General features: G+C 46.0%; 52 protein-coding genes (2 of these 52 running past the window's edge). 36 read left to right on the top strand and 16 right to left on the bottom strand.

Annotated features, from left to right (window positions below; translation table 11 throughout):
- The 3 genes in view from LNN34_RS14820 to znuB are tightly spaced (at most 57 nt apart) and all read left to right on the top strand, a layout consistent with a single transcriptional unit that may run on beyond the window.
- Window positions 1–729: the 3' portion of a metal ABC transporter substrate-binding protein gene (locus tag LNN34_RS14820; RefSeq protein WP_229043719.1), read on the top strand. The gene continues 246 nt to the left of window position 1, outside the view; only the last 729 of its 975 coding nucleotides appear in the window; its start codon lies beyond the left edge, outside the window; its stop codon occupies window positions 727–729.
- A 57-nt stretch (window positions 730–786) separates the two neighbouring features.
- On the top strand, window positions 787–1482 hold the full coding sequence (gene znuC / locus LNN34_RS14815; RefSeq protein ID WP_024120122.1) for a zinc ABC transporter ATP-binding protein ZnuC: 696 nt from the start codon (window positions 787–789) through the stop codon (window positions 1480–1482).
- Window positions 1440–2282, top strand: coding sequence for a zinc ABC transporter permease ZnuB (znuB, locus tag LNN34_RS14810; RefSeq protein ID WP_024120123.1), 843 nt, complete (start codon window positions 1440–1442; stop codon window positions 2280–2282). Before znuC ends, znuB begins: the two co-directional genes overlap by 43 nt.
- 40 nt (window positions 2283–2322) lie before the next feature.
- Here znuB and LNN34_RS14805 read toward each other — a convergent pair whose 3' ends face one another.
- Window positions 2323–3318, bottom strand: a complete 996-nt coding sequence (locus LNN34_RS14805) for an LLM class flavin-dependent oxidoreductase (protein ID WP_229043718.1) — start codon at window positions 3316–3318, stop codon at window positions 2323–2325.
- Window positions 3319–3605: 287 nt separating this feature from the next.
- Between LNN34_RS14805 and LNN34_RS14800 the strand changes: the two genes are divergently transcribed.
- The 11 genes from LNN34_RS14800 (at window position 3606) to niaP (ending at window position 14760) form a co-directional block, all read left to right on the top strand.
- Window positions 3606–4205, top strand: a complete 600-nt coding sequence (locus LNN34_RS14800; protein ID WP_010332925.1) for a TerD family protein — start codon at window positions 3606–3608, stop codon at window positions 4203–4205.
- 22 nt (window positions 4206–4227) lie between these two features.
- On the top strand, window positions 4228–4809 hold the full coding sequence (locus LNN34_RS14795) for a TerD family protein (RefSeq protein ID WP_010332926.1): 582 nt from the start codon (window positions 4228–4230) through the stop codon (window positions 4807–4809).
- Window positions 4810–4844: 35 nt separating this feature from the next.
- A complete protein-coding gene (locus LNN34_RS14790) occupies window positions 4845–5423 on the top strand; it encodes a TerD family protein (protein ID WP_010332927.1) in 579 nt (192 codons plus the stop codon).
- A 51-nt stretch (window positions 5424–5474) separates the two neighbouring features.
- Window positions 5475–6248 (top strand): TerC family protein, encoded by a 774-nt coding sequence (locus LNN34_RS14785; protein ID WP_024120125.1) that lies wholly within the window; start codon window positions 5475–5477, stop codon window positions 6246–6248.
- Window positions 6249–6310: 62 nt separating this feature from the next.
- On the top strand, window positions 6311–7471 hold the full coding sequence (locus LNN34_RS14780) for an HpcH/HpaI aldolase/citrate lyase family protein (RefSeq protein ID WP_229043751.1): 1161 nt from the start codon (window positions 6311–6313) through the stop codon (window positions 7469–7471).
- Window positions 7461–8771 carry a phosphoribosyltransferase family protein gene (locus LNN34_RS14775; RefSeq protein ID WP_229043750.1) on the top strand — a complete coding sequence of 437 codons (1311 nt, stop codon included), beginning with the start codon at window positions 7461–7463 and terminating at the stop codon, window positions 8769–8771. The genes LNN34_RS14780 and LNN34_RS14775 overlap by 11 nt, the downstream gene beginning before the upstream one ends.
- Before the next feature lie 6 nt (window positions 8772–8777).
- Window positions 8778–9887, top strand: a complete 1110-nt coding sequence (locus LNN34_RS14770) for a cysteine protease StiP family protein (RefSeq protein ID WP_229043717.1) — start codon at window positions 8778–8780, stop codon at window positions 9885–9887.
- Window positions 9884–10684 carry an HAD family hydrolase gene (locus tag LNN34_RS14765; protein ID WP_213418274.1) on the top strand — a complete coding sequence of 267 codons (801 nt, stop codon included), beginning with the start codon at window positions 9884–9886 and terminating at the stop codon, window positions 10682–10684. The genes LNN34_RS14770 and LNN34_RS14765 overlap by 4 nt, the downstream gene beginning before the upstream one ends.
- Window positions 10685–10715: 31 nt before the next feature.
- Window positions 10716–12329, top strand: coding sequence for a YceG family protein (locus LNN34_RS14760; protein ID WP_103672196.1), 1614 nt, complete (start codon window positions 10716–10718; stop codon window positions 12327–12329).
- 15 nt (window positions 12330–12344) lie between these two features.
- Entirely contained in the window at window positions 12345–13436 is a 1092-nt protein-coding gene (locus LNN34_RS14755; RefSeq protein WP_010332934.1) for a toxic anion resistance protein, read from the top strand.
- A 121-nt stretch (window positions 13437–13557) separates the two neighbouring features.
- On the top strand, window positions 13558–14760 hold the full coding sequence (niaP, locus tag LNN34_RS14750; protein WP_106021227.1) for a niacin permease NiaP: 1203 nt from the start codon (window positions 13558–13560) through the stop codon (window positions 14758–14760).
- Between the two features lie 13 nt (window positions 14761–14773).
- Here the strand turns inward: niaP and LNN34_RS14745 are convergent, their stop codons facing one another.
- Together LNN34_RS14745 and LNN34_RS14740 are read right to left on the bottom strand one after the other, a co-directional pair.
- Window positions 14774–15955, bottom strand: a complete 1182-nt coding sequence (locus LNN34_RS14745; RefSeq protein ID WP_229043716.1) for an MFS transporter — start codon at window positions 15953–15955, stop codon at window positions 14774–14776.
- Between the two features lie 66 nt (window positions 15956–16021).
- On the bottom strand, window positions 16022–16324 hold the full coding sequence (locus LNN34_RS14740; protein WP_081638228.1) for an ArsR/SmtB family transcription factor: 303 nt from the start codon (window positions 16322–16324) through the stop codon (window positions 16022–16024).
- Window positions 16325–16614: 290 nt separating this feature from the next.
- Here LNN34_RS14740 and opuAA point away from each other — a divergent pair, with 290 nt between their 5' ends.
- From opuAA to LNN34_RS14725, 3 genes are read left to right on the top strand one after another with little or no spacing between them, the layout of a single operon-like run.
- Window positions 16615–17871 carry a glycine/proline betaine ABC transporter ATP-binding protein OpuAA gene (opuAA, locus tag LNN34_RS14735; RefSeq protein WP_024120134.1) on the top strand — a complete coding sequence of 419 codons (1257 nt, stop codon included), beginning with the start codon at window positions 16615–16617 and terminating at the stop codon, window positions 17869–17871.
- Window position 17872: 1 nt separating this feature from the next.
- Window positions 17873–18721 (top strand): glycine/proline betaine ABC transporter permease subunit OpuAB, encoded by an 849-nt coding sequence (opuAB, locus tag LNN34_RS14730; protein WP_024120135.1) that lies wholly within the window; start codon window positions 17873–17875, stop codon window positions 18719–18721.
- Entirely contained in the window at window positions 18721–19602 is an 882-nt protein-coding gene (locus LNN34_RS14725) for a glycine betaine ABC transporter substrate-binding protein (RefSeq protein ID WP_024120136.1), read from the top strand. The genes opuAB and LNN34_RS14725 overlap by 1 nt, the downstream gene beginning before the upstream one ends.
- A 37-nt stretch (window positions 19603–19639) precedes the next feature.
- Here LNN34_RS14725 and LNN34_RS14720 read toward each other — a convergent pair whose 3' ends face one another.
- Window positions 19640–20791 carry a M20 peptidase aminoacylase family protein gene (locus LNN34_RS14720; protein ID WP_229043715.1) on the bottom strand — a complete coding sequence of 384 codons (1152 nt, stop codon included), beginning with the start codon at window positions 20789–20791 and terminating at the stop codon, window positions 19640–19642.
- 128 nt (window positions 20792–20919) lie between these two features.
- Here LNN34_RS14720 and LNN34_RS14715 point away from each other — a divergent pair, with 128 nt between their 5' ends.
- The 5 genes from LNN34_RS14715 to LNN34_RS14695 all read left to right on the top strand — a co-directional run bounded on the left by LNN34_RS14715 (window position 20920) and on the right by LNN34_RS14695 (window position 28216).
- Window positions 20920–22353: a YfcC family protein gene (locus LNN34_RS14715; protein WP_024120138.1), complete on the top strand. Its 1434-nt coding sequence runs from the start codon at window positions 20920–20922 to the stop codon at window positions 22351–22353.
- A gap of 115 nt (window positions 22354–22468) precedes the next feature.
- Window positions 22469–22960, top strand: a complete 492-nt coding sequence (locus LNN34_RS14710; RefSeq protein WP_044162006.1) for a DUF6773 family protein — start codon at window positions 22469–22471, stop codon at window positions 22958–22960.
- Window positions 22961–23224: 264 nt separating this feature from the next.
- Complete coding sequence (gene amyE, locus LNN34_RS14705) at window positions 23225–25225, top strand: alpha-amylase (RefSeq protein WP_229043714.1); 2001 nt, start codon at window positions 23225–23227, stop codon at window positions 25223–25225.
- 367 nt (window positions 25226–25592) lie between these two features.
- Complete coding sequence (locus LNN34_RS14700; protein ID WP_229043713.1) at window positions 25593–26558, top strand: L-lactate dehydrogenase; 966 nt, start codon at window positions 25593–25595, stop codon at window positions 26556–26558.
- 32 nt (window positions 26559–26590) lie between these two features.
- Window positions 26591–28216, top strand: a complete 1626-nt coding sequence (locus tag LNN34_RS14695) for an L-lactate permease (protein ID WP_229043712.1) — start codon at window positions 26591–26593, stop codon at window positions 28214–28216.
- Window positions 28217–28256: 40 nt separating this feature from the next.
- Here LNN34_RS14695 and bmr3 read toward each other — a convergent pair whose 3' ends face one another.
- Complete coding sequence (gene bmr3 / locus LNN34_RS14690) at window positions 28257–29795, bottom strand: multidrug efflux MFS transporter Bmr3 (protein WP_024120143.1); 1539 nt, start codon at window positions 29793–29795, stop codon at window positions 28257–28259.
- A gap of 112 nt (window positions 29796–29907) precedes the next feature.
- Here bmr3 and LNN34_RS14685 point away from each other — a divergent pair, with 112 nt between their 5' ends.
- The 3 genes from LNN34_RS14685 (at window position 29908) to LNN34_RS14675 (ending at window position 31907) form a co-directional block, all read left to right on the top strand.
- On the top strand, window positions 29908–30372 hold the full coding sequence (locus LNN34_RS14685; RefSeq protein ID WP_024120144.1) for a MarR family transcriptional regulator: 465 nt from the start codon (window positions 29908–29910) through the stop codon (window positions 30370–30372).
- 74 nt (window positions 30373–30446) lie between these two features.
- Window positions 30447–31076 (top strand): LysE family translocator, encoded by a 630-nt coding sequence (locus tag LNN34_RS14680; RefSeq protein ID WP_024120145.1) that lies wholly within the window; start codon window positions 30447–30449, stop codon window positions 31074–31076.
- Between the two features lie 69 nt (window positions 31077–31145).
- Entirely contained in the window at window positions 31146–31907 is a 762-nt protein-coding gene (locus LNN34_RS14675) for a YqcI/YcgG family protein (RefSeq protein WP_024120146.1), read from the top strand.
- A 1-nt stretch (window position 31908) separates the two neighbouring features.
- Here LNN34_RS14675 and LNN34_RS14670 read toward each other — a convergent pair whose 3' ends face one another.
- Entirely contained in the window at window positions 31909–33249 is a 1341-nt protein-coding gene (locus tag LNN34_RS14670; RefSeq protein ID WP_024120147.1) for an amino acid permease, read from the bottom strand.
- Between the two features lie 129 nt (window positions 33250–33378).
- Between LNN34_RS14670 and LNN34_RS14665 the strand changes: the two genes are divergently transcribed.
- Window positions 33379–33975 carry a DUF1989 domain-containing protein gene (locus LNN34_RS14665; protein WP_044161986.1) on the top strand — a complete coding sequence of 199 codons (597 nt, stop codon included), beginning with the start codon at window positions 33379–33381 and terminating at the stop codon, window positions 33973–33975.
- A gap of 133 nt (window positions 33976–34108) precedes the next feature.
- On the top strand, window positions 34109–34927 hold the full coding sequence (gene nadE, locus LNN34_RS14660; protein ID WP_101860186.1) for an ammonia-dependent NAD(+) synthetase: 819 nt from the start codon (window positions 34109–34111) through the stop codon (window positions 34925–34927).
- A gap of 83 nt (window positions 34928–35010) precedes the next feature.
- Here the strand turns inward: nadE and tmrB are convergent, their stop codons facing one another.
- Both tmrB and LNN34_RS14650 read right to left on the bottom strand, forming a co-directional pair.
- Window positions 35011–35604 carry a tunicamycin resistance ATP-binding TmrB gene (gene tmrB, locus LNN34_RS14655; RefSeq protein ID WP_229043749.1) on the bottom strand — a complete coding sequence of 198 codons (594 nt, stop codon included), beginning with the start codon at window positions 35602–35604 and terminating at the stop codon, window positions 35011–35013.
- Between the two features lie 54 nt (window positions 35605–35658).
- Complete coding sequence (locus LNN34_RS14650) at window positions 35659–36447, bottom strand: sugar phosphate isomerase/epimerase family protein (RefSeq protein WP_185848313.1); 789 nt, start codon at window positions 36445–36447, stop codon at window positions 35659–35661.
- 370 nt (window positions 36448–36817) lie between these two features.
- Between LNN34_RS14650 and LNN34_RS14645 the strand changes: the two genes are divergently transcribed.
- The gene (locus LNN34_RS14645) at window positions 36818–37378 is read left to right on the top strand and encodes a shikimate kinase (RefSeq protein ID WP_024120152.1); all 561 of its coding nucleotides are present in this window, start codon (window positions 36818–36820) and stop codon (window positions 37376–37378) included.
- Window positions 37379–37404: 26 nt separating this feature from the next.
- On the opposite strand, the gene LNN34_RS14640 is transcribed toward LNN34_RS14645, so the two are convergent.
- Window positions 37405–38166: a class I SAM-dependent methyltransferase gene (locus tag LNN34_RS14640; protein ID WP_229043711.1), complete on the bottom strand. Its 762-nt coding sequence runs from the start codon at window positions 38164–38166 to the stop codon at window positions 37405–37407.
- A 115-nt stretch (window positions 38167–38281) separates the two neighbouring features.
- On the opposite strand from LNN34_RS14640, the gene LNN34_RS14635 reads away from it, so the two are divergent.
- The 7 genes from LNN34_RS14635 (at window position 38282) to putR (ending at window position 46808) form a co-directional block, all read left to right on the top strand.
- Window positions 38282–39232 carry a LysR family transcriptional regulator gene (locus LNN34_RS14635; RefSeq protein WP_229043710.1) on the top strand — a complete coding sequence of 317 codons (951 nt, stop codon included), beginning with the start codon at window positions 38282–38284 and terminating at the stop codon, window positions 39230–39232.
- 156 nt (window positions 39233–39388) lie between these two features.
- On the top strand, window positions 39389–40345 hold the full coding sequence (gene cah, locus LNN34_RS14630; protein WP_095714442.1) for a cephalosporin C deacetylase: 957 nt from the start codon (window positions 39389–39391) through the stop codon (window positions 40343–40345).
- Window positions 40346–40426: 81 nt separating this feature from the next.
- Window positions 40427–41209 carry a nucleotidyltransferase domain-containing protein gene (locus tag LNN34_RS14625; RefSeq protein ID WP_229043709.1) on the top strand — a complete coding sequence of 261 codons (783 nt, stop codon included), beginning with the start codon at window positions 40427–40429 and terminating at the stop codon, window positions 41207–41209.
- 188 nt (window positions 41210–41397) lie between these two features.
- On the top strand, window positions 41398–42309 hold the full coding sequence (gene putB / locus LNN34_RS14620; RefSeq protein ID WP_081638229.1) for a proline dehydrogenase PutB: 912 nt from the start codon (window positions 41398–41400) through the stop codon (window positions 42307–42309).
- 16 nt (window positions 42310–42325) lie between these two features.
- Window positions 42326–43873 (top strand): L-glutamate gamma-semialdehyde dehydrogenase, encoded by a 1548-nt coding sequence (gene pruA / locus LNN34_RS14615; protein WP_044161972.1) that lies wholly within the window; start codon window positions 42326–42328, stop codon window positions 43871–43873.
- A gap of 91 nt (window positions 43874–43964) precedes the next feature.
- Window positions 43965–45419, top strand: a complete 1455-nt coding sequence (putP, locus tag LNN34_RS14610; RefSeq protein WP_416378574.1) for a sodium/proline symporter PutP — start codon at window positions 43965–43967, stop codon at window positions 45417–45419.
- 153 nt (window positions 45420–45572) lie between these two features.
- Complete coding sequence (putR, locus tag LNN34_RS14605) at window positions 45573–46808, top strand: proline utilization transcriptional regulator PutR (RefSeq protein ID WP_010332961.1); 1236 nt, start codon at window positions 45573–45575, stop codon at window positions 46806–46808.
- Between the two features lie 37 nt (window positions 46809–46845).
- On the opposite strand, the gene LNN34_RS14600 is transcribed toward putR, so the two are convergent.
- Window positions 46846–47697 carry a TIGR03943 family putative permease subunit gene (locus LNN34_RS14600; protein ID WP_185848309.1) on the bottom strand — a complete coding sequence of 284 codons (852 nt, stop codon included), beginning with the start codon at window positions 47695–47697 and terminating at the stop codon, window positions 46846–46848.
- A 4-nt stretch (window positions 47698–47701) separates the two neighbouring features.
- A complete protein-coding gene (locus LNN34_RS14595; protein WP_216395027.1) occupies window positions 47702–48586 on the bottom strand; it encodes a permease in 885 nt (294 codons plus the stop codon).
- 286 nt (window positions 48587–48872) lie between these two features.
- Between LNN34_RS14595 and LNN34_RS14590 the strand changes: the two genes are divergently transcribed.
- Window positions 48873–49883 (top strand): NAD(P)/FAD-dependent oxidoreductase, encoded by a 1011-nt coding sequence (locus tag LNN34_RS14590; RefSeq protein ID WP_229043707.1) that lies wholly within the window; start codon window positions 48873–48875, stop codon window positions 49881–49883.
- A 28-nt stretch (window positions 49884–49911) separates the two neighbouring features.
- Here LNN34_RS14590 and cobA read toward each other — a convergent pair whose 3' ends face one another.
- The 5 genes from cobA to nirB form a co-directional block, all read right to left on the bottom strand.
- Complete coding sequence (gene cobA / locus LNN34_RS14585; RefSeq protein WP_229043706.1) at window positions 49912–51363, bottom strand: uroporphyrinogen-III C-methyltransferase; 1452 nt, start codon at window positions 51361–51363, stop codon at window positions 49912–49914.
- Window positions 51364–51422: 59 nt separating this feature from the next.
- A complete protein-coding gene (gene nirD, locus LNN34_RS14580; protein ID WP_024120163.1) occupies window positions 51423–51743 on the bottom strand; it encodes a nitrite reductase small subunit NirD in 321 nt (106 codons plus the stop codon).
- Between the two features lie 31 nt (window positions 51744–51774).
- Window positions 51775–54192: an NADPH-nitrite reductase gene (gene nasD, locus LNN34_RS14575; protein WP_229043705.1), complete on the bottom strand. Its 2418-nt coding sequence runs from the start codon at window positions 54190–54192 to the stop codon at window positions 51775–51777.
- Between the two features lie 120 nt (window positions 54193–54312).
- Window positions 54313–56445 (bottom strand): assimilatory nitrate reductase catalytic subunit NasC, encoded by a 2133-nt coding sequence (gene nasC, locus LNN34_RS14570; RefSeq protein WP_229043704.1) that lies wholly within the window; start codon window positions 56443–56445, stop codon window positions 54313–54315.
- Window positions 56446–56451: 6 nt separating this feature from the next.
- Window positions 56452–57671, bottom strand: partial view of a nitrite reductase large subunit NirB gene (gene nirB / locus LNN34_RS14565; protein WP_229043703.1) — the 3' portion only. 1099 nt of this gene lie beyond the right edge of the window; 1220 of the gene's 2319 nt are visible here — the last part of the coding sequence; its start codon lies off the right edge, out of view — the gene reads right to left on this strand; the stop codon is at window positions 56452–56454.

Genomic DNA, 57671 nt, shown 5'->3' with positions numbered 1-57671 from the left:
ATTCAGGACGCAGATTTGTTCGTTTATAATAGCGAATACATGGAAACTTGGGTTCCTTCAACTGAAAAAAGCATGGGCCAAGATCATGCGGTTTTCGTAAATGCGAGCAAGGGCATCGATTTAATGGAGGGCTCTGAAGAAGAACACGAACATGAACATGAACATGAACACGGAGATCACGAAGAGCATGAACACAGCCATGAAATGGACCCTCATGTATGGCTCAGCCCTGTTTTAGCGCAAAAGGAAGTTGAAAATATTACTGCGCAAATCGTGAAGCAAGACCCGGATAACAAAGAATACTATGAGAAAAATAGTAAAGAATATATTGCAAAACTGCAGGATCTTGATAAACTATATCGTACAACCGTAAAAAAAGCGGCGAAGAAAGAATTTATCACACAGCACACAGCTTTTGGCTATTTGGCAAAAGAATACGGCCTGACTCAGGTTCCGATTGCGGGGCTTTCTCCTGAACAAGAGCCGAGTGCAGCTGACTTAGCAAAACTGAAAACGTATGCGAAAGAGCATGACGTGAACATTATATATTTTGAAGAAATTGCATCCTCCAAGGTTGCAGATACACTGGCCAGTGAAATCGGCGCGAAAACAGAAGTGCTGAATACGCTGGAAGGCTTAAGCAAAGAAGAACAGGATAAAGGTATAGGGTACATCGACATCATGAAGCAAAACCTCGATGCCCTGAAAGATTCACTATTGGATAAATAAAAAGATAGTGTGCGCCGGAGGGTGCACACTATTTCTTTGTGAGAAAGGAAGATTGACATGAATCTCGTCTCATTGAAAGATATCGTTTTTGGCTATTCCCACACGCCTGTGTTGGATAAAGTATCTCTTGATATTGAAAGCGGCGAGTTTGTCGGCATCACAGGTCCAAACGGCGCTTCTAAATCAACGCTGATAAAAGTGATGCTCGGCATGCTGAAACCGTGGGAAGGCAAGGTAACAATCAGTAAAAAGAATGCAGAAGGAAAACGTCTGACTATAGGGTATGTCCCGCAGCAAATTTCTTCATTTAATGCAGGTTTTCCGAGCACCGTGCTTGAGCTTGTCCAATCCGGCCGGTACACAAAAGGGAAATGGTTTAAACGTTTGAATGAAGAAGATCATATCGAAGTAGAAAAAGCCCTGAAAATGGTGGAAATGTGGGAGCTTCGCCATCGGAAAATCGGTGACTTGTCGGGCGGCCAGAAGCAGAAAATCTGTATTGCCAGAATGCTTGCCAGCAATCCCGATCTCTTAATGCTGGACGAACCGACCACAGCGGTTGATTATGACAGCAGAAAAGGGTTTTACGAATTCATGCACCACTTGGTGAAAAATCACAATCGCACAGTTGTGATGGTCACTCATGAACAAAATGAAGTACAGCAATTTCTAGATAAAGTGATTCGATTAGAGAGAGGAGAAAAAGGCGGATGGAAATGTTTGACTTGGAATTCATGCGACGAGCTTTTCTAGCAGGCGGCATGATCGCCATCATGGCCCCGATTTTAGGGGTATATCTTGTGCTTAGAAGGCAGGCCTTAATGGCTGACACACTCTCGCATATTTCACTGTCGGGTGTTGCCATCGGTTTTTTCCTCAGCACCAATATTACCGCGGCGAGCATAGTCGTTGTGACTGTCGGCGCGGTCGGAATTGAATACATGCGGCGGGCATATCGGACATATTCGGAAGTGTCCATTGCCATCTTAATGGCGGCGGGTTTGTCCTTCGCGATGTTTTTAATCAGCCTTTCGAAAGGCGCCGCCAATATGAGCATTGATCAGTACTTATTCGGGTCGCTCGTGACGGTTAACCAGCAGCAGGTCTATATTATCGGCATCATTACATTGTTGATCCTGCTTTATTTTATCGTGCTGAAAAGGCCGCTCTACCTGCTGACATTTGATGAAGCAACAGCCAAAACGTCCGGAATCAATACAAACATTCTGTCGATGTCATTCAGCATTGTCACTGGTCTTGCGATCTCAGTTATTATTCCGATTATCGGCGTACTGCTCGTATCGGCACTGCTCGTATTGCCGGCAGCTTTCGCCATTAGAATCGCAAAAGGCTTTAACATGGTATTTATGTCAGCCATACTCATTTCCTTATTCAGTGTATTTATGGGACTGACATCATCTTATCAGCTCGGCACACCGCCAGGGCCTTCCATTACCCTGCTGTTAATTGTTCTGCTCCTGATCGGATTTGCAGTTCAGGGGATATGGACGTTTATCAAAAAAGAAACCCAGCGTAAAAAAGGGCACAGATAAAAATAAAAAGCAGTTTTTCCTTTGGGAAAAACTGCTTTTTTTATAGAAATAACCCGGCAAGACGTTCATATGATTCTTTTTTCGCCTCAAAATCAAACACATTGCAAAGAACCATAATTTCATTTGTTTCATAGCGGTCCGCCAGCTCTAGAAGCTGCTGTTTTACAGTGCTTGGAGAACCGATGACCATGCGCTTTCTGTTTTCTCGTATTTGGTTTTTATTTGATTCATTATAGTGGTATGCTTTCGCTTCCTCAATGCTTGGCACCCTGCTGTCCAAGCCTTTCCCGACGCGAAGAAGCCACAAGTCCTGGCTTAACGCGAGGTCCTCTGCCTCTTCATCTGTTTTTGCGCAAATGACAAAGATCGTAAACAGTGCGGCCGGAGATGTGAAATGGGCTGATGGCTGAAAGTTTTCACGATAGATACGAAACGCGCTTTCCCCTCGTTCAGGGCTGATAAAATGCCCAAACACATATCCGATTCCCTGATGGGCCGCTCGCCTTGCGCTGTTCTCCCCTAATCCAAGCACCCAAAGCTCCGGTGCTGTGTCAATAAGAGGAGCCGCTTTGATCCCGGCATACGGATGCCCGGCGGGAAGCGAATCGGTCAGAAAATAAGAGACATCCTGAAGCTGTCTGTTAAAATCGGTTAAGCTTTTTTTGATGCCGTCGGTTAGTGCGAGCCGGGTTTTCGTCGTTCCGCCCGGCGAACGCCCGAGACCAAGGTCAATCCGGTTCGGATACAAGGCCTCAAGCTGGCGAAAGGTCTCGGCCACCTTAAACGGGCTGTACTGAGGCAGAAGCACACCGCCAGACCCGACACGAATCTTGTTTGTGTGAGCCGCGATACGGGCGATCATAATTTCCGGTGCCGTGCTTGCCAGTCCTTTCGTGCTGTGGTGTTCGGCAAACCAATAACGCTTATAGCCCCATTCTTCACTTCGTCCGGCCAGCTCGACCGAATGCTGAAGGGTTGTCACGGGGCTTTCTCCTTTAGAAACAGGTGCCTGATCAAGTATGCTTAAATGAATCAAAAGGCCGCTTCCTTTCCGTTGCTTTTTAGAATGTGATACAAGAATAGGCAAAATGACTCGCTCACGTCAAATGGTTTGTTTAAGATCCGCCATTCATATGATTTGCAAAACATATATCAAATATGGGAGATTTTTTTCGAGGATTTTCGTCAATTATTCTTAACTTTTACGAAACTTTGATATAATAAAAAACGTATATATTAATAATTTACGGCATACTCAAGTTACGTTTGTACGTAAAAATAAATGTGACTATATTCACATTTCGATGATTAGGAGTGAATCGTGTGGCAATTTCTTTAGAAAAAGGTCAGCGAATTGATTTAACAAAAGGAAAAGCGGGTCTGTCAAAATTGATGGTCGGTCTCGGCTGGGACCCGGTTTCATCAGGCGGCGGCTTTTTTGGAAAGCTGCTCGGCGGAGGCGGACCAAATATTGACTGTGACGCATCAGTGCTGATGCTGGAAAACGGCAAATTCACTGATAAGAAAAATGTCATTTATTTTGGAAACCTGAAAAGCCGCTGCGGCAGTGTCAAGCACACAGGTGACAACCTGACAGGCGACGGAGCGGGCGATGATGAGCAGATTTTAATTGATTTGGCGAAAGTGCCTGCCAACATTAATAAGCTTGTATTTGTTGTGAATATTTATGATTGCGTGAGAAGAAAACAGGATTTCGGCATGATTCAAAATGCTTTTATCCGTGTTGTTGATCAATCGAATCATGAAGAAATGCTCAAATACAATTTGAAAGACAATTATGCCGGCAGAACAAGCCTGATTACGGCTGAAATCTACCGCCAGGACGGCGAGTGGAAATTCGCGGCGGTTGGCGAAGGCACAAACGATACGAGATTAGAAGATATTGTCAACCGGTACGTATAAAAGAAAAAGGAGTGGATGAAACATGGCAATTTCATTGGCAAAAGGACAAAAAGTAGATTTAACAAAAACAAATCCGGGTCTTTCAAAGGTTGTTGTCGGTTTAGGCTGGGATACGAATAAGTATGACGGCGGTCATGACTTTGACCTTGACTCAAGTGTATTTCTTTTAGATGCGTCTGGAAAATGCGCAAGTCAAAATGATTTTATTTTCTATAACCAGCTTGAAGGCGGAAACGGTTCAGTTGTTCATTCAGGCGATAACCTGACAGGTCTTGGCGAGGGTGATGACGAGAATGTAAAAGTCAATCTCAGCGCCGTACCTGCGAATATCGACAAAATCTCATTTGTTATCACGATTCACGAAGCGGAAGCGCGCAGCCAAAACTTTGGACAAGTGTCAAACGCGTTTGTACGCATTGTCAATGAAGAAACAAATGAAGAGCTTATTCGTTACGATCTTGCGGAAGATTTCTCTATTGAAACGGCAATTATCGCTGGAGAGCTTTACAGACACAACGGCGAATGGAAATTCTCTGCTATCGGCTCAGGCTACCAAGGCGGTCTTGCCCGCATCGCAACAGACTACGGCTTGCAAGTCGGTTAAGACATATTACGAAGAGCAGAAAGGAGAGAGGCAGTATGGCCATTCAATTAGCAAAAGGACAGCGTGTTGACTTAACGAAAACAAATCCGGGACTCACAAAAGCGGTGATCGGTTTAGGCTGGGATACAAATAAGTACTCAGGCGGACACGATTTTGACCTGGATGCTTCAGCCTTTTTAGTGGATGCGCATGATAACTGTGTGAATGATCTCGATTTCGTCTTCTATAATAACCTTGAGCATCCGAGCGGCGGTGTCATCCATACGGGTGACAACCGCACCGGTGAAGGCGACGGAGATGATGAGCAGATCATCGTTGATTTTTCAAAAATCCCTGCTCACATTGAGAAAATCGGCATCACAGTTACAATTCATGACGCGGAAGCACGCAGCCAAAACTTTGGACAAGTGTCAAACGCGTTTGTACGCGTTGCAGATGAAGAGACTCAAAATGAGCTTCTTCGCTTCGATTTGGGAGAAGATTTCTCCATTGAAACAGCCGTTGTCGTATGTGAGCTGTACAGACACGGAAACGAGTGGAAGTTCAATGCGATCGGCAGCGGTTTTTCCGGCGGCCTTGCTTCATTATGCCGGAACTACGGTTTGCAGGTGTAAGCGAGTGACAAAGAAAGCAGTCACCGTTTTCAATTAATAGGAGGAAAAAACTTGGAATTTTTACATCACATCATGTCTACGTATGCTTCATTTTTCGATTGGAAAATGTGGGGGGAAGTTCTGACTGATCCGGTTTCTTGGGGTCTGATCGGTTCCCTTGTTGTACTGGAAGGCCTTTTATCGGCCGATAACGCGTTAGTTCTTGCGGTTATGGTAAAACATCTTCCGGAAAAACAGCGTAAAAAAGCGTTAACGTATGGTTTATTCGGAGCGTACATTTTCCGATTTATATTCATCGGACTCGGTATGCTTCTCATTAAATTCTGGTGGATCAAAGTGCTTGGCGCGCTTTACCTGGCTTGGCTCGTCATTAAGCACTTCTGGATCGGCGAAAAAGAAGAGGAAGCAGACGGTATTAAGAAAAACTCTTGGATGGTCCGTACATTCGGTATCTTCTGGGCAACTGTTATTTCAGTTGAACTGATGGACCTTGCCTTTTCTGTGGACAGCATCTTGGCCGCGTTTGCGGTATCTGAAAAAGTATGGGTTCTTTTGATCGGCGGTATGCTGGGTATTTTAATGATGCGTACAGTCGCAAAAGTATTCCTTGTGCTGATCGATAAAATCCCTGAGCTTGAAAACACAGCATTCGTGTTAATCGGAATTATCGCGCTGAAAATGGCAGGGAGCGCTTTCCATTATGAAATGCCGCATTCTGTATTCTTCATTATCATTATCGCTGCATTTGCGGTAACATTTATCATTCACTATATCAACAAACAAAAGCAGGTGCGCGAACAAACAGCTGCGTCAAAAGAAGAATAAAACAAAACAAGGAGGGAGTTTCATGTCCTTCCTTTTTTGTTACAGAAAAGAGGGTGACTGGTTTGCGGTATTTCCACTATTTATCAGCGCGTCAAGAAGAGCATGTATTTTATCAAGTGCCGAAACAGGTCACGAAAGAGGCGCCTAAAAAATGGCTTGAACAAGCGCTGGGAGCCCTATTATATATGCCTGCAACCCGCCACGACATAGCCGCTATGATTACTGAACAAAAGTACGAGGATCTAACGTCCGTTGTTTTCTGCTTAGAGGATGCGATTGGGGATCATGAAGTCGAGCAGGCTGAACATAATCTCAACATTCAGCTTGAGCGCATAGAACAGGCGATTCAGCAAAACAAAATAGAACCGGATAATCTTCCGCTCATGTTTGTAAGGGTGCGTTCTCCGAAGCAGCTGCAGGAGCTGGCGGGCCGCTTGAAGCGCTTTCTTCATTTGTTAACCGGTTTTGTGTTTCCGAAATGTTCAGGAGTGAACGCCCGTGACTATGCGGAAACGCTGGAAAACATTTCTCGCGATAGGAGAGCGCCGATTTATGGAATGCCGATTTTAGAAACGCCCGATTTGCTTTCTAAAGAGACGCGGCCGGAGGCTTTCGGAGAGCTGAGTGCGGTTCTGCATCAATATCAGGACTTGATTTTAAATGTGCGAATCGGTGCGACTGATTTGTGCGGGTTATACGGCATCCGGAGAAAGCCGGGGCAAACCATCTATGATATTCGCCTGATTTCCGATTTTATGGCGGATGTCATCAATTATTTCGGCCGGACGTTTGTCGTTTCTGGACCGGTCTGGGAATATTTCCAGACAGCGCAAAAGCCTCACCTTCTGTCAGCGCACCAGCCTTCTGAGCTGAATGAGCAAGTCAAAGGTTTGGTGAAGGAAACAGAGCTTGATATCGCTAACGGGATTCACGGGAAAACGGTCATTCACCCGTCTCAGCTTAAAGCGGTAAACAGCCTGTATGTTGTATCAAAGGAAGACTATATGGATGCGTTAAGCATTATTCATCACGGAAACGGTTCAATCGGTGTGATGAAAAGCCATTTTTCCAACAAAATGAATGAGATGAAGCCCCATATGAAATGGGCTGAGAACATCATAATAAAATCAGAAATCTATGGGGTGTATCATGAAAACCGATCTTTCTCCGATTTGCTCAACGAACAGCAAAACACTTCAAATATTGGACAATATGGCGGTTGATCTGTCGGTCACTGACAATCCGCTTTCTATTCCGGAGCAAGTCTTATTTGAAATGGCGGCGCGTGTAAACAAAAAAAGGGGTTTTTTATTTGTCAGCAAAGTGCTGGGAAAGCATATTCCAGTTCATCCGCTGAAGCCGCTTTTGGCGTCAGGGCTGCTTGCTTTGGAGTACGCTGAACGAAAAACGGGCCGTGAGCTGAAGGAGAAGGCCGACATTCTGAACGGGTTTCTTTCAGGAACGGACAGCGGGCTTCGGGATGCTTATCAAACATTGCAAAAGCAGCGCATGGCACTAGAGGAGGCGCCGCTTGTGATCGGGTTTGCGGAAACGGCGACAGCCCTTGGACACGCGGTTTATGACTGCATTGAGAATGCGTCGTATGTCCATACAACACGTGAACTGATACGGAACAACGAGCCTTCCATTACCTTTGTCGAGGAGCACTCCCATGCGACCGACCAGCTATGCTATGCGGAACCTCATATGATCAACAACGATTGCCCGGTGATTCTCGTGGATGATGAAATCACGACAGGAAAAACCGCACTGCATATCATTCGGGATATACAATCGAAGTTCCCCCGCAAAGAATACGCTGTTTTGTCTTTATTGGATTGGCGCACTGAGGAGCACAAACAAGCTTATGCTGAAGCGGAACGGGAATTAGGGGTTACCATATCAACAACAGCTTTACTGTCTGGGCGCATTTCCTTTAAAGGAGAGCTTTTGTCAGAGTCCTCCTATGATTACAGACCGAAGCCGCAGGAATCAGCAATAAACAGAACAGACATAGACTTGTCCGGCTTCTTTGCATCCTTACCTTATCAGCCGGCCATATTCGCAGACGAGCATTTTTATGTGAAGGAAACAGGGCGGTTTGGCTTAAAGGCGAGTGACAGGCAGGCGGTTCACGAGGCCTGCCGCCTAGCTGCGCAGCATGTGGAACAGTATCGGAAGGGGAGAAGAACGCTTGTGCTTGGAACGGGAGAGCTGATGTACATTCCTATGAAAATCGCAGCGCATCTTCAGGGCTCCATTTCCTATCACTCTACTACCCGCAGCCCGATTCACCCTGTTGTCAAAGCGGGCTATGCTGTGCAAAACGGTTATTCATTTATGAATCCCGAAGATGAGGCGGTTCGCCATTTTATCTATAACCTCCCCGCCGGAGCGTATGACGAGGTCTTTTTCTGTCTTGAAAAGACCGTTTCGGATGAGGCGTTACAGCCAATTTTTCATATATTCAAAGAAAAAGAAGTGCCGCATATCCACATTGTAACCCTTTCACGAAAGGTGTGATCTGAATTGACTGAGATAATTGACCAGATTGGGAGCTATCCGAAGGAGGATGTCACCTTTCTATTAAAAGATTTGTCCGCTGTTTCGATTGAAAAAAGCACGGAAGAACGGGAACGCTCGATCCAAAGCGGCACCCATTACTCAGAGATGCTGCCGATCGAATATAAGCCGACAGATGAATATATGAAACTGTTTTATGCCTCGCTTGAAGATAGTAAACAGAAGGTTGCGTTAGCGGCCGGAGCTGTAGCGGAGCAGCTTTTCGCCAAACACGGTGAGCATATGGTTTTGTGCAGTCTGGCAAGGGCGGGCACGCCGGTCGGTGTATTGATCAAACGGTACATCAAGATGAAGTATCACGTCTCAGTTCCGCACTACAGCATATCGATTATTCGGGACAGGGGAATTGATGAAAACGCCTTGCAGTATATGCTGAAGCATCATCCAGACGGAAAAATCGCCTTTATCGACGGCTGGACAGGCAAAGGCGCTATTACTAAAGAACTGAATCGATCCATCGAACAGTTTAACCAGCGCTGGAATACGAGACTTTCCTCAGAAATTGCGGTGCTTGCCGATCCGGGTGATTGCGCGGACATCTACGGAACGAAGGAGGATTTTCTGATTCCGAGTGCCTGCTTGAACTCTACGGTCTCGGGTCTTGTCAGCCGCACGGTCTTAAATGAAAAATGGATCGGGCCGGATGATTTTCACGGGGCGAAATATTACCGTGAGCTGAGCGAAGAGGATGTTTCTGTATTCTATATTGAAACGATAGCCGAGCAATTTCCGTCTATTTGTAAAGAAGCAGAACGTCTGGCGATTGGCTTGCAGCGCGTACGTATGAAACCGGCTTGGGACGGCTTGGCTTCCATTGAGACGATCCGAAAGCAATTTGGCATCAGCAATACGAACCTGATTAAACCTGGTGTCGGAGAAACGACCCGTGTGCTTCTTCGCAGAGTGCCTTGGAAAATACTGATTCAGCCTGGCGCTGAAGAAACGCTGAAACATATTCTTTTACTGGCAAAGGATCGGGGAGTGCCTGTAGAAGAATACGAGAACATGTCTTACAGCTGCTGCGGGCTGATTCGTCCGGCGGAGAAAAGCCTATGAACGCGTTTGCCAGCGATTTAGACAGAACATTAATTTATTCAAGGCACATGATCGGCACGCCCGATAAGGAAGCCGGGATTGAGCTGATTGAAACATTAAATGGGCGGGAGCTTTCCTATATTTCCTCAGCCGTAAAAGAGCACTTAAATCAGATTCAGAAGGATCACTATTTTATCCCCGTCACCACGCGTACAAACGAACAGTATAAGAGAATCGGATGTTTCCAGCAGGACATTGTGCCGGAATATGCGGTGACAACAAATGGCGGGTGCATCTTAAAAGACGGCGAGCCTCTGAAAGAGTGGGACGAGCTGATGAAAGAGGAGCTGGCGTCGTGTCTGCCGATCGAGGCCATACTGAGGGAAATCGCAGGTCTCTCTTTATCAGAGGCGGTAAAAAGAACCCGAATCGCCCATCACTATTTCGTGTATCTCATTTTACATGAGGAAAAAATACCGTATATCGATATATCCGCTGTGAAAGAGTGGGGCGCCGATAAGGGCTGGCAAGTATCTCTGCAGGGGCGGAAGCTTTACTTTATTCCCAATCCGCTTAATAAGTGGAAAGCAGTTGAATACCTGAAATCCAGGCTCTCTCTTGATGAAATCTATACGGCTGGAGACTCGCTGCTTGATCTTGAACTGATCCGGGAAGCCGATTTTGGCATCGCACCCGCGCACGGAGAGGTATTGAGTCACGATCCGGAACTACGCAAAACAATTGCAAGCGGCATGCTGGCGGGTGAAGAAATCACAGCGTCAGTTTTATCGCAAATATCCAAATTAAAACACGTGTAATATACACAAACAAACCAGAAAGGAGGATATGATGAGACAAGAAGAGCTAATCATTCATAAAGCTGTTCCGGCCGATGGTGATTGGAAAAGCATGCTGTTTCAGCCATTGCCGGAGCGGGATCACTATGAGAATGAACAAGGTCTTGCTTTTTCGAGGCTTGCCGGGCAAATACTGGGCACGCCCATTGATGAGACCGACTACTTTAACGAGCTGTATGAACTTTCTGTAAACGATCATATTTATGTCCTGAGCGAAACACTTGATAAAACAATTGCACCCGAAACCTTTCAGGCGCTTCAGCATATTCATTCCATCAACCAGAAGGAAAAAGGCCTTTCGGTCAGCCGCTTTGTCGCCTTTCTGGACGGGGAACAGCTGATTGCGAAGCATTCCAATTCATTGCTGCACCGCCATTTAAGAAAAGCACTGATGACGCTTTTACATACCTTTGCCGAAAATCATGAGCAGGGGCTGAATCATCCTGATTTTCGCAGAGTGCTTCTTGATGTTTCAAAGTTTTCCTTGAACCACCTGAATCCTTGGCTGGAAAAAGCCGATATAGAGCGGGAGATGCCGAAGGTGGTCTGGTATGGAGACGCGACGAAAAGCCAGCTGTATTTCTTATATTATTTGATGCTTGTCGGCTGTGATGTTCTATTGTTCCATCCGGCGGGAACCGATCAGCTGACGCTCGTTGACCCTAAGCAGGAGCTAAGCTTCACGGAAAAGCTTCCGGATGTTTCAGATCTTCAGCCATTCCCGAAAGAAAAACCTGACCGTAAATCAACGGTGGCGTATCGATCGACAAAGGAAATTGAGCATGTGCTGAATCACGAGGAATCCATGCTGTACAAGCCTTGGCAGTTCAGAGACCACACACCGGTTTCCGTGACGCTGAAAACGACCTATGATGAACTGTTTTTAATTGCGAAAGAACGTGCGTTTATTCGCCCGAATTTCAAAGCCGATAAACATTCGATCGATATTCCGAATGTGTTTGCCAAAATTATGGGTGTGTCGAAGGACAATAAAGAATATTGGAACAGACTTCATACAATGGCGGACTATCCAGAAACGGAGATAATTCGAAGCTTTCCGTTTACAGAAGAAATCAAATCAAACTATCAATTTCATTACAGCCACGCGCTTGATCATGAAGGAAACATCGATCCGGACAAGCTGATCGCAAGCAATGTGTGGCAGTACAAACAGCTTCCGGCAGGCATTCAGACCGCGATCGCCAAAACGATCTCGAGAATGTGCAGACACCCGCGGCTGAAGGCATTGCATCAGGAACAGGTCAAGGATGTTCAGATCTACTTGTTTAAACAAACAACAAACCTTCCCGCTAACCTACTGAAATTGATTCAAATGTTCGACTATGCGCAGACTGTTCCGAAACTGGTGCTGTATCATACGGAAATGAACGGTGAGCTCACACGATCAGACGCCGCAGCCCTGCTGTTTTTAAATGAAATCGGCATTGATATCGTCATTTATAATCCTCCCGGACATCAAGACATTGAGCATTATATTGAAGAGGATCAGTATGATATCCACTGGCTGGACGACATGGTGTTTCAGCAGGACTATAAAGAGCCTTCGCTCGTGAAAAGGCTGTTCAGAACGATTACCCAAAAGTAAGGAGAGAAGAAAAGCATGACAACAGAAAATCAAAATCCGCTTGTTCTCGATAAAAACGAAGAAATTTCTCAGCAAAAGGCAGACGATATCCGCCTGCAGCTCCGCCAGGAACCAGAGGTGCAGCGCCTCGCCCAGCAAATTGACGTGAAAAACCAAATGGAGCTGCTGGAGTATGGAAAGGAGCCGGCTGTTGAAATTTCCAAGTTCTCTGACCGCATCTTAGGAATGATGAAAACAACAAGCGTGACAGACTCAGGCACAATGCTGACTCAGCTTGGAAAAATCATGGACCGCTTTGACAAAAATGATTTTGACGAGCCCAAGGGACTGATGGCCAAAATCTTCAAACGCGGCGGCAGCATGATTGAGAAAATCTTTAAAAAGTACCAGACGCTCGGCGGAGAAATTGAAAAAATCAACGTTGAGATTTCCAAATATAAAGATGAGATGACAAAAACAAACTACACACTCGATGAAATGTATGAAAACAATATCAACTACTACATGGAGCTTGAAAAATACGTTGTTGCCGGTCAAATGAAGCTGGAAGAGATGCAGTCAATCCTACCTTCATATGAAGAAAAAGCGGCAAGCGGAAACCAGCTTGCGCAAATGCAGCTCGATACGCTGCGCAACGGCATTCAGGCGCTTGAGGAACGCGTGTATGATCTTGATATGGCGCGAATGGTGGCGCTTCAAACCGCACCGCAGATCCGACTGCTCCAGCGCGGTAACGCTAAGCTGATCGGGAAAATTAACTCCGCTTTTATCATCACCATTCCGATTTTCAAAAACGGCATTATTCAGGCTGTTACGGTGAAACGTCAAAAGCTTGTGGCTGACTCTATGAGCGAGCTTGACCGCCGGACAAATGAGATGCTGAAACGCAATGCGGAGAACATCTCGAACCAGAGTGTTGAAATTGCCAGAATGGCCGGCAGACCAAGCATTGATATAGAAACGATCGAATCCTCTTGGAACACGATTGTCAGCGGCATGCAGGAAACAAAACAAATCGAAGAAGAAAACAAACGCCTTCGGGAAGAGGGCGCAAGACGAATTGCCCAGCTGCAGGATAATATTAAAAAAGCAGCATTACAGCAATAAAAAGACCCCCGCTTGTGAATCATAAGCGGGGTTTTTGATTGACATCAATTAGGTAATGACAATGTGTAAAGACAGGTGTAAACTTAAACGGTAATCATTTTGCATATCAGAGGTGTTGGCTATGGGAAAACAACAGCCTATATCCCAGCGTAAGCTGCTGGGTGTCGCCGGTTTAGGGTGGCTGTTTGATGCAATGGATGTCGGAATATTATCGTTTATTATCGCCGCGCTCCACGTGGAGTGGAATCTTTCGCCTGAAGAAATGAAATGGATCGGAAGCGTAAATTCCATCGGCATGGCTGTGGGTGCGTTTTTGTTTGGATTGCTGGCTGATCGAATCGGCCGCAAAAAAGTATTTATCATTACTCTTTTATGCTTTTCAATCGGAAGCGGTATATCAGCTTTCGTCACAAGCTTATCGGCATTTCTCATTCTGCGTTTTGTAATTGGGATGGGACTTGGCGGCGAACTGCCTGTCGCTTCAACGCTTGTTTCGGAAGCGGTTGTGCCTGAAAAACGGGGCCGGGTCATTGTGCTTCTCGAAAGCTTTTGGGCTGTGGGCTGGCTGGCAGCGGCGCTTATTTCTTATTTTGTCATTCCAAGCTTCGGCTGGCAGGCGGCTTTGCTTTTAACCGCACTGTCGGCATTTTATGCGCTGTACTTGCGGACAGGATTGCCTGATTCGCCAAAGTACGAATCGCTTTCTATGAAAAAGAAATCGGTGTGGGAGAACGTGAAAAGCGTTTGGGCGAAACAGTATGTACGGCCGACGGTAATGCTGTCGATCGTCTGGTTCTGCGTTGTCTTTTCTTATTATGGGATGTTTTTGTGGCTGCCGAGTGTGATGCTGTTAAAAGGGTTCAGCATGATTCAAAGCTTTGAATATGTTCTGCTGATGACGCTTGCTCAGCTTCCGGGCTATTTTTCGGCTGCGTGGCTGATCGAAAAGGCGGGCCGGAAATGGATACTGGTTATTTATTTGATCGGAACAGCGGGAAGCGCGTATTTCTTCGGAACGGCAGATTCCTTAGGTCTGCTGCTGACGGCTGGAATGCTGTTGTCCTTCTTTAATCTTGGCGCGTGGGGCGTGCTGTATGCCTATACACCGGAGCAATACCCAACATCGATTCGCGCGACAGGTTCAGGAACCACAGCGGCGTTTGGAAGAATCGGCGGCATTTTCGGCCCGCTGCTCGTCGGAACACTCGCCGCCCGCCATATTTCATTTTCAGTGATTTTTTCAATCTTTTGCATTGCCATTTTACTGGCGGTCGCGTGCATTTTGATTATGGGAAAAGAAACGAAACAAACTGAGCTTGAATAACAAAAGCACCTCATCATGAGGTGCTTTTTACATGGAAACCGGCAGCTTGGTGTTTGTTTTTTCTGCTTGTTTGATAAAGGGCCATAGACAGGACAAATAAAATCGCCGTAAACGCCGTGACAGCTCCAAAATGATGCGTGTTTTGATATAAAAATCCGGCAAGGCATGTGCCGACAGTGGTCCCTGCATACATAGCCGCATTGGAAAGAGATGCAATCGTTCCGCGCGCGTTCGGTGAAATGGACTGGAATATCCCCATCATTAACGGAAAAATGATCCCCGCTATAAAGAAAGTCAGAAAAAAGCTGGTTTCTACAATAAATAAGGTAGGGAAGAAAGGAAGGGAAAAATAGAGCCCGCCCATCAGCAGCATGCCGCTCATTAATGTCTTACACGTTCCGAGCTTTGATGCAATTTTGCTTCCTATAAGGCTTCCAAGCATATTTCCCAGCCCCAGTACAAGCATCGCGGCGCCGATTTGGGATACGGTTAGATGATAATCTGCAGAAAGCCAGGTGCCGAGAAAGCTGAACGTGGCGAAATTTCCTGTTTGAAAGAGAAAATAAGCAAGCAGGATCATCGATGTTTTTGGCAGTGAAAACAGCTCACGATAAGGGCTGACTATAGATGAACGGTGTGCTGCCGCTTCTGCAGGACGAATATCTGGCATGGCCGCCGCCAAAATGAACAGGAGAACCAGCGAGCCTGCTGACAGAACGAAAAAGGGCGTGTGCCAAGTGAAGGAAGCCAAAAATCCGCCGATCGGAAGCCCGAGCATTTGTGAAGCCGCTAATCCTGCTGTTGCAATCCCCATGCTTTTTAACACTTTTGAGGCATGGACGATGACAGGGATGGATGCCCAAATTTGAGGCGTCACAAACGCGGCGCTGACACCGGCGGCAAAACGGAATGCACACATGGCGGCAAAGGAGGGAGCGATGCCGCATAAAAACGTGGAAAGGATAAAGCCCGCAAGCCCCGACAGCATCACTGTTTTCCGATTAAAGCGGTCAGAGATCGGACCGGCTGCCAAAGCAAACAGCGCATAACCGAGCGCATAAGCACTGACCATCCAGCCTGACAAATCAGTGGAGACATGGAATTGGTCCTGCAAAAGCGGGAGAAGCGGTGAGAGCAAAAAGGTATCTGTGCCGATGACAAACATTACACTGAAAAAAAGCCAAATAAGTTTCAATTTTAACACTCCTATAGTTTTATGATTTTAAAACTATGAAACAGATATGTATATAGAAAACCCTTTTTAGAGGGTCTCCAGAAAGCCAGGCAGGTATGTTTGAAAGGTGTCTTCACGCAGCCTGACATATTTTGTCCGTGAATCTTTTCGCGTTGCAGTCAATCCCGCTTCACGCAGCGTTTTGAAATGATAAGATGCTGTGGTTTTGACGATATTGCATTTTTCACCTACTTCACCGCAGCTGAGTTCTTTTCCGCTGTAATAAAGCGTACGAATAATTGCAAGCCTGGATTCGTCAGACAATGCTTTGAATATGTGAGCTCTGATATGGTCTTCTGATTGTTTCATAGTCATGAAACTATAATACATTACATAGAGATGAAAAAGCAACTTATTTTTCCAGTAAAGGAGCTTGAAGTCATAAGAGGAAGAAGGATTTTTGGTTCAATAAAAGCGTTTTCAATTTAAAAAAGGCTTAATTTTACCTGTAAAATACAATAATAAAGGAGGATTACCGAGTATTTAGAAGCATAAATAAGGTCTTGGGGTCACAGGGATGTTTATCATGAAATGGTACAGAATAAAAGAGAATATGCGGTTTGTGTGTGTTGTTACATAAATGGTACGGTAATAAAGATTGCTTAATATGGAGGGAAAATATGAGTGTAGATGAGAAACCGATTAAGATAAAAGTCGAGAAAGTCTCTAAGATTTTTGGGAAACAAACCAAGAAAGCAGTTCAAATGCTTGCCGACGGAAAAAATAAAAAAGAGATCCTGAAAGCAACCGGATCAACCGTTGGGGTTAACCAAGCAGATTTTGATGTATATGATGGTGAGATATTTGTCATCATGGGTCTATCAGGGAGCGGTAAATCAACTTTAGTACGGCTGTTAAACCGGCTTATTGAACCGACTGCCGGAAAAATTTACATTGATGGTGACATGATAACAAATATGTCTAAAGACCAGCTCCGGGAAGTCCGCCGGAAAAAAATCAGTATGGTCTTCCAAAAGTTCGCTCTGTTCCCGCACAGAACGATACTTGAAAACACAGAATACGGACTGGAGCTTCAAGGTGTAGACAAACAGGAGCGCCAGCAAAAAGCGCTTGAGTCGCTTAAACTTGTCGGACTTGAAGGATTTGAACACCAATACCCTGACCAGCTTTCGGGCGGAATGCAGCAGCGTGTCGGCCTTGCCCGCGCTTTGACGAATAATCCGGACATCCTTCTGATGGACGAAGCATTCAGTGCGCTTGATCCATTAATCCGTAAAGATATGCAGGATGAACTTCTGGATCTGCATGATAATGTCGGAAAAACGATTATTTTTATTACGCACGACCTGGACGAAGCGCTTCGCATCGGCGACAGAATCGCTCTGATGAAGGACGGAAATATCGTTCAGATCGGCACGCCGGAAGAAATCCTCATGAATCCGTCCAACGAATATGTTGAGAAATTCGTTGAGGACGTTGATTTGTCTAAAGTATTAACTGCCGGCCACATTATGAAACGCGCTGAAACGGTGCGGATTGATAAAGGGCCTCGCGTTGCGTTAACACTGATGAAAAACCTAGGGATTTCATCTATTTATGCAGTCGATAAACAGAAACAATTGTTAGGTGTCATTTACGCAGCTGATGCGAAAAAAGCAGCCGAGTCTGATTTATCCCTTCAGGATATCTTGAATACGGAATTTACGACTGTACCAGAGAATACGTATCTGACTGAGATTTTTGACGTTGTGTCTGACGCGAATATTCCAATTGCGGTTGTAGATGAAAAGCAAAGAATGAAAGGGATTGTCGTAAGAGGCGCGCTGATTGGCGCACTTGCGGGCAATAACGATTATATCAATGTTGAGGGCACTGCTGAGCAAACACAAGATCCTTCTGTACGGGAGGTGAAGTAAATTGGATAGACTGCCTAGAATACCTTTAGCAGATATCATTGACCGTTTTGTTGACTGGATTACGATAACGTTCGGCGGGTTCCTCGACGGAATCGCAAATGGCTTGGCCGTTTTTGTAAACGGGATTGTAAGCGGGCTTGGATTTATTCCTTCTATTTTGTTAACGATTATTTTCGCAGCTCTTGCATGGTGGATCAGTACGAGAGGAATTGCGCTGTTCACTTTAATTGGGTTTCTCGTAATTGATTATTTAGGATATTGGGACCCAATGCTGCAAACGTTAGCGCTGGTTGTCACATCCGTCATTATTTCGATTGTGGTCGGTGTGCCGATCGGAATTTGGGCTTCGCAGAAAGAAACGGTTCGCCGTATCGTAACGCCTATCCTTGATTTAATGCAGACAATGCCTGCTTTCGTATATCTTTTGCCGGCAATTTTCTTCTTTAATATCGGTGTTGTGCCGGGTGTCGTTGCGTCTGTTATCTTCGCAATGCCGCCGACAATCCGTATGACGGTTCTCGGTATTAAACAAGTGCCTGCGGATCTGATTGAAGCAACTGAAGCGTTTGGTTCTACAACAGCTCAGCGTTTGTTTAAAGTTCAGCTTCCGCTTGCAACAAAAACCATTCTTGCCGGGATCAACCAAAGTATCATGCTTGCATTATCAATGGTTGTTATCGCAGCAATGGTCGGTGCGCCGGGATTAGGTTCAGAAGTATACAGCGCCGTTACACAGCTGAAAACAGGGGTCGGTGTAGAAGCAGGTATTGCTATCGTTATCGTTGCGATTACGCTCGACCGTATTACACAAAATATTAAAGTGAAGAAGAAAAGCAGGGGGAATGCCTGATGTTTAAAAAAATCATCGGTATCGGTGTTTCCGCCATGCTGGCACTCTCACTTGCGGCTTGCGGACAAGAAAACGACGAAAATGCGTCCGCGGCTGAACAGGTGAATAAGACGATCATCGGGATTGACCCCGGTTCAGGTATTATGAGCCTGACTGATCAAGCGTTGAAGGATTATAACCTGGACGACTGGACACTGATTTCATCGTCAAGCGCTGCTATGACTGCTACGCTCAAAAAGTCATACGACCGTAAGAAACCAATTATTATCACAGGATGGACACCGCATTGGATGTTCTCCAGATATAAATTAAAATATCTCGATGATCCGAAAAAAACTTACGGCAGTGCTGAGGAGATTCATACGATCACCAGAAAAGGCTTCAGCAAAGAACAGCCGAATGCCGTTAAGCTTCTGAGCCAGTTTAAATGGACGCAAGACGACATGGGTGAAGTGATGATCAAGGTGGAAGAAGGCGAGAAACCTTCCAAAGCCGCTGCTGAGTATGTGAAGAAGCATAAGGATCAAATCGCGGAGTGGACCAAAGGCGTGCAAAAGGTCAAGGGAGACAAAATCAACCTTGCCTATGTGGCGTGGGACAGTGAGATTGCAAGTACAAACGTTATGGGCAAAGTCTTAGAAGACTTGGGCTATGACGTGAAACTCACTCAGGTAGAAGCTGGTCCGATGTGGACGGCGATTGCGACGGGAAGCGCGGACGCATCCCTTTCCGCATGGCTGCCGAATACCCATAAACCATACGCTGTCAAATATAAAGGCAAATATGATGATGTAGGCGTCAGTATCACTGGCGTGAAGATGGGTCTTGTTGTGCCTCAATATATGAAAAACGTCAACTCAATTGAAGATCTAAAGAAATAATGAAGAAAGCAGCCTGTTCGCAGGCTGCTTTTTTGATTTAAGAAGCGTTGGCTGATGCGAGTGTATCGGCTTTTTGGAACGTTTTTAACACGGCGTTTGCTAAAATGTGAATCCCGGTAAACATCGCGTTTCTGTCAAAGGTCATATGCGGGTGATGGAGTCCTGGCTGAAGTCCGCAGCCGAGGCCAAGCATGGTCGTTTTAAGGTTCGGCACTTTCACAGAATAAAAATGAAAGTCTTCGCCGCCGGTTGTCACAAGCGGTTCATCGAGCTGATCAGCTCCGATAACGTCTGTGATTGCTTCAGCCATAATGCTTTCAGCTTCTTTATTTTGTGTTGCCGCCGGAAGGCTGTGTTCCTTGTGAAGTTCAATTTTCGCATCGAATGCCGCGGCAGCCGCTTCGCAGGCTCTTTCTGTTTCTGCGATCAGCGTCTCCATGGCTTCATTTGTTTGCGCCCGCAGGTCAAGGCTGAAGGTCGCTTTTCCGGGAATGATGTTGGAGCTGTCGCCGCCGGCTTGAAGCTTTGTCATTTTGACTGTGTGCGGGATTTTCGGATTAATGTGAATCAGCCCCAGCTTATGTACGAGAAATGCAGCGATTTCGATGCTGTTTTTGCCAAGATGCGGCCGTGCGCCATGAGCTTCCTCTCCGATGATTGTGCCTTCGATGTGCTGGCTTGACCCATGCAGAATGGATGGGGTGCAGCGTCCGTTTTGGGTTTCCTGAATTGGACGGACGTGGACGCCATACAAATAGTCGACGTCATCAAGCACGCCTTCCTCTATCATTTTCAGAGCGCCGCCGCCTTTTTCTTCTGCGGGCTGAAAGATAAAACGGATCGTTCCGCTCGGAAGCTGCGGCTGTTTTTTCAGCAGCATTAACGTACCTAAAGCCATTGTCATATGCGAATCATGCCCGCAGGAATGATTGGCGCGAAATGTGCCGTTGACCTCCTGCCATAATGCATCAATGTCAGCGCGGACAGCTACAACAGGCGAACCCGAACCTATTTCGCCGACAACTCCGGTACAATCTGAAAACGTGCGCGTGCGGCACTCTGCATCTTCGAGTTTTTGTTTAAGAAATTCAGTTGTCTCATATTCTTTCCAGCTGACTTCAGGGTTGGCGTGAAGATGTTCAAAGATGTGCATTACGGTTTGTTTCATTTCTTCTGAGAGTTTTTGCATGGGAAGAAAAACCTCCTTCATTCCTTTTTTTTATATTGAAACAGGTAGATAGGCTGTTTATAATATAGCACATATTTATATTTTTCAGAATAATAGATATTTTCTAAAAAGAGGGGATGGATCGAAATATGAGTATGCCAGCAGCCGAAACACAGCCAAAGAAGAAACGCACCGCCTTTAACATGCCTGACGCCTATGTCCTCTTATTTATCATCGCTTTCATTTGCGCCGTTGCTTCGTATATTGTGCCGGCGGGAGAATTTGACCGTGTGACGAAAGGGGAGGTTACCACTGCGGTGCCGGGAAGCTACCATTCAATTGAACAGTCTCCGGTCAGCCTGATCAGCTTTTTCACTTCTCTTCAGGATGGAATGGTGGGATCAGCGCCTATTATTTTTCTGATTTTATTCACAGGCGGCACGATCGCTATTTTAGAAAAAACAGGTGCCATTAACGGACTGATTTACAATGTCATCAGCAAGTTCCGCACAAAGCAATTATTATTTATTTGTATTGTCGGTGCGTTGTTTTCTATTCTTGGAACGACTGGAATTGTCGTGAATTCAGTGATCGGATTCATCCCCATCGGCCTTATTGTCGCACGCTCCTTAAAATGGGATGCGGTCGCGGGTGCGGCTGTTATTTATATTGGCTGCTATGCCGGGTTTAACTCTACCATTTTATCACCGTCCCCGCTTGGCTTATCGCAATCGATTGCGGAGCTGCCTCTGTTTTCGGGGATCGGCCTTCGTGTGGTCATATACTTATGCTTTTTGGTGTCTTCTATCATTTATATCTATTGGTATACAAGAAAATTAAAGAAATCAAAGGATGCCAGTGTGTTAGGCACAAACTGGTTCCCGGCGGCAGGATTGAGCGATGCGAATCAAGAAGAAGATAAGTCTGTGCCGTTTACCGTTCGCCATAAGCTGATTTTGGGAGTGGCGGGTTTGTCGCTGATCGGATTTTTGTACGGCGCATTGAAGCTCGGCTGGTCAGATTCCCAAATGGCTGCGACGTTTATTTTTATTTCTGTCCTTGCCGGATTCATTGGAGGGCTTGCGGCAAACGATATTGCCAAAACTTTTATTACCGGCTGTCAGAGCCTTGTATACGGTGCGCTGATTGTCGGGATGGCGCGGAGCATTTCTGTCATTCTTGAAAATGGGAAGCTGCTGGATACAGTCGTCAATGCTTTGGCTTCGGTTTTGGACGGGTTCAGTCCGATGGCCGGCGCAATCGGCATGTATATCGCCAGCGCCCTGCTTCATTTTCTCATCTCTTCAGGATCGGGCGAAGCGGTTGTGTTCATTCCGATTCTGGCGCCGCTCGCTGATTTGATGGGCATCACGAGACAGGTCGCGGTGGAAGCGGTTATGCTTGGAGAAGGGGTCGTCAACTGTGTGAACCCGACGTCCGGCGTTTTGATGGCAGTGCTTGCCGCCAGCGGAATTCCGTACGTCAAGTGGCTTCGGTTTATGCTGCCGCTCGCTCTGATTTGGTTCTTAATCGGGCTTGTGTTTATTTGTATCGGTGTCCTGATCAATTGGGGGCCGTTTTAAACATTGCTGCCCGCCGGCTTGTACGGCGGGCTTTTCATTTATTCGTTGCAGAAGCGCAGGCTGTTATTGTAACATGTAAGCCATAAGCCATTCGTAAAAGTGCGGGAGGAAGGTCATGAATAATCTGCATAACAGACTTTCAGGCGTGAATGGGAAAAATAAGAGAGTAAAAGAAAAAGAACAAAAGATCTGGTCGGATATCGGCAAGTTAGCCGGGGCGTTTGCGCTCCTGGATGTGATCATCCGCGGCATTATGTTTGAATTTCCGTTTAAAGAATGGGTCTCGAGCCTTGTGTTTTTGTTCATTATCATCTTATATTACTGCATCAGGGCATCAGCTTCTGGAATGCTGATGCCGAGAATAGACACCGAGGAAGAACTGCATAAACGGGTGAAGCAGCAGTTCATAGAATCAATAGCTGTCGCCTTTGCGGTAGTGGTGCTTACGATGTATGACAGGGGAGTTCCCCATACATTCTTCGCTTGGCTGAAAATGATTCTCCTATTTATCGTCTGCGGCGGCGTTCTGTTTCTGCTTCGATTCGGAATCGTGAAGCTGTCTTACAGAAGAACGGTAAAAAAGGAGTTCAAGAAGAAATCATCATAGAGATGGTTTCTTTTTTGTTCATAAATCAGACAATATCGCCACTTGCTGTTTAAGAATGTAAAATGGCTCGAGATGTCTGTTTGGGAAATGACTCTATCAAGTTGTTTTGATAGAGAGAGTATGATAGTTTAAAATGTAAGCGTTAACAAATTTCTCCAGTCTTCACATGCGTCTGAAAGGAGGAAGTGGAAGGATTGAGTAAGAGGGATTTCTGACTCCGCAGTAAGTCTTCAGAAATGAAAAATGAAATAAGGAGTGTCCAGAATGTCTAAAAAACGATTAAATACCTCTTTACTGCCGTTATTCGCTGGATTATTATTGCTGTTTCATTTGATTCTGGCAGGGCCGGTGGCTGTAAATGCAGAGACCGCGAACCAATCAAATGAATATACAGCGCCATCAATAAAGAGCGGGACCATTCTTCATGCTTGGAATTGGTCGTTTAACACCTTGAAAAATAATATGAAGGATATCCATGATGCAGGATATACTGCCATTCAGACGTCTCCTATTAATCAAGTAAAGGAAGGAAATAATGGAGATAAAAGCATGAGGAACTGGTATTGGCTTTACCAGCCGACCTCTTACCAGATTGGCAACAGGTACTTGGGTTCCGAGGAAGAGTTTAAAGAAATGTGTGCGACGGCTGAAGAATATGGCGTGAAGGTTATTGTCGATGCCGTCATCAATCACACAACCAGTGACTATACTGCGATTTCAAATGAAATTAAAAGTATTTCAAATTGGACGCATGGAAACACACAAATTAAAAATTGGTCCGATCGAAGGGATGTCACGCAGAATTCATTGCTGGGGCTTTATGATTGGAATACGCAGAATACACAAGTACAGTCATATCTGAAACATTTTCTGGAAAGGGCATTGGATGACGGTGCTGACGGATTTAGGTATGATGCGGCCAAACATATAGAGCTTCCGGATGACGGTGATTTTGGCAGTCATTTTTGGCCGAATATCACAGATACTTCTGCAGAATTCCAATATGGAGAAATATTACAAGACAGTGCTTCCCGAGATGCTGCATATGCGAATTATATGAATGTTACAGCATCAAACTATGGGCATTCCATAAGGTCTGCTTTAAAGAATCGCAATTTTAGCGCATCGAACATCTCCAATTATGCATCTCATGTATCTGCGGACGATTTGGTCACATGGGTGGAATCGCATGATACGTATGCCAATGATGATGAAGAATCTACATGGATGAGCGATGATGATATTCGTTTAGGCTGGGCGATTATTGCTTCTCGTTCAGGAAGTACACCCTTGTTTTTCTCCAGACCTGAGGGCGGCGGAAATGGTGTAAGATTCCCTGGGAAAAGTCAATTAGGTGATCGCGGGAGTGCTTTATTTAAAGATCAAACCATCGCTGCAGTCAATACATTTCATAATGCCATGGCCGGACAGCCTGAGAAACTCTCTAACCCGGATGGAAACAATCAGATATTCATGAATCAGCGCGGCCCTGAAGGTGCTGTTTTGGCAAATGCATCTTCATCACCAGTTTCCATTCATACTTCAACGGAATTACCTGATGGCAGCTACGATAATAAAGCCGGGGATGGTTCGTTTAAAGTAACAGATGGCAAACTGACAGGTACAATCAGCGGCAGAGGTGTGGTTGTGCTTTATGCGGAAGATACCGCAAATGTACCTAATGTCTTCCTCGAGAATTATCAAACAGGTGTAACCCATTCTTTCTATGATGATCAGCTAACGGTAACTCTGCGTGCCGACGCTCATACCGCAAAAGCTGTCTATCAAATAAATCATGGTGAGAAGACACAGTTTCAGGATGGAGATCAATTAACGATCGGAAAAGGGGAACCGTTTAATACAACATACAAGATCACTTTAAAAGGAACGAACAGTAATGGAGCATCTGGGACAAAAGAATACACTTTTGTAAAAACAGACCCATCTTCTGAGAAAAGAATAGGCTATCAAAACCAAAATAATTGGGGTCAAGTTAATGCATATGTATACAAGGAGAATGGGGGGCAGGCAATAGAATTGACCGGATCTTGGCCGGGAAAAGCAATGAGTAAGAATGCAGACGGCATTTACACTCTGACGTTATCGGCGGATACTGATACAAAAAACGCCAAAGTGATTTTTAACAACGGCAGCGCCCAAGTACCTGGCCAGAATCAACCTGGTTTTGATTACGTGCAAAATGGTTTATATAATGACTCTGGCTTAAATGGTTCTTTGCCCCATTTAGTCCGGACATTTCGTTAACAACAATACCCTAAAGTGAACAATCGCTTACTTTATCTGTTTGGAGATCACCATGTATAGACTCCGGCAATGTCAGATCGATGCGTCACAATCATGATAAATAATGAGCATTCACATTGCCCGATACAATGCTTTTTGAGGAATGCAGCGAAAGAAACTAACAAACATTCCTTCTTTGTCTTGCGATTCTCATGCTGAAAATCACCCAAGAAAACGGTAAGAAACTATCATAGATAGTTTCTTTTTTTGTTCATAAATCAGACAAATCTTTTCTCTTGCAAAAGTTTGTGAAATGTTGCACAATATAAATGTGAAATACTTCACAAACAAACATCGAAGAAAAACAAACACTGGAGGATGAGGATAAATGATGAATGAACGTGTAAATAAAGTAGCTTTAATCGGAGCGGGTTTTGTTGGAAGCAGTTATGCATTTGCGTTAATTAACCAAGGGATCACAGATGAACTTGTGGTCATTGATTTAAATAAAGAAAAAGCAATGGGCGATGTAATGGATTTAAATCACGGAAAGGCGTTTGCGCCGCATCCGGTCAAAACATCTTTCGGAACATATGAAGACTGCAAGGATGCTGATATTGTCTGCATCTGCGCCGGCGCAAACCAAAAGCCTGGTGAGACACGCCTTGAATTAGTAGAAAAGAACTTAAAGATCTTCAAAGGAATCGTCAGTGAAGTCATGGCGAGCGGATTTGACGGCATTTTCTTAATCGCGACAAATCCGGTTGATATTCTGACTTATGCAACATGGAAATTCAGCGGTCTGCCAAAAGAGCGAGTGATCGGAAGCGGCACAACACTTGATTCTGCGAGATTCCGTTACATGCTGAGCGAATACTTCGGTGCAGCGGCACACAACGTGCACGCTCATATTATCGGCGAACACGGCGATACTGAGCTTCCTGTCTGGAGCCACGCGAATATCGGCGGAGTGCCGGTCAGTGAACTGGTTGAGAAAAACGAAGCATACAAACAAGAAGAGCTTGAACAGATCGTGGATGACGTGAAAAACGCCGCTTATCATATCATTGAGAAAAAAGGCGCGACATATTACGGGGTAGCCATGAGCCTTGCGCGAATCACTAAAGCGATTCTTCATAATGAAAATAGCATTTTAACAGTCAGCACATATTTGGACGGACAATACGGAGCAGATGACGTGTACATCGGAGTGCCGGCTGTCGTCAACCGCGGCGGAGTCGCTGGCATCACTGAGCTGAACTTAAATGAGAAAGAAAAAGAGCAGTTTAACCACAGCGCCAACGTGCTCAAAAACATTTTGAAACCGCATTTTGCAGAACAAAACGTCAACTAGAACGCAACTATAGAGTAAAGGGCTGATTGTCAATGTGGGAGCAGTTGTATGATCCGTTTGGAAACGAGTATGTGAGCGCACTGGTTGCGCTCACACCGATTCTCTTTTTTCTCTTAGCTTTAACCGTTTTTAAGATGAAAGGCATTCTTGCGGCATTTCTGACCCTAGCCGCCAGCTTTTTGGTTGCCGTATTGGCATTTCATATGCCGGTTGAAAAAGCCGTTTCTTCTGTTTTATTAGGCATCGGAAGCGGTTTGTGGCCGATCGGCTACATTGTCCTGATGGCAGTGTGGCTCTATAAAATCGCTGTGAAAACCGGGAAGTTTACCATTATTCGTTCCAGCATTGCCGGCATTTCGCCTGACCAAAGATTACAGCTATTATTAATCGGTTTTTGTTTTAACGCATTTTTGGAAGGCGCGGCCGGCTTTGGTGTTCCGATTGCAATTAGTGCGGCGCTGCTCGTCGAACTTGGCTTTAAACCGTTAAAGGCGGCGGCGCTCTGTTTGATTGCGAATGCTGCCTCTGGAGCCTTTGGCGCGATCGGGATACCGGTGATTACAGGCGCGCAAATTGGAGACTTGTCTTCTCTTGAGCTGTCTCGGGCATTGATCTGGACACTGCCGATGATTACTTTTCTGATTCCGTTTTTACTCGTGTTCTTATTAGACCGGATGAAGGGAATCAAACAAACCTGGCCTGCCTTGTTGGTTGTCAGCGGTATATATACAGCGGTTCAGACGCTGACAATGGCTGTGCTCGGACCGGAATTAGCTAACATTTTGGCGGCGCTGTTCAGTATGGGCGGGCTTGCGCTCTTCCTGCGCAAGTGGCAGCCGAAAGAGATTTACCGTGAGCAGGGAGCTGAAGAAACCGGTGAAAAAAAGAGATACAGCGCCGCAGACATTGCCAAGGCGTGGTCTCCTTTCTACATTTTAACTGCGGCGATCACCATCTGGAGCCTTCCTGCATTCAAAGCGCTTTTCCAAGAAGGCGGGCTCTTCTATCAGACAACGCTTTTGCTCAAGATGCCTTTTCTGCATCAGCAAATTATGAAAATGCCGCCAATTGCCCCATCTGCCATGCCGCTTGATGCGATTTTTAAAGTCGATTTGTTATCGGCGACAGGTACAGCGATTTTAGCCGCAGTCATCGTTACAGGACTGTTCAGCAAAAATTTCTCTTATCGGGATGGCTTCAGTTGCTTGAAGGAGACAGGGAAAGAACTGTGGATGCCGATTGTCACGATCTGCTTTGTGATGGCGTTTGCCAATCTGGCCAACTTCGCGGGGCTCAGCTCTTCCATCGGGCTGGCACTGGCGAAAACAGGTGATTTGTTCCCGTTTGTCAGTCCTGTGCTCGGCTGGATCGGCGTGTTCATTACTGGCTCAGTTGTCAGCAATAACGCTCTGTTCGGGCATTTGCAGGTTGTCACCGGAGCACAGATCGGTGCCGGTTCTGATTTGCTGTTAGCCGCAAATACGGCGGGCGGGGTGATGGCGAAGCTCGTTTCTCCGCAATCTATCGCCATTGCCGCTGCCGCGGTCGGCCAGACAGGGAAGGAATCAAAGCTGTTTAAACGGACAGTGATGTACAGTCTGATTCTGCTATTGATCATCTGCATATGGACGTTTATTCTTGCAAGATTAGGTGTTTAATAGAAAAAAGCAGTACACTCGAGGTGTACTGCTTTTTGTATTAATTTGCTTTCTTCGTCATTTCCTCAGTTGTTTTGACTCTTGTTTTTCCCATAAACAAAACGGTGATCGCCGCGAGAACAATTGGAATCAAAGCAAGTAAAAAGACATATGTGATGCTTGATGACATGGCGTCGATGATCCGGTTCAGAATCGCATCAGGGATCTGTGATCGTGTGCCGGCTTGGAAAATCGCCTGTGGATCACCGATATTCTGCGGAGCGCCTGAGCCGGCGGAGCCTTTTATCCCGCTGAAGGCATCGCTGAGCTGGTTTGTGAATACGTTCGTCTGAACCGTGCCGAAAATCGTGACGCCGAGCGTCATGCCGAATGATCGTAAAAATGAATTCGTGGAGTTGGCCGTTCCCCGAAAACGAGGTTCAAGATCATTCATGGATGCTGCCGGGAGAAGCGAGAAGTTAAAGCCTACGCCGAAGCCTGAAATCATCATAAAGACAGTCAGCCATACGCGCGCTGTGTCCGGCGTCATATTGGAAAGCAGCAGCATGCCGATAAAGAAAGATATGACAGAAATCAGCATCAGATTGCGGAAGCTTGCCTTCGTTTGGAAGATTCCGCCGATCATACTTCCGATCACTGATCCGATCATCATCGGTGTCAGAATGAAGCCTGCGCTTGTCGCTGAGCTGCCGTATACCGCCTGTACGAAAATCGGAATAAACACTGCTAAAATAATGAATGTTCCGCCATAAAGAAAAGCGAGAATCTGCGCTGTGGCAAACAAGCGGTTCTTAAACATCCAGAAGGAGATAATCGGTTCTTCCGCTTTTCTCTCCACAATAAAAAAGGCAATAAAGAAAACAGCGAAAATGATAAACAGGCCAATGATTTGAATCGAATTCCAGTCGTATGTTTTGCCGCCGAGCTCAAGCGCGAACATCAGGCACACAATGGATACGACTAAAGTAATCGCGCCGCCCCAATCAATTTTCTGCTTTTTATGCTCCAGCGATTCTTTGTAATAGCGAATGATGAAAAACAATGACAGTGCGCCGATAGGGACGTTGATGTAAAACACCCAGTGCCAGCTGATAGAGTCTGTGATAATAGCGCCTAACAGCGGGCCGAGAACACTTGATAATCCAAATACAGCGCCGAACATGCCTGACATTTTTCCGCGTTTTTCCGGCGGAAACAAATCAAAGATAATCGTGAAGGCAATCGGCAGGAGCGCTCCGCCCCCAATCCCCTGAATGGCCCGGTAGATGATCAGCTGGTTCATTGTTTGTGCGATTCCGCATAATGCCGACCCGATTAAGAAAAAGATAAGTCCAAACAGGAAAAAACGTTTTCGGCCGTACATGTCGGAAAGCTTGCCGTAAATCGGCATTCCAGCCATCACCGCTACCATGTAGGATGCAGTTACCCATGCAAATTTATCAAAGCTTCCAAGATCAGCCACGATGCTGCCCATCGCTGTGGCAACAATTGTATTGTCCATTGCCGACATTAAAATGCCCAGCAAAAGACCGAGAACCACAAATTTAGTGGAAGGATTTTTTGCGGCTGTTGTATCCATTTATTCTACCTCCTCTACCTTTTCTAAGTAAGGTTTGATATCATGATAATAGTTTGATTATTAATTATCTCGATTATCAAGATAAATTTGATTTTATAGGGAGGACTGTCAGTTGTCAACAAGAGATTCCAGAAGTGAGTTGGAAAAGACTTCCGTTAAGCTTTTTCGGAAATTGGGCACAAGAACGGTTCTGTTTCATCAGGCAGCCGCTCAGGCTCTCGGTCTGTTTCCCACCGATTTGAAATCAGCTGACATCTTAAATGAAGCGGGGCCAATGACGGCCGGTGAACTGGGGAAAAAGACGGGACTCAGCACGGGTTCCGTTACGGCGCTTGTTGACCGCCTCGAAAAAGCGGGGTATGTGACGCGCGAAAAGGATCCGAACGACCGCAGAAGAGTGATTATCGTGCCTTTAACCGCTTCTAAACAGCATGTGAAGGATTTGTTCCGTTCACTGTCAGAGTCGACGATGGATCTGTGCCGCGAGTATACGGAGGAGGAATTGGAACTGATTTTCGGTTTTATCGGCAAAGCCTCCGATATTATAGAGGAAGAGCTTGACCGCTTGAAACAATAGGTGATTTTTGTGCATAGCTTGGCCCGTTCCCGAATAAATTGTACAAGTTGAGTAAGAGAGGGGAGTACGGGCCGGTGAACATTTTTTTGAGTTATATTGTGCTGGGGCTGTCCTTGTCTGCGCCTGTGGGACCTGTCAATGCGGCGCAAATCGATAAAGGCATTAAAAACGGGTTTTGGCATGCGTGGATTTTTGGTTTAGGCGCCATGACAGCTGACGGACTGTACATGCTTTTCATCTATTTCGGTCTGTCACAGTTTTTGACCGCTCCGTTTGTGAAAACGTTTTTGTGGCTCTTTGGCTTTTTTGTACTGACCTATACCGGTATTGAAACGCTGAAGAATATCAGGGAAGCGATAGACGTACGCAGCTCGAAGGGGAAGCCGTCCTACAGAAAAACATTTGCCTCGGGTTTTCTCATCTCATTGTCAAATCCATTGAGTATCCTCTTTTGGCTTGGGATTTACGGGAGTATTCTTGCAAAAACGGCGGAGGCTTACAATATGAGTCAGCTTCTCATCTATAGTTCCGGCATTATGATTGGCATTTTAATCTGGGATTTTTGCATGGCGATCGCAGCCAGTACATTCAGGAACCTGCTTCACGAAAAGCTGTTGCGGGGATTCACCGCGATTGCTGGCATATCCTTGCTTGTATTCGGTTTTTACTTCGGTTATCAAGGCATTAAAGAGTTATTGGGCTGATTCAAAAAGGACAGTCACCTGCCGCCTTCCGTTTTAATATAGTATCCAGATGATACTGGAGGTGGATCAATGGTGAAAGGGATTTACACCAAAAGTTTTCTGGAACGGAATCAAGCTGAGTTCCCGGAATGGCAAAAAATCGCTTTTGAGCTATTAGCAGAAACTTTGGCGGATGACGCGGATACGTTCCCGTGTATTCCCGGCCGTCAGGCATTTCTGACTGATCAGCTTCGCATTGCCTTTGCAGGAGATCCCAGGGAAAACGGTACGGTGGAGGAACTGGCGCCGCTGCTTGCGGAGTATGGGAATATCTCGCGAGACTCCGGGAAGTATACGTCATTGGTTGTGTTATTTGATACACCGGAGGATTTGGCTGAGCATTATTCCATTGAAGCATATGAAGAGCTGTTTTGGCGCTTTTTAAATAGACTGAGCGAACAAGATGAAAAAGAGTGGCCGGCAGATATTCCGGCCGATCCAGAGCATTATAAATGGGAGTTTTGTTTTGACGGCGAGCCGTATTTTATTCTGTGTGCAACGCCGGCTCATGATGCGAGGAGAAGCCGAAGCTTTCCTTATTTTATGATCACGTTCCAGCCAAGATGGGTGTTTGAAGATCTAAATGGTTCAACCGCATCTGGCCGAAACATGAGCAGGCTGATCCGATCCCGTTTACAGGCTTATGATCAAGCTCCGATTCATCCGCATTTAGGCTGGTACGGAGGAAAGGATAACCGGGAATGGAAACAGTATTTTCTCCGGGATGATGAAAAACAGGTATCAAAATGCCCGTTTTCATATTTAAAGAACATGTTTAACAAAATGAAATAGTTCACGAGCTGGCAGGGCGGTCTTTATGTCCCTGCTTTTTTTGATAGATCAAGGTGACAACGGCAATGACAGCTAGAAATCCCAAGCTGACAAAAAATCCGGGTCGGCTTGATTTTTCAAACAGCGTGCCGGACACAGCCGCCGCGATCAGAATTGTCGCCAGATAAATTTGCGTTTTCGCCATGGCTGCCGGATCGGTCAGCTTTTTGCTGGAGAACAGGATAAACAGCCAAGTGTATAAAAGCATAAGCCCGGCCGCTGTTGTCATGTGCTCATATATATTTTTAGGCAGCACTAAAGACAGTACGATAGACACGATAAGCCCCGCAAATGTTAATCCGAGCGCGGGCCAGCATATTTTTTTGCCTTCTTTTAGAGTAAAGCATTTCGGCGCGTCGCCGTCATCGGCCATCGTACAAAGCAATGTTGTCACGGCAAAGAGTGAAGCGACAAGGGTCGAGAAGCCCGCGATAATAAAAATGCCGTTAAAAATATCAAGGATCACTTCGAGATGAAATCCTTTTAAAGACGTAATAAACGGGCTGTCCTGTTCTGTAAACTTGTGTAAAGGAACTAGTAGCAAAGCGAGCCCGATTGAAATGATATAAATAATCGCCAGCGTTGCCAGCATCAGCTTTCCTGATTTTGAGGCTTCCTCCGGCTTCTTTAAATGAACCGTCATGAGCCCCATGACTTCAATGCCGCCAAACGCGTAAAATGCATAAATCAGGCCTGTCCACAGCCCCATAGCTCCGAATGGGAAAAATTCTTTCGTCTCATTCGGAATCTGCACCTCCGGCTTTCCGCCTGATAATATGCCGCACAAAGCCAGAATGGCAATCACGATAAACATGAAGATAGCGGCTGTTTTGATAACTGCCAGCACGTTTTCTGTTTTTTCAAAAACAGAAAGTCCGGTAAAAATAATGAGAAGCCCAAGTACAGCATAGATGGAAGCAAATACCCACAGCGGCACTTGAGGAAACCAATGCTTCGTAAATAACGAAATGGCTGTCAGCTGGCTTCCGGTAATCAGCATTTCAGATGACCAGTACACCCAGCCATTGCTGAAGCCGGCCCACCTGCCGAACGCTTTTCTCGCATATGAACAGAACGAGCCCTTTTCAGGGTGTTTTGCCGAAAGTTTGGCAAGCTGTTCGAATACAAAATAAGTGCCGATCGCTCCAATTAGAAATGAAAGCAGAACGGAAAATCCGCTTTTCACAATTGCGATGCTGGAACCGAGAAAAAATCCCGTTCCGATTGTGCATCCTATCCCGATTAATGAAAGCTGCCACCAAGCCAGATTTCCTTTTTCTTGGTCTTTTTTTGCTTGACTCATTTACATTCAACCCCTTTTATCTAAGGTTAGATTGCAACCCGCGCAAGGCTTATATGCATCGGATTTTTGCCTCTTTTTACATGGAGGCGATGGTAAACGTTCATACTAATAGAAAAAGGAGCGAAGCGGATGACACAGCAATATATCGTTCAGCCGAAGAAAGGGCTCGGCCTGAAGCTGAAAAAGGGCCAGATTTTGAAGGTGGTTGATGTAGAGGGGCAGCAGGTTGCTGATTTTGTGGCGTACCACGCAAAGGATTTTTATGAGCATCTTGATCAGGGAGCGACCATTGATGCCAATCATTCCATTCATGTGAAGGTCAACGATCATATTTACTCTAATTTGTATAAACCGATGCTAACGCTCATTGAGGATACAGTCGGCAAGCATGACTTGCTTCTGCCGGCCTGCCGTCCTGACATGAACAGGCTGTTATACGGAAAACAAAAGGACGAGTTCCAGGATACGTGTTATGACAATATGAACCGGGCGCTTGAGCAGTTCGGCGTGCCGAAGCCGCATATGCATTATCCGTTTGCGATTTTTATGAATACCGTTCTGGATGAGAAGGGGAATCTGTCTGTGGAAACGCCGCTGTCAAATGCCGGGGATTACGTCAGACTCAGAGCGGAGATGGATTTGGTTGTCGCGTTTTCTTCCTGCCCGATTGAAAAAGGAAAGTGCAATGGCGACAGTGTGACGTCCATACGGGTTGAAGTCAGCTGATCTCTCTTATTCACTATGAAATAAGACCTGTGCTATAGTTAATATGGATACATAACAGTCATGATTCATTTTCATTGATTCGGGGAAATGAACAGTAAGAAACAAGCGAAAATGTACAGGAGGAATGATTGGGATGAGCATGCAGGAAAAGATTATGCGTGAATTACATGTGAAGCCCTCAATTGATCCAAAGCAAGAAATTGAGGACAGAGTCAATTTTTTAAAACAATACGTAAAGAAAACCGGCGCTAAAGGACTTGTGCTTGGCATCAGCGGCGGACAGGATTCAACACTTGCGGGAAGACTTGCTCAGCTTGCGGTGGAAAGCATTCGCGAGGAGGGCGGAGACGCTCAATTTATCGCGGTCCGTCTTCCGCACGGCACACAGCAGGATGAAGATGATGCTCAGCTCGCTCTGAAATTCATCAAGCCGGATAAATCATGGAAATTTGACATTCAATCAACAGTCAGCGCTTTTGCGGATCAATATCAGCAAGAGACAGGCGATAAGCTGACAGACTTTAATAAAGGAAACGTAAAAGCGAGAACGAGAATGATTGCTCAATATGCGATCGGCGGCCAAGAAGGCCTTCTTGTGATTGGAACAGACCATGCGGCCGAAGCCGTGACTGGTTTCTTTACGAAATACGGTGACGGAGGTGCAGATCTCCTGCCGCTGACAGGTTTAACAAAGCGTCAGGGAAGAAGCCTGCTGAAAGAGCTGGATGCACCGGAACGCTTATACTTAAAAGAACCGACTGCCGATCTGCTGGATGAAAAGCCGCAGCAGTCTGATGAAACTGAGCTTGGCATTTCCTACGATGAGATTGATGATTATCTCGAAGGAAAAGAAGTATCGGCGAAGGCGTCAGAAGCGCTGGAGAAACGCTACAGCGTGACGGAGCATAAGCGCCAGGTCCCAGCTTCTATGTTTGATGACTGGTGGAAATAATATGATAAAAGCCCACTCTTGGAGTGGGCTTTTTATTTATTGATTCATTTGCATGTATCAGGGACATGTTTTCAAAACGTCTTTTATTTGATGCGGATATGATTCAGCTTCACCATCAATCTGTCAGTGAATCTTCGCAGGCTGCCTCTCGAATCAGGATCAAGCGGCAGATTTGCTTGGACAGCGATCGTTTCTGCGACCTGCTGAATAGACATTTGGTCTGTATGGAGATGTTCTGTGAAGAGGCTATCAGACAGGCTGTTGATGCAGCGGTCGATTTGTTTTGCGGCCCAGGAGTTTTTTCCTTCCGCTCTGGTGCGCAGGCGTTTCAGCAATGTTTCCTTTGAAGCCAGCAGGGTAAAGTGGTGAATGGTCCGGCCATCCTGTCTCAGCCTGCAGATAATGTCATCGAAGTATTGATCATTCGTAATGGTCATGGGCACAATGATGATGCCCTGATATGTATCTGACAAATAGGAAAGCATGCTGTAATTGAATTCCCGCCACAGATGGTAGCTTTGAAAGTCATCTTCAGCGATATCCGGCGGTATCATCGAACGCATCGCAAATCCCATCTTTTCAGGATCATATACGTAAGACGATTTCAGCCTTCTGTGCAGTTCAAACGCTGTTTGTGTTTTTCCGGAACCGAAAGCCCCATTTATCCAAATGATCATCATGATATCCCCCTTTTTGTTTATGATACAAAAAAAGACCCTTCGATCGAAGAGTCAGCGGGAAAAAACAGACGTATATTCGCGGAGCGATTCCTTTATATGCGTAAAGGCATGTTCTCCAAAATACTCAAGAGAAACAAAACCATCATATTGTCTGTTCATCAGCTCTTTTAAAAATGCTTTTTGATCGAGATCTCCTTGAAAAATCGGAGTTGGCTCGCTCAGATACCAGTTATCAAAGTTCCAGCGGTAGTTTTTCAAATGGATATGGCTGTTCGTATGAAAGGTTTTTTCTAAAGCGGGCAGCTGGTCAATTCGGTTCACGTGCAGATTTGACCCGTCAAAAATCGTTCGGAGTCTTGGATGGCCGACATCCTTCAAAAATGTTAAAGCAGCTTCAGGTGTATCGGCATACGTATCGTAGTGAATTTCCAGACCGATATTCACCTCATAGCCGTCTGCCATTTGCGCAGCCTGCTGGAATTGTTCAACCGCACGCAGCCATTTTTCCGGTGACGTTCTGTTTGACGCCTGATTGCCGGCAAATACGCGAATAAGCGGGCTGTGAAGCTGTCTCGCCGCCCGAAGCCCTTTTCTCACTGCTTCTTTTGTCTCTTCTTCTCCTTGTGTCACAAAATCGGTGTATAAGCTGACCGCGGGCACCTTCAGTTTATGCTGCAGCAGCAGGGTATAAAGGCCGTCCAGCGGCCCGAAGTCCTGTTCATACTGTTCGATGTGGCCGTACCACAAATCAATCCCGTCAAAGGACTGCTCCTTCGCAAAGGAAATGACGTCCATTACATTTTGCTTTTTACACCCGGTTGTACAAAAGCTTATTTTCATCTCACATCCCTCCCGTCTTCTTTTTCCCTGATGAAAAACGGATAAACGCAGAGAGAGGAAGTGCGTTTAATCATTTAATGCTTTTTTGCGTCGAAGTATTAAATTATTTCTGAAAATGTTGTACAATGAATGTCATCCGGACAAGAAGGTTATTGAACGCAAAAAAGAAACGGAGCCGACTGCTCAAAAACGACGTTTCGTCATTTTACATCTTTTATTCTGCATCACGGAGGCCATTGCGTTTTCTTATGTTTTATTGTAGGAAAGCTTAATGAAATAGAGGACGCCTGAGCCGGTATCTATATAAATATTCGCAAAATCAGCATATAATGAAGATAAACTTTCATTCCTTAGGAGGATTTCGCCGAAGATGAACGCTAAACGAGCCATCCCAGTAAGAGAAAGAAATATCGTCCTGATTGGATTCATGGGTGTAGGAAAAACGACAATCGGCCAATTGGTCGCTAAGAAATTATATAGAGATTTTATCGATATTGACCAAGAAATCGAAAAGGATTTCAACATGTCGATCCCGGAGATGTTTGAAAAAAAAGGTGAGGACTTTTTCCGTAAAACAGAAAAAGAATATATCCTGAATCTATGCCACCATACAAGATTTAAAATTGTCTCACTTGGCGGAGGCTCTTTTAAACAAGAGGAAATCAGAAAGTGCTGTCTCGAACATTGTCTGGTGCTTCACCTCGATCTGTCTTGGGAGAACTGGAAGCAGCGCGCGGATTTGCTGATCGAAAGCCGTCCGGTGCTGCATAACCGGTCAATGGATGAAATGGAGCAGCTGTTTAACGAGAGAAAAGTCATCTATGACAAGCACAATTCAAAAGTGGAAACAGACAACCTTGCTCCTGAAGAGATTGCAGATTACATTGTGGAGACGTTAAAAATCGGTTGGGATCTTTATCAGCCAATGTAAAAGCCGTGCGGTATGCACGGCTTTTTTTATCGCTTCACGCCTTGGATCAATATCGCTTTTAAGCAAAAGGATTCAGTCTTTCCGTTTTGATTCAATTCGAGGCAAAAGGTGTCACGGGCTTCGTCAGACGCGTTGTTCAAATGGCTGATGATACGCTGTACCCGATCGGCGGGGGTTCCGCCTCGTTTGATCCAGCTGTTGTATTCAATCGGCAAATTCCATTTTTGGATTTCTTCATAGCCAAGCTGGTTCGCCGTAAACATTGACTGCCATTCCGATAATGAACTTTCGCGTACGTGAGAAGGATCTCTGAGCCGGTTCAAATGATTGACAAACTCATCAAGATCAGGAGCTTCAGGCGCGTAGTGATCGACCAGGAAAAACCGCCCGTTCTTTTTCAGCACGCGTGCAACTTCACTGACGGCTTGATGAACATTGGAAAAGTGGTGAGCCGCATATCGGCAGGTGATGACATCAAATGAATCGTCAGGGAAAGGAAGCTCCTCTGCCGTTCCTTTCTGAAAGTGTACATTGCCAGCGCCTTTTTCTTTCGCAAAAGATGAAGCAACGTCAACCATTTCTTGCGTCGCATCAATGCCGATGCATTCTTGGACGTAAGGGGCAAAAGCCAGCGCTGTATGGCCCGCTCCCGCTCCGACATCAAGCACTCGCTGCTCTGCACGGCATTCCGCAGTTTTGATCAGCATCGCTAAATCTTCACCCTCAGCAAATACCTTCTCATCACGGTACATCTCAGCATTTTTCGAAAACGGAGTTTCATTTGGCAAGTGAACCAGCTCCTTCATTTTTGGTGGTGATATGGATTATGTTAGCAATGTCTGTTATGATTCGTCCAAGATATAAAAATGATGAATTCGATAGTTTCAACCTATGGAGGCTGAAATGGATATTAAAGTGATGGAATATGCTGCGGAAATTGCCCGCCGACAGAGCTTTACAAAAGCGGCGAAGCACCTTCATATCGCCCAGCCTTCTCTCAGCCAGCAAATCAAAAAGCTTGAGATGGAACTTGGGCTTACTCTTTTTCACAGGTCACACGGCTCTGTTACGCTGACACCGCACGGCCGCCGTTTTATTGAAAAGGCTGAGGACATCATTCGATCAAGGGATGACTTGCTGCGGGAGATGCAGGAGCGTTCTCAAGGACTGGGACACAAGCTTTCGATCGGGATTCCGGCTGTAACAGGGAGATATATTTTTCCTCCGCTGCTGAAGCAGTTTTTGGCGCGTTATCCCCGTGTGGAGGTTCAGCTTATCGAAAAAGACCCGGCTGCCTTGGAGGAGATGACGGCAAAGGGAGAGGTTGATCTTTCTGTTTTATCCTTGCCGATCGAGGATGAGAGGCTCTCCATCGAACCCTTGCTGACGGAGCCGATCGTTCTTGCCGTACCAAAGGAAAAACAAAGGTGGATGCCGCCCGAAATGACTGCACTGATTGATAAAGCGCTGGAAAGAGAGGGGAGCCGGCCGCCGTGCGTGCCGCTTGAGATGGCAAAGCACGTTCCTTTTATTTTGCTGAAGGAGGGCTACGGTTTTCGCCGGACGGTACTTGACCTATGTGCGGAAAGCGGCTTTAAGCCACACGCGGCGTTTAAAACGAGCCACATCGAAACCGCGCAATCCCTTGTGGCAAACGGTTTGGGGGTAACACTGGCGCCAAATATGGTCAAAAGAGACAAAGACCCGGGTGTCATCTATTTATCTCTTCAATCCGCGCCTTCACGCACTCTGGTTTTTGTATTTTTAAAGAACCGCTATGTCAGTCTGACCGCTCAGGCCTTTATGGAACTGAGCCGGGAATCGGTTAAACAAACGTTTGATCAAGAAGAGTGAATATGGTGTTCAAGGATAGAAGGATATTCATCACAAGAACAAATGCACGTCGAGGGATTGAATCAGAAAACAGATGTTAAAAAATTTAGAAAATAGATTCAAAACGTGATAGTATAGAATAACTAAATCTTATTAAACAAAGGAGAATAATCGGGAATGCAACTATTCGATATGCCGTTCGACCAATTGCAAACGTATAAGCCTGACAAAACTGCCCAAAAAGATTTTTCTGAGTTTTGGAAATCCTCTTTGAATGAGCTTGCCAAAGTTCCAGCAGTTCCTGACTTACAGCCGGTTGATTATCCTGCTGATGGCGTGAAGGTATACCGCCTCACATATAAAAGTTTTGGGAATGCCAGCATTGCCGGATGGTATGCGGTGCCTGACAAAGAAGGCCCGCATCCGGCGATCGTGAAATATCACGGCTACAATGCAAGCTATGACGGAGAAATTCATGAAATGGTCAATTGGGCGCTGCACGGATACGCTGCGTTCGGCATGCTTGTCCGCGGCCAGCAGGGCAGCGAGGATACCAGTATTTCTCCGCACGGACACGCATTGGGCTGGATGACGAAAGGAATTCTTGATAAAGATACATACTACTACCGGGGAGTTTATTTGGACGCCGTCCGCGCGCTTGAGGTCATCAGCAGCTTTGATGAAGTCGACAAAACGAGAATCGGCGTGACGGGCGGAAGCCAGGGCGGAGGCTTAACCATTGCGGCCGCGGCTCTGTCAGATATTCCGAAAGCCGCTGTTGCTGATTATCCTTATTTAAGCAATTTCGATCGGGCCATCGATGTGGCGCTTGAACAGCCGTATCTCGAAATCAATTCCTTCTTCAGAAGAAATGGCAGCCCGGAAACAGAAGAGCGGGCCATGAATACACTAACGTATTTCGATATTATGAATCTGGCTGACAGGGTGAAGGTGCCTGTACTGATGTCGATCGGGCTGATTGACAAGGTTACGCCGCCTTCTACTGTGTTTGCGGCCTATAACCATCTGGAGACAGAAAAAGAGCTGAAGGTGTACCGCTACTTTGGGCATGAGTATATCCCTGCCTTTCAAACGGAAAAGCTTGCCTTCTTTAAGCAGCATCTTAAAGGCTGACAGACGTGAAGAGCCGCCGCATCATCGGGCGGTTTTTTTCTGCAAACAGCCGGAATGAGAAAAGACGGGAGACGAATATATATGAAACAAAGAATCATTGATGAACTAAAACGAATTGAGCAGGAATACAGCGTTAAAATCGTGTATGCCGTTGAATCAGGGAGCCGTGCTTGGGGATTCCCGTCGCAAGACAGCGATTATGATGTCCGCTTTATTTATGTGCCGAAAAAGGAATGGTATTTTTCAATCGAGCAGGAGCGGGATGTCATTGAAGAGCCGATCCACGATTTGCTGGATATCAGCGGCTGGGAACTGAGAAAAACGCTGCGTCTTTTCAAAAAATCAAACCCTCCGCTGCTTGAGTGGCTGTCCTCAGACATTGTGTATTACGAAGCTTTTACGACCGCAGAGCAGCTGAGAAAGCTGCGAAGCACAGCGTTTAAGCCTGAAGCCAGTGTGTATCACTATATCAATATGGCAAAAAGAAACGTCAAGGATTACCTGCAAGGGCAAGAGGTGAAAATCAAAAAGTATTTTTACGTGCTGCGGCCGATACTGGCGTGTAAGTGGATTGAAAAGCACGGAACCATTCCGCCGATGGATTTTACTGTTTTGATGAATGAATTGATTACGGAACCCGAACTGAGAGCAGAGATGGAAACCTTGCTTGAGCGCAAAAGAAAAGGTGAAGAACTGGATCTAGAAGCAAGAATTCATGTGATTCACCAATTCATTGAAACGGAGATTGAAAGGATTATGGAAGCGGCGAAAACGCTGAAAATCATCAAAAAAGATATCACTCCTGAGTTGAATCGTCTGCTTTTGAATACTGTTGAAGAAGTGTGGAGTGATGGAGGAAGCTGATGTTTACTGTCGCTTCCTCTCTCCATTTTTCGACAGGAAGTCCCCCGACTTTCTAACTATCTGATTGTGAGAAACCCACAAAAATAATCAGAATCTTTGTATTTTGAGAATATTGTGAACGGTGGTTTTGTCCATTTACAATAAACTCATACAAATACTTCTTAGATTGCGGGGTGTTGAGGTTGGAAGTGATCACAAGAGATTTTTTCTTATTTTTATCCAAAAGCGGCTTTCTCAATAAGATGGCGAGAAACTGGGGAAGCCGGGTGGCAGCGGGTAAAATTATCGGCGGGAATGATTTTAATAGTTCAATCCCGACAATTCGACAGCTTAACAGCCAAGGCTTGTCAGTTACTGTCGATCATTTAGGCGAGTTTGTGAACAGCGCCGAGGTCGCAAGGGAACGCACGGAAGAATGCATCCAAACCATTGAGACCATTGCGGATCAGCAGCTGAACTCACACGTTTCTTTAAAGATGACGTCTTTAGGTCTCGATATAGATATGGATCTGGTGTATGAAAATATGACGAAAATCGTCCAGACGGCCGAGAAGCATAAAGTCATGGTCACCATAGACATGGAAGACGAGGTCAGATGCCAGAAAACGCTTGATATTTTCAAGGATTTCAGAAGGAAATACGAGTATGTAAGCACGGTGTTACAGGCCTATCTGTACCGGACGGAAAACGATATTGACGATTTGGATTCTTTGAAACCGTTCCTTCGTCTTGTAAAAGGAGCATATAAGGAATCAGAGAAAGTGGCTTTTCCGGAAAAAAGCGATGTCGATGAGAACTACAAAAAAATCATCCGAAAGCAGCTCTTAAATGGTCACTACACAGCGATTGCGACACATGACGATAAAATGATCGATTATACAAAGCAGCTTGCCAGGGAAAACGGCATTTCCAATGACATGTTTGAATTCCAGATGCTGTACGGCATGCGGTCGCAAACCCAGCTCAGCCTCGTAAAAGAAGGTTATAACATGAGAGTCTACCTGCCTTACGGAGAGGATTGGTACGGCTACTTTATGAGACGCCTGGCAGAACGTCCGTCAAACATTGCATTTGCTTTCAAAGGAATGACGAAGAAGTAAAAAAGGAGAGATTACAATGACAACACCTTACAAACATGAACCATTCACAAATTTCCAAGACCAAAACAACGTAGAAGCGTTTAAAAAAGCGCTTGCGACAGTAAACGAATATTTAGGAAAAGACTATCCGCTTGTCATCAACGGTGAAAGAGTGGAAACAGAAGCGAAGATCGTTTCCATTAACCCGGCTAATAAAGAAGAGGTAGTCGGCAGAGTCTCAAAAGCTTCTCAAGAGCACGCTGAGCAAGCAATTGAAGCTGCGGCTAAAGCCTTTGAAGAGTGGAGATACACGTCTCCGGAAGAAAGAGCGGCTGTCCTGTTCCGCGCGGCTGCCAAAGTCCGCAACAGAAAGCATGAATTCTCCGCTTTGCTCGTGAAAGAAGCAGGGAAGCCTTGGAACGAGGCTGATGCCGATACGGCTGAAGCGATTGACTTCATGGAATATTATGCACGCCAAATGATTGAACTGGCAAAAGGAAAACCGGTCAACAGCCGTGAAGGCGAGAAAAACCAATATGTATACACGCCGACTGGCGTAACAGTCGTTATTCCGCCTTGGAACTTCTTGTTCGCGATTATGGCGGGAACAACAGTAGCACCGATCGTTACCGGTAACACAGTTGTTCTTAAACCTGCGAGCGCAACGCCTGTCATTGCTGCGAAATTCGTTGAGGTTCTTGAAGAATCCGGTCTGCCAAAAGGCGTTGTCAACTTTGTTCCTGGAAGCGGAGCGGAAGTCGGTGACTACCTTGTTGATCATCCAAAAACAAGCCTTATCACGTTTACAGGATCAAGAGAAGTCGGTACGAGAATCTTCGAACGTGCGGCAAAAGTTCAGCCAGGCCAGCAGCACTTAAAACGTGTTATCGCTGAAATGGGCGGTAAGGATACAGTTGTAGTGGATGAGGATGCTGACATTGAATTGGCGGCTCAATCCATCTTTACATCTGCATTCGGCTTTGCGGGCCAAAAATGTTCTGCGGGTTCACGTGCTGTTGTCCATGAAAAAGTGTATGATCAAGTATTAGAGCGCGTTATTGAAATTACAGAATCTAAAGTAACGGCTAGCCCTGACAGCGCAGATGTTTACATGGGACCTGTCATTGACCAGGGTTCTTATGATAAAATTATGAGTTATATTGAGATCGGAAAAGAGGAAGGCCGATTAGTAAGCGGCGGCACTGGTGATGATTCAAAAGGATTCTTCATCAAACCGACGATCTTCGCTGACCTTGAACCGAAAGCAAGACTCATGCAGGAAGAAATTTTCGGGCCTGTTGTCGCTTTCTCTAAAGTATCAAGCTTTGATGAAGCATTAGAAGTGGCCAACAATACTGAGTACGGTTTAACGGGAGCGGTGATCACAAACAACCGCAAGCACATTGAGCGTGCAAAACAAGAATTCCATGTTGGAAATCTGTACTTTAACCGCAACTGTACAGGAGCCATCGTCGGCTACCATCCGTTCGGCGGCTTCAAAATGTCCGGCACAGATTCAAAAGCCGGCGGTCCTGATTACCTGGCACTGCACATGCAGGCAAAAACAATCAGTGAAATGTTCTAAAGCGGGACTAAATGGGCATCCTCCCTGCGGGGGTGTCCATTTCATCCATATACTATAAAAAAGAGGAGGAAGTGCCATAGAAAACACACAGCTGATTATTTCAATTTGTATTTATATGGCGGGGATGCTGCTGATCGGCTACTTTGCCTACAAACGTACGTCAAACCTGACGGATTACATGCTGGGAGGACGTTCCTTAGGTCCGGCTGTAACCGCTCTCAGTGCGGGAGCTGCCGATATGAGCGGCTGGCTGCTGATGGGGCTTCCGGGCGCCATGTTTTCAACTGGACTAAGCGGCGTTTGGATTGTGTTCGGGCTTTGCCTTGGAGCATGGGCAAACTGGCTCTACGTCGCGCCGCGGCTGAGAACATATACAGAAAAAGCGGGGAATTCGATTACGATTCCCGGATTCCTTGAAAATCGTTTCGGAGATCAAACAAAGCTCCTCAGACTGTTTTCAGGAATTGTCATTTTAGTCTTTTTCACATTTTATGTATCTTCCGGAATGGTGTCCGGCGGCGTCTTGTTCAACAGCATCCTGGGGATGAATTATCACACCGGCTTGTGGATTGTGACTGGTGTTGTTGTCGCGTACACCCTGTTTGGGGGCTTTCTGGCTGTCAGCTGGACAGATTTTGTTCAGGGGATCATTATGTTTGCAGCACTTATTCTCGTGCCTATCGTTACGTTTTTCCACACCGGGGGAATAGGTGATACAACTGCTGAGATCCGCTCTGTGGACCCTGATATGTTTAATATTTTTAAAGGAACCAGTGTTCTTGGCATCATTTCATTGTTTGCCTGGGGCTTGGGCTACTTCGGCCAGCCGCATATCATTGTGCGCTTTATGGCGATTACGTCTGTCAAAGAGATCAAAAGAGCGCGCAGAATCGGAATGGGATGGATGATTCTTTCGGCGGTCGGCGCAGTGCTGACAGGTTTGGGCGGAATCGCTTATTACCATCAGCGGGGCATGACATTGAAGGACCCGGAGACGATTTTTATTCAATTAGGAAACATTTTGTTCCACCCAATTATCACAGGTTTTCTGATTTCTGCGATTTTAGCGGCCATCATGAGTACGATTTCTTCCCAGCTGCTTGTCACATCAAGCTCTTTGGTAGAAGATTTGTATAAGTCGATGTTCCGGCGCTCAGCTTCTGATAAAGAACTGGTGTTTTTAGGGCGTCTGGCTGTGCTGGCTGTTTCAATTGTCGCGTTAGTTCTGGCATGGGAGAAAAACAATACCATCCTTGGATTGGTCAGCTACGCGTGGGCGGGCTTCGGTGCATCTTTTGGACCAGTTGTACTGCTCAGTTTATTTTGGAAACGAATGACCAAATGGGGGGCACTCGCCGGCATGATTGTAGGGGCAGCGACTGTAATCATTTGGGCGAATGCCGGTCTTTCGGGCTTTCTGTATGAAATCATACCTGGTTTTGCTGCGAGTCTATTATCTGTCTATATCGTCAGCGTATTGACGCAGGCTCCGTCACAAGATGTGACAGACCAGTTTAAAGACTACCAAGATACGATGTCACAATAAAGATCGAAAGGAGGAGGAAGGGGATATCCCTTTTTCCTCTTTTCTCCTTTTAAGACCGCTGTTTTTTCTTTTGGAAACAAACGTATTTTTTTCTATACAAAAAGACCCCGTATGGATATGATTAAAGTAAAAAAAGTATAGGAGAAAAAAGGTATGGAAGAGCTTTTAGAGAGAGTTTTTTCATTTTCAGATGTTGATAAGCTGATTGACTTTATCAGCTATGAACTGCAAAAACCAGTGATACTGGAAAGCGCGGATTTCTTTTTGTTAGCCTACAATTCTTACTATATTAACCATTTTGATTCTGCGAACCAGCAGACTATTTTTTCAAAAAAGTGTCCGGTTCAGATTTTTGAGAGGTTTTTGAAGGACGGGATCATTGAAAAGCTGAAAACAGAACCTGAGCCTTTTCGCGTCAATAAAATTGAGAGCATTGGGTTAAATCAGAGAGTAGTCGTGAGTGCGAAGCATAAAGGGGAAGTCATGGGCTACATCTGGATTCAGGAACTGGATCGTGATCTGACAGACGAAGAGCTCGATTTTTTGTACGAGACCTCCTTCCATGTCGGAAAAATTATTTATAAAGCGAACAAGCTGAAACAGGAAAAGGAAGAAAGAGCTGAGGACCTCATCAAACGGGCTATCTATCAGCAATTTATTTCTGAAAAGGAGCTCAGGCGCGAAGCTGAGAGAATCAACACCGTGCTGCCTTCTGTGTTTTCAGTTGTCATCCTGCACGCCGCGAATGGGGATGGGGAAGCGGTGGAAGATTTAAAGGAAAATATCAGGTCTTACCTGAATTTGCGGGATAAAGTCAGTCATGTCTTAACGATAGAATCCAATATTGTCATCGTCGTAGCGAGTTTTTCCCAAAAAAGCTCCGCCTCCTCAGCAGCTGCTGAATTCATTAACAAGCTGTTAACACATTTTCACTTTCAAAAAATTCCTACCCCTATCTATATCGGTATCGGAAACGAATATGACCACATCTTAAAACTTGGCAAAAGTTATACAGAAGCATTGGAAGTCATTAAAGCCGCAGAAATAACCGGTAACCAGGAAAACATTCCATATGAATATGAGAAGCTCGGTATTTATCGTTATTTAGAAAGCATTGAACAGAAAAATGACTTTTTGGAATACGAGAATAAGGATTTGGCTTTACTAAAAGCGAAAGACCAAGAAAGCAGCACCGAGCTGCTGAAGACGCTGGAAATCTATCTCCTCAACAACTGCAAAACAAAACCAGCCGCAGAACAGCTGTTTATTCACCAAAACACATTAAATTACCGCATCAAGCAGATTCTTGAAATGACATCCATCGATTTAAGCGATTTCAGAACGCGATGCCAGCTCTATCTTGATTTGATGCTGATGAAAAAGAAATAAAAAAAGAAACCAGTACTTGTACTGGTTTCGTCTTCAATTAAAATCCTCTGTAAACATACGGATCATCAGGTTTTTTAATGGTGTTCCAGTCCGTCACTTTCACGACAGGGAGGGTGGATTTGAATGGCTGATAGTATTCTGAGGACAAAGTGCCTTTGATATGAATCCATTCATCATCCTTAATATCCATGTCCTTCGGAAATTCCACAAGCATCCCGTAAACGCCGGAATCAGCGATACAGTGAATAATGCCAAACCGCAATACGAAAAGCTGGTTTTTGTTAATCGCGTTTCCTTTATACGCAAATCCATGAAATTCAATCGTACGGCCGAGAAATTCACCCGGATAGTTATAAATGGTTTCCATACCCTTTAAGAAATCATCATCGGTCAGAGAAATCTCTTTTTTACCAGAATATTTTTTATACAGCTGTTTCATCTGCTTGTCATAGCTGTCTTGCGCATAATAAAGGCTGGCATCAGGCCGCAGATACTGGGTTTGGGAGTAGTGATCTCCGCTTTCCATGGCCTTAAACGAGAATCCTTTCGTTTTGACGATGGATGAGTCAAGCGTCGCAATCGGAAAAAAGATGCCTGACACCAAAGGGAAAATAAAAACAAGATAAATAAAATACCGCTGATAAAATGGTTTGTTTTGTTCATGGTCATGATCATGGCCGCAGCCGCAATCATCGTCATGATGATGCCCGCCTTTTTCAGGCGATTTGATAAATAAATACGCTTGAACAGCTGTCAAAATGGCCAGCAGGAAGATCGCAATAAAGGACAGATAGGCATATTTCATATTGATATATTTTGTTAGATTTCCTGAGGTGTGCAGATGATAAAAGAAAAACGTAAATCCCATCAGCACCAATAGACGAAACATCCAATCACCCCTTTACAAGTAGTGATCCCGCTAAGACGATCACGACAATATACGTAATCAGCAGGAAAACAAATCGTTTTTTGAAGGCCGCGAGCATCATCAAGAGATTCTTAATATCAACCATCGCACCGAAGACGAGAAAGGCGATGAGCGAGCCTAAAGAAAATGTGCTGCTGAAGGAAGACGCAATAAATGCATCCACTTCTGAACAAAGCGACAAGACAAACGCCAGGCCCATCATCACGAGGGAAGATGATACATCATTCTGTCCGATCGCAAGCAGAGTGGATGTTTTGACGTACGTCTGCATCGCAGCTGCGATAAAGGCGCCGATGATTAAATATTTCCCCACGGAGAAAAATTCATCAATGGCGTGACGCAAGGTCCCTCCCAGCTTTTGCAGCAGGGTGTGGTGATGATGATGGCGATGCCCGGGTTCATTAGGCTTTAAAAGCTGGTTATCCTTAAATTGATAGGATAAGATGATGCCGATGATCACCGAAACGGCCAGCGCCAGCCCGCCCCGGTAAAAGACAACGCTCCATCTATTCCCGAATGCAATATACGTAGAAAACAAAACAATGGGATTGATGATAGGAGCAGTCAGCATAAAAGCAACGCCTGCATGAAGAGGAACCCCTTTTAGCAGAAGCCGCCTCGTAATCGGGATAATGCCGCATTCGCAGGCGGGAAATAAGATGCCGGCAAGCGCACCAAATAAGACTGCGAGAAACCGGTTTTTCGGCATGATCCTTGCAATCATTTCTTCAGAAACAAACATTTGAATGATTCCGGACAGAATGACGCCAATCAGAATAAACGGAATGGCTTCTATTAAAATACTGATAAAAATAGAATTCAGCTGAAGAAAAGACGATTGTGCTGTCACAATAAAACCTCCGCTCATGGTAAGCTGCCTCTGATTATATCACGAAAAAAGGCACTGATTGTTTGACGGAAGAGGAGGAAGGATCGTTTCACCTTGTTTAGGATTCTAAGAAATCCAGTGGTGAACTGCGGCACCTTTGCGGCAAACATCATGCGCGGGAATTATTATTCAGGGCCGGCAAAATGGTTGAACACGGACTCTGGAAATATGATATACTTTGTATTGATATTCATTCTCAATTAAATGATATAACGTTAATGATAGATTGGAACGGGAGGCAGGACGGATGGCTGAAAATCAAGAGGTGTATGACGTCACGATTATAGGCGGGGGACCGATCGGGCTGTTTACGGCTTTTTACTGCGGCATGCGGGAGCTGAAAACGAAAGTGATCGAGTTTTTGCCGCGGCTCGGGGGAAAGGTGTCTTTATTTTTCCCTGAGAAAATCATTCGCGATATTGGCGGGATACCGGGGATTGCCGGGGAGCAGCTGATCGAACAGCTGAAGGAGCAGGCGGCGACGTTTGACCCTGATATTGTGCTGAATCAGCGAGTGACCGGATTTGAGCGTCTGGATGACGGAACCATGGTGCTGACTAGCTCTGAGGGGGAGAAGCACTATACAAGAACCGTTATTTTGGCTGTCGGAATGGGCACGCTGGAGGTCAATGAGTTTGACAGCCAGGATGCAAGCCGATATGCAGGAAAAAATCTTCATTATAAAGTGGAGAAGCTTGATGCGTTTAGAGGCAAACGGGTTGTGATTTCTGGCGGGGGAGATACTGCGGTCGATTGGGCTAATGAGCTGGAACCGATTGCGGCGTCTGTTACTGTCGTGCACCGCAGGGAGGAATTCGGCGGACTGGAAAGCAGCGTGACGAAAATGAAGCAGTCATCTGTGCGGGTGCTTACTCCTTATCGGCTGGAACATCTCAGCGGCACTGAAGAACGCATCGAAAGCGTCACCGTTTGTCATACTGAGTCTGGACATACCGAGGAAATCGAGCTTGATGAGCTCATTATTAATCACGGGTTTAAAATTGATCTCGGCCCGATGAAGGATTGGGGTCTCGAGATTGAAGAAGGCCGGATTAAAGCTGACAGACATATGCGGACGAATCTTCCGGGCGTGTTTGTTGCGGGGGACGCGGCGTATTATGAAAGCAAGCTCAGATTGATTGCCGGCGGTTTTACGGAAGGCCCGACTGCCGTCAACAGTGCGAAATCTTATCTGGACCCTCAGGCGGAAAATATGGCGATGTATTCCACCCACCACAAAAAATTGGTTCATAAATAAAAAAGCCCTTTGGAAAAGGGCTGTATCATCAGCTGTGGAGGAGCTTTTTCTCCACTTGCTCATTTTGTATAAACGCAAATAATTGCTCTTGGTCTTGTACGGCAGTAAACCCATATGCAGCGGCGGCCGCGCCATCGCCTATACAGATGACAGGGGGGCGGCTTGCTGACGGTTCTGGTGAAATGCCGATTTCTTCTCCTGCGCTGATCAATTGCTGAGCGGACTGCTTGCCGGGGCAAATGATCATGTGCAGAGGAGACTCACTGATCGTCCGTTCGGTCATTCTGGTGAATCGCTCATCTATGACGTTTTCATGGGTGATATAGCACAAACAGGACTCTGATTTCTGCATTTCTTCTACTGAATGACGGCTGCCGACAATCAGCTTTTTAGGTGAATTGTGATGGTGCTCGGATATGATGAAGCCGCGTTTTATAAGCTCTGCCTTTCCTGCTTCTGACGCTGCACTCAGGCGTGCGGTCAGCTGGCGAATGTCGATTCGTTTGGACGCGAGCGCTTGAAAAAATTCGCTAACCGCACGGCGTGATGTGAAGAAAATATCCTCAAAGGTGCTGATCTGTCCTAGAATATCCTCGTTGGCAGGCATTTTTTCAGTACGCCATTTTGGCCATTCGATGACATCGGCACCATAATCGCGCAGCTTGTCTGCCAGCGTATGCTCATCTTCGCCATGAGTGACTATCATCATATGCTGCCCGATGAATGGTTTGCTTTCAAACCAGCTGTGTGTTTGAACGTTTACAATATCACCGATGACGATAATGGCGGGATTTGTGATTTGCTGTTCCTGTATTTTTTGATGGATATCCTGCAGCGTTCCTTTTACGCTCCGCTGGCGGCCCCACGTTCCCCATTGAATCACGATGACAGGGAAAGAAGGAGATTTTCCGTACGCGATGAGCTGCTGGCAAATAAATGGAAGGTTTTTGACACCCATGTAAAACACAAGCGTTTGAACGCTTCGGGCAAGCCCTTCCCAGTCAAGGTTCGGCTTTCCTTTTAAGGATTTATCATGTGCGGTAATCATGGCGAAAGACGAAGCGAAATCCCGGTGCGTGACGGGGATTCCCGCATACAGCGGCGCTGCGATTCCCGAGGTGATGCCCGGCACCATTTCATAGCGGATGCCATGCTGGTGGAGAGCGTCTGCTTCCTCGCCGACTCTGCCAAACACGCTGGGATCTCCGCCCTTTAAACGGACAACGGTTAATCCCTCCGACGCTTTTTCAATCAGCAGGGCATTGATCTCTGCTTGTTTCATAAAATGGCGGTCCGGCAGTTTTCCGCAATAAATGAACTGGCAGTCTGGTGATGCGTATTCGAGCAGCTTAGGGTTTGCGAGCCGGTCATACAAAATGACATCCGCTTCCTCCAGCGCCTGTTTTCCTTTTATGGTGATGAGCCCTGGATCTCCAGGTCCGGCGCCCACAAAATATACGATTCCGTTTTTCATGATCATGTCATCCTTCCGTCACTGTAAAAAATGAAGGATCACTTTGAAAGTGATCCGGTCTTTGATCAATATACAAGATAAACGTATTCTCCTTCGATCAGCGTTTCGTATGTTTTGACACAGCCGTGATCCGGCTCTTGAACGATTCCGTCTTCCAAGGAGATTTTCCAGTCGTGCATCGGACAGAAGACATATTCGCCGCTGACGATACCTTCTGCAAGGACGCCGCCCTTATGGGGACAGCGGTTTTCAATGGCGCGGATGCTCCCGTTTGAAAGCTTAAAGACCGCAAGCTCCTTATCTTCAATATACACTGTTTTTCCTAATTGTTCAGGCAATTCTTCGATTTTTCCGATACATACTTTTGTGACGTCTTTGTTCACCATGTCCATTCCTCCTCAATGTTTGTTTCTGTCATTATGATGTGGTCACGACATTTTCAAATAATTCTTTAGAGGTTTGTTTATCTTCCAGGAAGTCCTTCCACGGATCTTTGTGGACAGAGAGCGTTTCATTCATTCGGTCGTTCAGCTCCTGCCGTTTTTCCGGATCGTTTAAAATATCTTGGACATGGGATAAACCGACGCGCTCCAGCCATGCGGACGTGCGTTCTAAGTAGTTTGCGGTTTCCCGGTAGTATTGAAGATAAGCGCCTGCGTATTCCAAGACTTCTTCATTTGTTTTCACCTTCATCAGCAAGTCGCCGGCACGCAGATGGGTTCCGCCGTTTCCGCCGACGTAAAGCTCCCAGCCTCCGTCGATGCCGACAACGCCAAGATCTTTAATGCCGGACTCTGCACAGTTTCGCGGACAGGCAGATACGGCCATTTTCACTTTATGAGGCGTGTTGAGTCCTTCAAATTTTTTCTCAAGGTCGATGCCTAAGGCCATGGAGTCTTGTGTGCCGAAGCGGCAGAATTGTTCGCCTACACATGTTTTTACCGTGCGGAGTGTTTTTCCGTACGCGTAGCCTGACGGCATATCAAGATCGGCCCATACCTTTGGCAGGTCTTCTTTTTTCACGCCGATCAAGTCAATTCGCTGGCCGCCTGTCATTTTGACGAGCGGGATCTCGTATTTGTCGACGACATCAGCGATTTTGCGAAGATCTTGAGAGTTGGTTACACCGCCGTACATCCGCGGTACGACAGAGTAGGTTCCGTCTTTTTGAATATTGGCGTGCATCCGTTCATTAACAAAGCGGGATGTTCTCTCATCCTCATATTTGGACGGATTGATCATGCCTAAATAGTAGTTCAGAGCCGGACGGCATTTGGAACAGCCTTCTGGCGTTTTCCAGCCGAGCACGTTCATGACTTCTCTTGTATGTGACAGCCCTTTGGCTTTGATTTCTTCGACAACCTCGTCTCTCGACAATGAGGTGCAGCCGCAAATCGCTTCTTTTTGGGCTGATGCGTCAAAGTCTGATCCCAGCGTATATTGAAGGATGTCTTCTACGAGCGGCTTACAGCCTCCGCATGAGCGGGACGCGCCGGTGCAAGCTTTGATTTCATCTGTTGATGAACAGCCCTGTTCCTGGATGGCTTGAATAATTGCTCCTTTTGACACGCCGTTACAGCCGCAGATGATTTCATCATTGCTCATGGCAGCGGTCAGACTTGTGCCGGCTTCTTGGTTGAGAGGCTGTAAAATTGAGATTTTAGAGGTTTCAGAGATATCTGCTTCTTTTTGAATCATCGAAAACAGGCGGTTGCCCTCACTGCTGTCGCCGAATAAAACGGCTCCGACAATCTGATTGCCTCGCAGCACGACTTTCTTATAAATGCCATCCTGTTCATCAAAGACCTTAATCGCTTTTTTCTCGTCTGATTCGTTAAAGTCACCGGCAGAAAAGACCTCGACTCCTGATACTTTGAGTTGAGTGGAGAGAACGGAGCCTTCATAAGGTTTCGTTTCAACACCGCAGATATGTTTAGCGAGAACTTTCGCCTGTTCATAGAGCGGCGCCACGAGTCCGTATGCGATTCCTCGGTGCTCGGCGCATTCACCGACCGCATAAACGTGCGGAATTTCAGTTTGCATATAATCGTTGACAATGATGCCGCGGTTGACTGGAATTCCGCTTTCGGCCCCAAGCGCTGTATTTGGGCGGATGCCGACGGCCATGACGACTAAATCGGCTTCAACGCTTGTGCCGTCTTTGAACCTGACGCCCTCGACCCGGTCATCTCCGAGAATTTCTTCTGTTTGCTTTTCAAGCAGAAAGGTCATTCCTTGTTTTTCTAATTCGTTTTGCAGCAGGCGTCCGGCCGTTGCGTCAAGCTGGCGTTCCATCAGGAAGGGAGCGAGATGGATAACGGAAACTTCCATACCGAGATTCAGCAGGCCGCGCGCAGCTTCTAAGCCAAGCAAGCCCCCGCCAATGACGGCTGCTTTTTTATATTGTTTTGACGCAGCGAGCATCGTGTCTGTATCTTTTATGTCCCGGAAAGCTGTGACGCCTTTTTTGTCTGCGCCCGGAATCGGCAGGATAAAAGGGACAGAACCCGTAGCCAGGATCAGTTCATCATAAGGCTGTATTCTGTCTGCATCGGTGATGACCGTTTTGTTTTCGGTGTCCACTTTAATAACTGTTTCATTGGTATACAATTGTATATTGTTTTCTTCGTACCAGTTCCAATCGTTTAACGTAATATCTTTGATATCTGTATCGCCTTGCAGCACTTTTGACAAAAGGATTCGGTTGTAGTTGGGATGCGGTTCGGAACCAAAAATTGTGATTTGAAATGCGTCTTTTGAAACATTCAGTATCTCTTCAATGGCCCTTACCCCGGCCATTCCATTACCAACAAGAACTAGCTGTTTTTTTCCCATCAGATGATCCGCTCCTTATCAATGTTTTTTCCAGCGTAGCACAGCAAAAAGAAATATTTAAGATGCATGTTATAAAATGTAACAAAAAATACGAAAATTTCTAAAAATTTTATGAAAATTTTAAATAGGTCTGACTCGGACGGCGCATACCTTAAAACCGGGCATTTTACACGCTGGATCTAGGCTGTCGCCAATCAAATCATTTACGTTTTGGGCATCCGCCCAGTGGATGGGAACAAATACTGTGTCTTTTCTGATGTGTTCTGACCATTTGCTGCGGACGGTGATGCTTCCGCGAGGAGATTCGATGTTCACGAGAACGCGGTCTTCGATATTGTAGGCTGCTGCTGTTTTCGGATGGATTTCCATAAATGATTCAAAATGTCTTGCGGCCAAAGAGGCGCTTTTTCTTGTTTGGACACCTGTTAAATAATGAGACATGACCCTTCCGGTCGTTAAAAACAACGGATATTCGGCAGTCGGCTTATCTTTTGGAACAACGGGTTCGTTTGAGATCACACTTAATGCCGCTTTTTGATCCGGATGTGCAAATGAGTCCTCAAATAAGCGCCCGGTTCCGGGATGATCAGGCTCCGGACACGGCCAGTGAATCCCGCCTTCTTGTCTGAGCCTGTCGTATGTGATGCCGGAATAATCGGCGATTCCGCCGCGGCTTGCTTCTCTCAATTCGTTAAAGATATCCTTCGCAGACGTGTAGGAAAAATAACGGCCTTTTCCGAGAACGGACGCGATTTCGCAAATGATCTGCCAATCATGCTTTGCTTCTCCCGGGCAGGGGCGGCTCGCTTCCCTCAATGTCACGCGGCCTTCGACATTAGTCATCGTGCCTTCGTCTTCTAAGTAAGAGGATGCGGGCAAAATGACATCGGCGAATTTCGCAGTTTCAGATAGAAACAAGTCGATCGCAACAAAGAATGTCAGTTTCGACAGCGCCTGTTTGACAAGGTTGGCATTTGGGCTGGAGACTGCTGGATTGGAACACATTAGAAACAGTCCTTTAATGTCTCCATCATTGATTTTTTCCATCATTTCATAGGCTGAGACGCCTTTTCGCGGGAGCTCATCCGGATTGACTCCCCACACTTTTGCAATATAAGACCGATGTTCTTCGTTTTCGATGGAACGGTAGCCGGGAAGCTGATCTGCTTTTTGGCCATGCTCTCGGGCGCCTTGCCCATTGCCCTGTCCGGTGATCGCTCCGTAGCCCGAGTAAGGCTTGCCGATTTTTCCTGTGATCAGCACCACATTTAAGAAGCCTTTCACAGCCGCGGTTCCATCGGTTTGCTGTTCGATCCCGCGGGCTGTAAACAGCATGCCGGACGTTTCCTTGGCAAACTTCATAGCGGCCTTTCGCATTTGCTCTAAAGGAACACTTGTCTGCTCGGCGATGTCTTCCAGATTTAAAGCGCCGGTATGCTGTTTGAGCTCATCAAATCCGTTTGTGCGCGTGCGAATAAAATCTTCGTTTGCGAGCTGTTCGTCGATGATGATTTTGACGAGACCGTTGGCAAGAGCGGCGTCTGTGCCGGGTTTGATTTTCATATGAAGATCGGCGATTTTTGTCGTCGCTGTTTCACGGGGATCAATGGCAATGATGTAAGCTCCGTTTTCTTTCGCTTTTTCAAAATACGGCATAATCGTAGGCTGGCATTCCGCAATATTGGTGCCGGCCAGAATGATCACACGGGTGTGGGGAATGTCTGATAAGGGATTCGTTAAGCCTCTGTCTGCTCCGAATGTTTGGTTGGCTCCGGTTGCTGCGGCGGACATACATAGCCGGCCGTTGTAATCGATGTATTTTGTCTGTAAGCCGACTCGTGCGAACTTTCCTAATAGATATGCCTCTTCATTCGTAATCGAGGCGCTTCCGTAGACAGCCATCGCATCATGACCGTGTTTGTCTTGGATCAGGGTGACTTGCTCTTTTATGTAGTTCAGTGCTTCAGCCCAAGTAACAGGCACAAACTCATCGTTTTTTTTGAGCAGCGGCCGGGTGATGCGGGAGGAGTGCAGGGCATGCTGGTGGGCGTTCATCCCTTTCATGCATAAACGGCCTTGTGTCGTGGGATTGTCGATGGCGATGGCTGTATACTTTTTCCGTGTGACGACGGTTTGTTCCACAAGCTGCATTTTGCATTGCATGCTGCAAAACGGACATTGGGTGTCGTATGTTTTTTCAGATTGGACGTCTTGCTGTTTTTCGCGGAAATATCTAAGCAGTCGCTCAGTCAAAATGCCTCATCCTTTCTTAAGTGCGCCAGCCTGTATAGGCTGATTTTGTATCAATGACAGGTCTGTTTGAAGGTTTTCCAGCAGCTGCGTCCGCAAATCCTGTTCAAATAATACCTCTCTGATATGAATGATGCCCAGGCGGTCAATCCACTGATGAACCGCTTCTGCGTAGTGAGCCGTTTCGCGATAATATTGAAGAAGGCCTTTCATCATAATGGCAGTATTTTCTTCGCTATCCGTCACACAAAACAGCATTCCGGCACGGGCATGCCCACCCCGGATGCCGCCAGTGTAAATGTCCCAGCCCTCTTGTGTTCGAATGGCGCCGATATCCTGTATAGCTGCGGCGGTGCAGTCTTTTTCACACGACAAGCTGATGGATATGTGATCGGGCATGGAAAGCATGTCAGTATGTCTTTCGATATGGCTTGCCAGCTTTTGAATAGAGCGATCTTCCCCGCACGTACATGCTATGACACTTTGCAGCGAGCGGCGGTGCTGATGAGAGAAAGCCGCCATGTGCAGTTCTTTTCTGATGTTTGCAAGGTCATTCGGACGGATTCCGGAAAGCTTCATCCTCTGGCCGTGAGTTATTGAAACATTGGGGATGCCGTATGTCTCGATGATGTTTGCGATGTTTCTGAGTTCCTTCGCATTTGTCAGCCCGCCGTACATTTGCGGAATGAGGGTGCATGTATCCTCGGGCGATGTTTCAAGAGACTGGATATAGCCAGGCTGCAGCAATTCCATGTAATAGTGAAGCGCCGGAACACAAACGCGGCAGCCGTTTTTCGTTTTCCAGCCAAGCTGATTCATTGCCTCAGCAGGATCAGGGAAATGACATCGGTGCAGTTCGGCGATGACTTCATCTTCCGTCAAATCAGTGCAGCCGCAAAACGAAGGCTGGCCGGCTGGTTCTGTATATTCGCTGCTGGCCATGTATTTCAGAAGGTCTTCAACGAGCGGCTTGCAGCCTCCGCAAGAGCCGGATGCTTTTGTGCACTGCTTCACTTCTTCGACCGTTGTTAAGCCTTTCGTGTGCACCGCTTCTTCAATCAAACCTTTTGTCACCGAGTTGCATTGGCAAATGGGTTCAGCGGGAGGCATGGATGCAAATGATATGCCGCTTTGATCCGGTTCGATCAGCTGCTTTTTGACAATGGAAATGTCTCTTTGTTTGAGCAGGCTGTCGAGAAGCCTCTGTTTATCACGTGTGTCTCCGAATA

The sequence above is a fragment of the Bacillus sp. AF23 genome (assembly GCF_020861455.1).
Classification (GTDB): Bacteria; Bacillota; Bacilli; order Bacillales; family Bacillaceae; genus Bacillus; species Bacillus halotolerans.
Note: the sequence above shows the minus strand (reverse complement) of the source record. Positions and strands in the feature narration are given on the sequence as shown.

Bases quoted from the DNA above. Each gene is read 5' to 3' on its own strand.
- LNN34_RS14625 (WP_229043709.1), top strand. From the start codon at position 40,427: ATGAAACAAAGAATCATTGATGAACTAAAACGAATTGAGCAGGAATAC.
- LNN34_RS14650 (WP_185848313.1), bottom strand. From the start codon at position 36,447: ATGAAAATAAGCTTTTGTACAACCGGGTGTAAAAAGCAAAATGTAATG.
- LNN34_RS14765 (WP_213418274.1), top strand. From the start codon at position 9,884: ATGAACGCGTTTGCCAGCGATTTAGACAGAACATTAATTTATTCAAGG.
- LNN34_RS14755 (WP_010332934.1), top strand. From the start codon at position 12,345: ATGACAACAGAAAATCAAAATCCGCTTGTTCTCGATAAAAACGAAGAA.
- LNN34_RS14645 (WP_024120152.1), top strand. From the start codon at position 36,818: ATGAACGCTAAACGAGCCATCCCAGTAAGAGAAAGAAATATCGTCCTG.
- LNN34_RS14600 (WP_185848309.1), bottom strand. From the start codon at position 47,697: ATGTTTCGTCTATTGGTGCTGATGGGATTTACGTTTTTCTTTTATCAT.
- LNN34_RS14710 (WP_044162006.1), top strand. From the start codon at position 22,469: ATGAATAATCTGCATAACAGACTTTCAGGCGTGAATGGGAAAAATAAG.
- znuC (WP_024120122.1), top strand. From the start codon at position 787: ATGAATCTCGTCTCATTGAAAGATATCGTTTTTGGCTATTCCCACACG.
- LNN34_RS14760 (WP_103672196.1), top strand. From the start codon at position 10,716: ATGAGACAAGAAGAGCTAATCATTCATAAAGCTGTTCCGGCCGATGGT.
- niaP (WP_106021227.1), top strand. From the start codon at position 13,558: ATGGGAAAACAACAGCCTATATCCCAGCGTAAGCTGCTGGGTGTCGCC.
- cobA (WP_229043706.1), bottom strand. From the start codon at position 51,363: ATGATCATGAAAAACGGAATCGTATATTTTGTGGGCGCCGGACCTGGA.
- LNN34_RS14635 (WP_229043710.1), top strand. From the start codon at position 38,282: ATGGATATTAAAGTGATGGAATATGCTGCGGAAATTGCCCGCCGACAG.
- LNN34_RS14775 (WP_229043750.1), top strand. From the start codon at position 7,461: ATGGCGGTTGATCTGTCGGTCACTGACAATCCGCTTTCTATTCCGGAG.
- LNN34_RS14695 (WP_229043712.1), top strand. From the start codon at position 26,591: ATGTGGGAGCAGTTGTATGATCCGTTTGGAAACGAGTATGTGAGCGCA.
- pruA (WP_044161972.1), top strand. From the start codon at position 42,326: ATGACAACACCTTACAAACATGAACCATTCACAAATTTCCAAGACCAA.
- nirD (WP_024120163.1), bottom strand. From the start codon at position 51,743: ATGGTGAACAAAGACGTCACAAAAGTATGTATCGGAAAAATCGAAGAA.
- amyE (WP_229043714.1), top strand. From the start codon at position 23,225: ATGTCTAAAAAACGATTAAATACCTCTTTACTGCCGTTATTCGCTGGA.
- LNN34_RS14665 (WP_044161986.1), top strand. From the start codon at position 33,379: ATGACACAGCAATATATCGTTCAGCCGAAGAAAGGGCTCGGCCTGAAG.
- LNN34_RS14675 (WP_024120146.1), top strand. From the start codon at position 31,146: ATGGTGAAAGGGATTTACACCAAAAGTTTTCTGGAACGGAATCAAGCT.
- cah (WP_095714442.1), top strand. From the start codon at position 39,389: ATGCAACTATTCGATATGCCGTTCGACCAATTGCAAACGTATAAGCCT.
- LNN34_RS14700 (WP_229043713.1), top strand. From the start codon at position 25,593: ATGATGAATGAACGTGTAAATAAAGTAGCTTTAATCGGAGCGGGTTTT.
- LNN34_RS14790 (WP_010332927.1), top strand. From the start codon at position 4,845: ATGGCCATTCAATTAGCAAAAGGACAGCGTGTTGACTTAACGAAAACA.
- znuB (WP_024120123.1), top strand. From the start codon at position 1,440: ATGGAAATGTTTGACTTGGAATTCATGCGACGAGCTTTTCTAGCAGGC.
- LNN34_RS14720 (WP_229043715.1), bottom strand. From the start codon at position 20,791: ATGCAAAAACTCTCAGAAGAAATGAAACAAACCGTAATGCACATCTTT.
- LNN34_RS14740 (WP_081638228.1), bottom strand. From the start codon at position 16,324: ATGTATTATAGTTTCATGACTATGAAACAATCAGAAGACCATATCAGA.
- LNN34_RS14670 (WP_024120147.1), bottom strand. From the start codon at position 33,249: ATGAGTCAAGCAAAAAAAGACCAAGAAAAAGGAAATCTGGCTTGGTGG.
- LNN34_RS14590 (WP_229043707.1), top strand. From the start codon at position 48,873: ATGGCTGAAAATCAAGAGGTGTATGACGTCACGATTATAGGCGGGGGA.
- putR (WP_010332961.1), top strand. From the start codon at position 45,573: ATGGAAGAGCTTTTAGAGAGAGTTTTTTCATTTTCAGATGTTGATAAG.
- LNN34_RS14715 (WP_024120138.1), top strand. From the start codon at position 20,920: ATGAGTATGCCAGCAGCCGAAACACAGCCAAAGAAGAAACGCACCGCC.
- nasD (WP_229043705.1), bottom strand. From the start codon at position 54,192: ATGGGAAAAAAACAGCTAGTTCTTGTTGGTAATGGAATGGCCGGGGTA.
- opuAA (WP_024120134.1), top strand. From the start codon at position 16,615: ATGAGTGTAGATGAGAAACCGATTAAGATAAAAGTCGAGAAAGTCTCT.
- tmrB (WP_229043749.1), bottom strand. From the start codon at position 35,604: ATGATCATTTGGATAAATGGGGCTTTCGGTTCCGGAAAAACACAAACA.
- LNN34_RS14795 (WP_010332926.1), top strand. From the start codon at position 4,228: ATGGCAATTTCATTGGCAAAAGGACAAAAAGTAGATTTAACAAAAACA.
- bmr3 (WP_024120143.1), bottom strand. From the start codon at position 29,795: ATGGATACAACAGCCGCAAAAAATCCTTCCACTAAATTTGTGGTTCTC.
- nadE (WP_101860186.1), top strand. From the start codon at position 34,109: ATGAGCATGCAGGAAAAGATTATGCGTGAATTACATGTGAAGCCCTCA.
- LNN34_RS14725 (WP_024120136.1), top strand. From the start codon at position 18,721: ATGTTTAAAAAAATCATCGGTATCGGTGTTTCCGCCATGCTGGCACTC.